Origin of the sequence: Clostridium beijerinckii (genome assembly GCF_036699995.1) — a bacterium.
Classification (GTDB): domain Bacteria; phylum Bacillota; class Clostridia; order Clostridiales; family Clostridiaceae; genus Clostridium; species Clostridium helianthi.
The window spans coordinates 5,482,501-5,540,171 of the sequence record NZ_CP144906.1 but is presented as its reverse complement, the minus strand read 5'-3'; the positions used below and the strand labels follow the sequence as shown (position 1 = coordinate 5,540,171).

The 57,671-nt window shown below is 30.5% G+C and carries 56 protein-coding genes and 11 tRNA genes; 42 read left to right on the top strand and 25 right to left on the bottom strand.

The window, feature by feature from the left end; translation table 11 throughout:
• Positions 1 to 117 precede the first annotated feature (117 nt).
• Positions 118 to 303, top strand: a complete 186-nt coding sequence (locus PZA12_RS24995; RefSeq protein WP_078117625.1) for a transposase — start codon at positions 118 to 120, stop codon at positions 301 to 303.
• A 425-nt stretch (positions 304 to 728) separates the two neighbouring features.
• Here PZA12_RS24995 and yyaC read toward each other — a convergent pair whose 3' ends face one another.
• From yyaC to PZA12_RS24850, 3 genes are all read right to left on the bottom strand, one after another.
• The gene (gene yyaC, locus PZA12_RS24860) at positions 729 to 1,316 is read right to left on the bottom strand and encodes a spore protease YyaC (protein ID WP_077845056.1); all 588 of its coding nucleotides are present in this window, start codon (positions 1,314 to 1,316) and stop codon (positions 729 to 731) included.
• 166 nt (positions 1,317 to 1,482) lie between these two features.
• On the bottom strand, positions 1,483 to 2,634 hold the full coding sequence (locus PZA12_RS24855) for an aminotransferase class V-fold PLP-dependent enzyme (protein ID WP_078117624.1): 1,152 nt from the start codon (positions 2,632 to 2,634) through the stop codon (positions 1,483 to 1,485).
• Positions 2,635 to 2,649: 15 nt separating this feature from the next.
• Complete coding sequence (locus tag PZA12_RS24850; protein WP_077840077.1) at positions 2,650 to 3,297, bottom strand: LysE family translocator; 648 nt, start codon at positions 3,295 to 3,297, stop codon at positions 2,650 to 2,652.
• Positions 3,298 to 3,465: 168 nt separating this feature from the next.
• Between PZA12_RS24850 and PZA12_RS24845 the strand changes: the two genes are divergently transcribed.
• The 11 genes from PZA12_RS24845 to PZA12_RS24795 all read left to right on the top strand — a co-directional run bounded on the left by PZA12_RS24845 (position 3,466) and on the right by PZA12_RS24795 (position 12,268).
• Positions 3,466 to 3,708, top strand: coding sequence for a DUF3343 domain-containing protein (locus PZA12_RS24845; protein WP_077845054.1), 243 nt, complete (start codon positions 3,466 to 3,468; stop codon positions 3,706 to 3,708).
• A gap of 15 nt (positions 3,709 to 3,723) precedes the next feature.
• Positions 3,724 to 4,647 carry a mechanosensitive ion channel family protein gene (locus tag PZA12_RS24840; RefSeq protein ID WP_077845053.1) on the top strand — a complete coding sequence of 308 codons (924 nt, stop codon included), beginning with the start codon at positions 3,724 to 3,726 and terminating at the stop codon, positions 4,645 to 4,647.
• Complete coding sequence (locus tag PZA12_RS24835) at positions 4,647 to 4,841, top strand: DUF951 domain-containing protein (protein ID WP_012061236.1); 195 nt, start codon at positions 4,647 to 4,649, stop codon at positions 4,839 to 4,841. Before PZA12_RS24840 ends, PZA12_RS24835 begins: the two co-directional genes overlap by 1 nt.
• A gap of 101 nt (positions 4,842 to 4,942) precedes the next feature.
• Positions 4,943 to 5,230, top strand: a complete 288-nt coding sequence (gene rpsF, locus PZA12_RS24830) for a 30S ribosomal protein S6 (protein WP_012061235.1) — start codon at positions 4,943 to 4,945, stop codon at positions 5,228 to 5,230.
• Positions 5,231 to 5,243: 13 nt separating this feature from the next.
• On the top strand, positions 5,244 to 5,693 hold the full coding sequence (locus PZA12_RS24825; RefSeq protein ID WP_012061234.1) for a single-stranded DNA-binding protein: 450 nt from the start codon (positions 5,244 to 5,246) through the stop codon (positions 5,691 to 5,693).
• A 24-nt stretch (positions 5,694 to 5,717) separates the two neighbouring features.
• Positions 5,718 to 5,978, top strand: a complete 261-nt coding sequence (gene rpsR, locus PZA12_RS24820; protein ID WP_012061233.1) for a 30S ribosomal protein S18 — start codon at positions 5,718 to 5,720, stop codon at positions 5,976 to 5,978.
• A gap of 177 nt (positions 5,979 to 6,155) precedes the next feature.
• Positions 6,156 to 6,476, top strand: a complete 321-nt coding sequence (locus PZA12_RS24815) for a MazG-like family protein (protein ID WP_077845052.1) — start codon at positions 6,156 to 6,158, stop codon at positions 6,474 to 6,476.
• A 20-nt stretch (positions 6,477 to 6,496) separates the two neighbouring features.
• Positions 6,497 to 8,437: a DHH family phosphoesterase gene (locus PZA12_RS24810; RefSeq protein WP_077845051.1), complete on the top strand. Its 1,941-nt coding sequence runs from the start codon at positions 6,497 to 6,499 to the stop codon at positions 8,435 to 8,437.
• 3 nt (positions 8,438 to 8,440) lie between these two features.
• Entirely contained in the window at positions 8,441 to 8,887 is a 447-nt protein-coding gene (gene rplI / locus PZA12_RS24805) for a 50S ribosomal protein L9 (protein ID WP_077845050.1), read from the top strand.
• Positions 8,888 to 8,899: 12 nt separating this feature from the next.
• Positions 8,900 to 10,795 (top strand): Lon family ATP-dependent protease, encoded by a 1,896-nt coding sequence (lonC, locus tag PZA12_RS24800; RefSeq protein WP_078117623.1) that lies wholly within the window; start codon positions 8,900 to 8,902, stop codon positions 10,793 to 10,795.
• A gap of 135 nt (positions 10,796 to 10,930) precedes the next feature.
• Positions 10,931 to 12,268: a replicative DNA helicase gene (locus tag PZA12_RS24795; RefSeq protein WP_077840070.1), complete on the top strand. Its 1,338-nt coding sequence runs from the start codon at positions 10,931 to 10,933 to the stop codon at positions 12,266 to 12,268.
• A gap of 100 nt (positions 12,269 to 12,368) precedes the next feature.
• Here the strand turns inward: PZA12_RS24795 and PZA12_RS24790 are convergent, their stop codons facing one another.
• Positions 12,369 to 12,707, bottom strand: coding sequence for a hypothetical protein (locus PZA12_RS24790; protein ID WP_017213159.1), 339 nt, complete (start codon positions 12,705 to 12,707; stop codon positions 12,369 to 12,371).
• 145 nt (positions 12,708 to 12,852) lie between these two features.
• On the opposite strand from PZA12_RS24790, the gene proC reads away from it, so the two are divergent.
• Positions 12,853 to 13,653: a pyrroline-5-carboxylate reductase gene (gene proC, locus PZA12_RS24785; RefSeq protein WP_077840068.1), complete on the top strand. Its 801-nt coding sequence runs from the start codon at positions 12,853 to 12,855 to the stop codon at positions 13,651 to 13,653.
• Between the two features lie 62 nt (positions 13,654 to 13,715).
• Here proC and PZA12_RS24780 read toward each other — a convergent pair whose 3' ends face one another.
• The gene (locus PZA12_RS24780; protein WP_078117621.1) at positions 13,716 to 14,249 is read right to left on the bottom strand and encodes a hypothetical protein; all 534 of its coding nucleotides are present in this window, start codon (positions 14,247 to 14,249) and stop codon (positions 13,716 to 13,718) included.
• Positions 14,250 to 14,601: 352 nt separating this feature from the next.
• Positions 14,602 to 15,777 carry an NAD(P)-dependent malic enzyme gene (locus PZA12_RS24775; protein ID WP_078117620.1) on the bottom strand — a complete coding sequence of 392 codons (1,176 nt, stop codon included), beginning with the start codon at positions 15,775 to 15,777 and terminating at the stop codon, positions 14,602 to 14,604.
• Between the two features lie 250 nt (positions 15,778 to 16,027).
• On the opposite strand from PZA12_RS24775, the gene PZA12_RS24770 reads away from it, so the two are divergent.
• The 3 genes from PZA12_RS24770 (at position 16,028) to PZA12_RS24760 (ending at position 18,643) form a co-directional block, all read left to right on the top strand.
• Positions 16,028 to 17,314: an adenylosuccinate synthase gene (locus PZA12_RS24770; RefSeq protein ID WP_077840065.1), complete on the top strand. Its 1,287-nt coding sequence runs from the start codon at positions 16,028 to 16,030 to the stop codon at positions 17,312 to 17,314.
• Between the two features lie 98 nt (positions 17,315 to 17,412).
• Positions 17,413 to 17,595 carry a DUF1858 domain-containing protein gene (locus tag PZA12_RS24765; protein ID WP_012061222.1) on the top strand — a complete coding sequence of 61 codons (183 nt, stop codon included), beginning with the start codon at positions 17,413 to 17,415 and terminating at the stop codon, positions 17,593 to 17,595.
• A gap of 301 nt (positions 17,596 to 17,896) precedes the next feature.
• Positions 17,897 to 18,643, top strand: a complete 747-nt coding sequence (locus PZA12_RS24760; RefSeq protein ID WP_078117619.1) for an acyl-[acyl-carrier-protein] thioesterase — start codon at positions 17,897 to 17,899, stop codon at positions 18,641 to 18,643.
• A 101-nt stretch (positions 18,644 to 18,744) separates the two neighbouring features.
• On the opposite strand, the gene PZA12_RS24755 is transcribed toward PZA12_RS24760, so the two are convergent.
• Positions 18,745 to 19,989, bottom strand: coding sequence for an NAD(P)/FAD-dependent oxidoreductase (locus tag PZA12_RS24755; protein ID WP_078117618.1), 1,245 nt, complete (start codon positions 19,987 to 19,989; stop codon positions 18,745 to 18,747).
• Between the two features lie 233 nt (positions 19,990 to 20,222).
• On the opposite strand from PZA12_RS24755, the gene PZA12_RS24750 reads away from it, so the two are divergent.
• From PZA12_RS24750 to PZA12_RS24695, 12 genes are all read left to right on the top strand, one after another.
• A complete protein-coding gene (locus PZA12_RS24750; protein WP_077845043.1) occupies positions 20,223 to 20,789 on the top strand; it encodes a hypothetical protein in 567 nt (188 codons plus the stop codon).
• Positions 20,790 to 20,951: 162 nt separating this feature from the next.
• Positions 20,952 to 21,026 (top strand) — tRNA-Glu (locus PZA12_RS24745).
• 16 nt (positions 21,027 to 21,042) lie between these two features.
• A tRNA-Val gene (locus PZA12_RS24740) sits at positions 21,043 to 21,118 on the top strand.
• A gap of 6 nt (positions 21,119 to 21,124) precedes the next feature.
• A tRNA-Asp gene (locus PZA12_RS24735) sits at positions 21,125 to 21,201 on the top strand.
• A 10-nt stretch (positions 21,202 to 21,211) separates the two neighbouring features.
• A tRNA-Thr gene (locus tag PZA12_RS24730) sits at positions 21,212 to 21,286 on the top strand.
• A gap of 29 nt (positions 21,287 to 21,315) precedes the next feature.
• Positions 21,316 to 21,390 (top strand) — tRNA-Glu (locus PZA12_RS24725).
• A 16-nt stretch (positions 21,391 to 21,406) separates the two neighbouring features.
• Positions 21,407 to 21,482 (top strand) — tRNA-Val (locus tag PZA12_RS24720).
• A gap of 6 nt (positions 21,483 to 21,488) precedes the next feature.
• Positions 21,489 to 21,565: transfer RNA gene (locus tag PZA12_RS24715), tRNA-Asp, on the top strand.
• A 10-nt stretch (positions 21,566 to 21,575) separates the two neighbouring features.
• A tRNA-Thr gene (locus PZA12_RS24710) sits at positions 21,576 to 21,650 on the top strand.
• A gap of 29 nt (positions 21,651 to 21,679) precedes the next feature.
• Positions 21,680 to 21,754 (top strand) — tRNA-Glu (locus PZA12_RS24705).
• Between the two features lie 14 nt (positions 21,755 to 21,768).
• Positions 21,769 to 21,844 (top strand) — tRNA-Val (locus PZA12_RS24700).
• A 6-nt stretch (positions 21,845 to 21,850) separates the two neighbouring features.
• Positions 21,851 to 21,927, top strand: a tRNA-Asp gene (locus tag PZA12_RS24695).
• 218 nt (positions 21,928 to 22,145) lie between these two features.
• On the opposite strand, the gene PZA12_RS24690 is transcribed toward PZA12_RS24695, so the two are convergent.
• From PZA12_RS24690 to PZA12_RS24660, 7 genes are all read right to left on the bottom strand, one after another.
• Entirely contained in the window at positions 22,146 to 23,126 is a 981-nt protein-coding gene (locus PZA12_RS24690) for an ATP-binding protein (RefSeq protein WP_077839315.1), read from the bottom strand.
• Positions 23,119 to 24,117, bottom strand: coding sequence for a DnaD domain protein (locus PZA12_RS24685; RefSeq protein ID WP_242984903.1), 999 nt, complete (start codon positions 24,115 to 24,117; stop codon positions 23,119 to 23,121). The genes PZA12_RS24690 and PZA12_RS24685 overlap by 8 nt, the downstream gene beginning before the upstream one ends.
• Before the next feature lie 306 nt (positions 24,118 to 24,423).
• A complete protein-coding gene (locus tag PZA12_RS24680) occupies positions 24,424 to 25,623 on the bottom strand; it encodes a S8 family serine peptidase (protein WP_078117633.1) in 1,200 nt (399 codons plus the stop codon).
• Positions 25,624 to 25,827: 204 nt separating this feature from the next.
• Complete coding sequence (locus PZA12_RS24675) at positions 25,828 to 26,643, bottom strand: MBL fold metallo-hydrolase (protein WP_077841273.1); 816 nt, start codon at positions 26,641 to 26,643, stop codon at positions 25,828 to 25,830.
• Positions 26,644 to 26,660: 17 nt separating this feature from the next.
• Positions 26,661 to 27,092 (bottom strand): DMT family transporter, encoded by a 432-nt coding sequence (locus PZA12_RS24670; protein WP_078117634.1) that lies wholly within the window; start codon positions 27,090 to 27,092, stop codon positions 26,661 to 26,663.
• Positions 27,093 to 27,181: 89 nt separating this feature from the next.
• Positions 27,182 to 27,658: a dUTP diphosphatase gene (locus tag PZA12_RS24665; RefSeq protein ID WP_077841272.1), complete on the bottom strand. Its 477-nt coding sequence runs from the start codon at positions 27,656 to 27,658 to the stop codon at positions 27,182 to 27,184.
• Between the two features lie 285 nt (positions 27,659 to 27,943).
• Complete coding sequence (locus tag PZA12_RS24660; protein ID WP_017209946.1) at positions 27,944 to 28,483, bottom strand: hypothetical protein; 540 nt, start codon at positions 28,481 to 28,483, stop codon at positions 27,944 to 27,946.
• Between the two features lie 375 nt (positions 28,484 to 28,858).
• Between PZA12_RS24660 and PZA12_RS24655 the strand changes: the two genes are divergently transcribed.
• The 3 genes from PZA12_RS24655 to PZA12_RS24645 all read left to right on the top strand — a co-directional run bounded on the left by PZA12_RS24655 (position 28,859) and on the right by PZA12_RS24645 (position 31,516).
• Complete coding sequence (locus PZA12_RS24655) at positions 28,859 to 30,124, top strand: UDP-N-acetylglucosamine 1-carboxyvinyltransferase (RefSeq protein WP_077839320.1); 1,266 nt, start codon at positions 28,859 to 28,861, stop codon at positions 30,122 to 30,124.
• 26 nt (positions 30,125 to 30,150) lie between these two features.
• Positions 30,151 to 30,942, top strand: coding sequence for an MBL fold metallo-hydrolase (locus PZA12_RS24650; RefSeq protein ID WP_017209944.1), 792 nt, complete (start codon positions 30,151 to 30,153; stop codon positions 30,940 to 30,942).
• 70 nt (positions 30,943 to 31,012) lie between these two features.
• Complete coding sequence (locus tag PZA12_RS24645; RefSeq protein ID WP_077841270.1) at positions 31,013 to 31,516, top strand: SEC-C metal-binding domain-containing protein; 504 nt, start codon at positions 31,013 to 31,015, stop codon at positions 31,514 to 31,516.
• Between the two features lie 483 nt (positions 31,517 to 31,999).
• Here PZA12_RS24645 and PZA12_RS24640 read toward each other — a convergent pair whose 3' ends face one another.
• The gene (locus PZA12_RS24640; protein ID WP_168983577.1) at positions 32,000 to 33,433 is read right to left on the bottom strand and encodes a DDE-type integrase/transposase/recombinase; all 1,434 of its coding nucleotides are present in this window, start codon (positions 33,431 to 33,433) and stop codon (positions 32,000 to 32,002) included.
• 173 nt (positions 33,434 to 33,606) lie between these two features.
• On the opposite strand from PZA12_RS24640, the gene PZA12_RS24635 reads away from it, so the two are divergent.
• The 5 genes from PZA12_RS24635 (at position 33,607) to PZA12_RS24615 (ending at position 41,996) form a co-directional block, all read left to right on the top strand.
• Entirely contained in the window at positions 33,607 to 35,781 is a 2,175-nt protein-coding gene (locus PZA12_RS24635) for a methyl-accepting chemotaxis protein (protein ID WP_078117635.1), read from the top strand.
• 555 nt (positions 35,782 to 36,336) lie between these two features.
• Positions 36,337 to 37,764, top strand: coding sequence for an MFS transporter (locus PZA12_RS24630; protein ID WP_078117636.1), 1,428 nt, complete (start codon positions 36,337 to 36,339; stop codon positions 37,762 to 37,764).
• A gap of 158 nt (positions 37,765 to 37,922) precedes the next feature.
• A complete protein-coding gene (gene rlmH / locus PZA12_RS24625; RefSeq protein ID WP_078117637.1) occupies positions 37,923 to 38,402 on the top strand; it encodes a 23S rRNA (pseudouridine(1915)-N(3))-methyltransferase RlmH in 480 nt (159 codons plus the stop codon).
• A 447-nt stretch (positions 38,403 to 38,849) separates the two neighbouring features.
• Complete coding sequence (locus tag PZA12_RS24620) at positions 38,850 to 40,754, top strand: acyl-CoA dehydrogenase family protein (RefSeq protein ID WP_078117638.1); 1,905 nt, start codon at positions 38,850 to 38,852, stop codon at positions 40,752 to 40,754.
• Between the two features lie 42 nt (positions 40,755 to 40,796).
• The gene (locus tag PZA12_RS24615) at positions 40,797 to 41,996 is read left to right on the top strand and encodes an FprA family A-type flavoprotein (RefSeq protein WP_012061204.1); all 1,200 of its coding nucleotides are present in this window, start codon (positions 40,797 to 40,799) and stop codon (positions 41,994 to 41,996) included.
• Between the two features lie 259 nt (positions 41,997 to 42,255).
• Here the strand turns inward: PZA12_RS24615 and cooS are convergent, their stop codons facing one another.
• Positions 42,256 to 44,130, bottom strand: a complete 1,875-nt coding sequence (gene cooS / locus PZA12_RS24610) for an anaerobic carbon-monoxide dehydrogenase catalytic subunit (RefSeq protein WP_103699176.1) — start codon at positions 44,128 to 44,130, stop codon at positions 42,256 to 42,258.
• 112 nt (positions 44,131 to 44,242) lie between these two features.
• The gene (locus tag PZA12_RS24605) at positions 44,243 to 44,656 is read right to left on the bottom strand and encodes an RrF2 family transcriptional regulator (protein ID WP_103699177.1); all 414 of its coding nucleotides are present in this window, start codon (positions 44,654 to 44,656) and stop codon (positions 44,243 to 44,245) included.
• Between the two features lie 205 nt (positions 44,657 to 44,861).
• On the opposite strand from PZA12_RS24605, the gene PZA12_RS24600 reads away from it, so the two are divergent.
• Positions 44,862 to 45,752: a DUF4474 domain-containing protein gene (locus PZA12_RS24600; protein WP_103699178.1), complete on the top strand. Its 891-nt coding sequence runs from the start codon at positions 44,862 to 44,864 to the stop codon at positions 45,750 to 45,752.
• A 41-nt stretch (positions 45,753 to 45,793) separates the two neighbouring features.
• Here the strand turns inward: PZA12_RS24600 and PZA12_RS24595 are convergent, their stop codons facing one another.
• From PZA12_RS24595 to PZA12_RS24585, 3 genes are all read right to left on the bottom strand, one after another.
• A complete protein-coding gene (locus tag PZA12_RS24595; RefSeq protein ID WP_023976232.1) occupies positions 45,794 to 46,213 on the bottom strand; it encodes a CGGC domain-containing protein in 420 nt (139 codons plus the stop codon).
• A 240-nt stretch (positions 46,214 to 46,453) separates the two neighbouring features.
• Positions 46,454 to 48,589 (bottom strand): sodium-translocating pyrophosphatase, encoded by a 2,136-nt coding sequence (locus PZA12_RS24590; RefSeq protein ID WP_077841263.1) that lies wholly within the window; start codon positions 48,587 to 48,589, stop codon positions 46,454 to 46,456.
• 265 nt (positions 48,590 to 48,854) lie between these two features.
• Positions 48,855 to 49,004: a hypothetical protein gene (locus PZA12_RS24585; RefSeq protein ID WP_181006040.1), complete on the bottom strand. Its 150-nt coding sequence runs from the start codon at positions 49,002 to 49,004 to the stop codon at positions 48,855 to 48,857.
• Positions 49,005 to 49,232: 228 nt separating this feature from the next.
• Here PZA12_RS24585 and PZA12_RS24580 point away from each other — a divergent pair, with 228 nt between their 5' ends.
• Positions 49,233 to 49,412: a hypothetical protein gene (locus PZA12_RS24580; protein ID WP_103699179.1), complete on the top strand. Its 180-nt coding sequence runs from the start codon at positions 49,233 to 49,235 to the stop codon at positions 49,410 to 49,412.
• Positions 49,413 to 49,492: 80 nt separating this feature from the next.
• Positions 49,493 to 49,726 (top strand): hypothetical protein, encoded by a 234-nt coding sequence (locus PZA12_RS24575; RefSeq protein WP_206491027.1) that lies wholly within the window; start codon positions 49,493 to 49,495, stop codon positions 49,724 to 49,726.
• 64 nt (positions 49,727 to 49,790) lie between these two features.
• Here PZA12_RS24575 and PZA12_RS24570 read toward each other — a convergent pair whose 3' ends face one another.
• Genes PZA12_RS24570 through PZA12_RS24550 form a run of 5 tightly spaced genes read right to left on the bottom strand, consistent with a single transcriptional unit; the run spans position 49,791 to position 54,290 of the window.
• On the bottom strand, positions 49,791 to 50,495 hold the full coding sequence (locus PZA12_RS24570) for an ABC transporter ATP-binding protein (RefSeq protein WP_103699181.1): 705 nt from the start codon (positions 50,493 to 50,495) through the stop codon (positions 49,791 to 49,793).
• Positions 50,496 to 50,497: 2 nt separating this feature from the next.
• Entirely contained in the window at positions 50,498 to 51,256 is a 759-nt protein-coding gene (locus PZA12_RS24565) for an ABC transporter ATP-binding protein (RefSeq protein WP_012061194.1), read from the bottom strand.
• Positions 51,257 to 51,260: 4 nt separating this feature from the next.
• Positions 51,261 to 52,226 (bottom strand): branched-chain amino acid ABC transporter permease, encoded by a 966-nt coding sequence (locus tag PZA12_RS24560; RefSeq protein ID WP_077309996.1) that lies wholly within the window; start codon positions 52,224 to 52,226, stop codon positions 51,261 to 51,263.
• A 9-nt stretch (positions 52,227 to 52,235) separates the two neighbouring features.
• Complete coding sequence (locus PZA12_RS24555; protein WP_012061192.1) at positions 52,236 to 53,111, bottom strand: branched-chain amino acid ABC transporter permease; 876 nt, start codon at positions 53,109 to 53,111, stop codon at positions 52,236 to 52,238.
• A 24-nt stretch (positions 53,112 to 53,135) separates the two neighbouring features.
• Positions 53,136 to 54,290, bottom strand: coding sequence for an ABC transporter substrate-binding protein (locus PZA12_RS24550; RefSeq protein ID WP_103699182.1), 1,155 nt, complete (start codon positions 54,288 to 54,290; stop codon positions 53,136 to 53,138).
• A gap of 435 nt (positions 54,291 to 54,725) precedes the next feature.
• Between PZA12_RS24550 and PZA12_RS24545 the strand changes: the two genes are divergently transcribed.
• The 3 genes from PZA12_RS24545 to pdxT all read left to right on the top strand — a co-directional run bounded on the left by PZA12_RS24545 (position 54,726) and on the right by pdxT (position 57,398).
• Complete coding sequence (locus PZA12_RS24545; protein ID WP_103699183.1) at positions 54,726 to 55,685, top strand: TRM11 family SAM-dependent methyltransferase; 960 nt, start codon at positions 54,726 to 54,728, stop codon at positions 55,683 to 55,685.
• A gap of 269 nt (positions 55,686 to 55,954) precedes the next feature.
• The gene (pdxS, locus tag PZA12_RS24540) at positions 55,955 to 56,824 is read left to right on the top strand and encodes a pyridoxal 5'-phosphate synthase lyase subunit PdxS (protein ID WP_103699184.1); all 870 of its coding nucleotides are present in this window, start codon (positions 55,955 to 55,957) and stop codon (positions 56,822 to 56,824) included.
• Between the two features lies 1 nt (position 56,825).
• Positions 56,826 to 57,398, top strand: a complete 573-nt coding sequence (gene pdxT, locus PZA12_RS24535) for a pyridoxal 5'-phosphate synthase glutaminase subunit PdxT (protein WP_103699185.1) — start codon at positions 56,826 to 56,828, stop codon at positions 57,396 to 57,398.
• Positions 57,399 to 57,671: the final 273 nt, after the last annotated feature.

Genomic DNA, 57,671 nt, shown 5'->3' with positions numbered 1-57,671 from the left:
AAGGAAGTATACCTAATTATTGAAATGTGGTAGGCGTAAAATTAATAGGAATACTAGATTATGAAAGTGGCCATGTATATTGTGAAGAACATGAAAAATATGATGCTGTAGCATTCCTTGAGTTTTTTAAGAAGGTGCTTACGCAATATCCAAAAAAAAGGTAAGATAGTTATTATTCTTGATAATGCTAAAGTTCATCATGCTAAATTGATACAACTGCTTTTGGAGAAACTGAAAAATAGACTTGAATTAATGTTTTTATCTCAATATAGTCCTGGCCTAAATCTAATTGAGGGGTTATAGGAAGGGGTAAAATCATCAGTGATAAACAATACATTCTTTAAAAGTTAGATTAGTATTCGAGCTTCTATATAAAATTTCATTGGAACAATAAATAAGGTTCTCACACAAACAATAGGCAGGCTATGCGTTAAAATGTATAAAATTTATTAGAACTTACATAGATTAATTATTTTGTTTATAAGTAAATAATTATAGTTATGTTAAAAACCAGAAAACTATTAAATTATAATATACCACGCATGGCTAGAAAGTTTTTATTAAAAGAAAATTAGCAAAGAAAATAAAGATTGTTTCACGTGAAACAATCTTTATTGAAAAATAATACAAAATAGTATTACACTGATGGCAACTATATAAGTTTAAAATAAATTAATAATCATAGAAATGAGAATTGTTTTGTTAAAGCAATTAAGAATTAAAAGTTACTAAAATTGAATATTTACAGAAGTGCTAGTAGTGTTAGGCCTATCTAAGCTCTTTAAAATAAAATAATAGATACCTCTAGAAATTGAATCTGCGAGATTCATAACAGTATATAATCTAGTATTTTGTAAAACTAAAAAATCAAATCCTCCGGATACATTTACAATACCAGTTATGCTCATATCACCAACGGCAGGAAGGTTCTTATTTAAAGCCAAACCAGGAAGTAGAGGCTTTTTCTGTATGAAAACTTTACCTATATTATTTATAGATCCTAAACAAGAATCGATTGCTATAATATATGGATTTATAAAATTAAAATTTATCTCATTTAATTTACTTACTATATTTTTTGCATGTATTGGATTTTCGAGTGTTCCAAATATATGTATATTATTCTTAGAAAAATGTTTTAATTTATGTCCTACTAATGGGCCTAATGAATCTCCAGTAGATCTATCACTTCCAATACAAATAAATATAATTGGCCTATCTTCATAAAGTATTGGTTGTAATTCAGTCAATAAATAATCTTTGATTTTAGTACAAGAAGCCAGTGAAGATGAGTTTACAGAAAAATTTTGACACATAAGAAAACCTCCTTTTATTAGATTTATTTCCAATAAAAAGAGGTTTTATTCATCGTCTAAAAATAATAAATAGAATACAAATTAAATTAATAATCACATCTAACAAGAAAATAATATAAAAGGTATGTATTAAGGCCAGTGCTAAGAGCACTTGAAATATTTGTTGTTATAGATTTTTTGAAATTTTATTTAGAACCGTAAGCGCATAATTAACTTCTTCCTTAGTTGTAAAATAACTAATGCTTAGTCTGACAGTTCCAGATGGATAACTACCTATGGTCTTGTGTGCTAATGGAGAACAATGCAAACCAGATCTAGTCTTTATTCCTTCACATTCTAAATAATATCCCAATTCAGAAGGATCGAGGGAATTAAGATTTATAGAAATACATGAACTTAGCCTTTTGCCAGATAAATCACCATAAACAGTTATTCCTTTGATGTTTAGCAAACCTTCTAGCATATGTTTTATTAAGTAGTTATTGTGTTCATAAATTGAATTTAAACCTACTGAGTTTATATATTTAATAGATTCTGATAATCCAACTATCCCTGGAAGATTATGAGTTCCGCATTCAAACTTATCAGGTAGAAAGTCTGGTTGTGATAAAGAATAAGAAAGACTTCCAGTACCGCCGTGTATTAGACTTGAACAAGAGTCATTAAATTTAGGGTCCAATATAAATCCACCAATTCCTTGCGGACCCAATAAACTTTTATGTCCCGTAAAAGCTATCGCATTAGCTTTTATATTTTTCATATTAATATCTAAAACACCGGCACCCTGAGAAGAATCAACAATGAAAAAAATGTTGTTTTCATTACATATTTTACCGATGTTATATAGGTCTTGTACTGAGCCTGTGACGTTAGATGCTTGAGTCATTACAACTAGCTTTGTTTTATTAGTAATTTTCTTTTTTAAATCATCGGCATTGATAAAACCTTCAGAATTTGCAGCTACTATATCTAATTCAATTTGAAGGTTCTCCTTACAAAAGAATAATGGTCTAATAACAGAATTATGTTCCATTGAAGATGTTATTACATGATCACCAGGCCTTAAAATGCCTTTGATTAATATGTTTAAAGATGTAGTAACGTTGTTTGTAAAAATAACATTACTAGGGGAATCATAACCAAAAAAGTTACAAATTAATTCTCTTGCATCATAAAGATATCTATTACTTTGAAGAGAATTACTGTAATTTCCACGGCCTGCATTGCCACCTACATTTAGCATATAGTCACACATAGCATTAATAACTTGCTTTGGTTTAGGAAAAGTTGTTGATGAATTATCTAAGTAAACTTCCATATCAAGTATTCACCTCTAAAAAAATAATTTGTAAGAGCCCCAAATAATAAATATTATACCCAAAGCAAATAGGAAGTAGTCCAATATTTTTGTTGTATTATTGGCCAAATCAGGTTTAAATTTTTTAAAACCTTTACTTACTAAAATATTAAGAAAGCAGAACCAAGTTATACTTCCAATTATCATTGATGAGATTGAGAATATAAAATATATCCTTCCATGATGTCTCCAAACATTGAATATGGTTCCACTTAATGCAATCCATAATGATGGAGTTGTTGGATTGAGAAACGTTATCAAAAAACCAGTTAAAAAACCATTTGATGAACGTCTATAAATTGATTTTTCTAAGTTAAAGTCTGGTTTTTTAGCTGTAAATGATATTTTATTAGATATAATTAAAACAATACCAGATACTATCCAAAATAGACTGTGAAACTTAGGATTTCTAGTAAGTATTGTAAAAAGACCTAGGTTTATAATTACTATATATGTTATATCTGCGGATACAGCACCAAGTGATACTTTAAATCCCTCTTTAAAACCTTTTGATATTGAACGACTAACAGATTCAAGGCCTGAGGGCCCCAAAGGTATAGAGGCAACAAAACCTGTAAAAAAACCAATTAATATAGCTTTTAATATGTTAATTACTGAAAACATTATATTCTCCTTCTAATTGCATTTCTATATAATTATAAAATAAAAAGATATATTTTTCACTAAATTTATGAAGTTTTTATATGAATGTGTTCTTAACCTTTATAAATTTAAAAAAATATATATAATATTAATATAAGTTATAATAAAGATTATATAGGTGGTGTAAATATGGATTATTATATAATAGTATTCAAAAATACATATGATGCAATGTCAGCAGAAAAAAAATTAAAAGAATTAGATCTAGAGTTTAGAATAATGCCAACTCCTACATCTATAACTATGAGTTGTGGGATATGCGTGAGAATAGATAAAAAGGCAGATATAGATAACATAATAAATAATGATTTGATGGAATATAAAAATATATACTATAGAAATGATGAAGGATATATACTAATTGATAAATAGGAAGGGGGATTATGTTTGTATGGTAATTACTTAATAGAGTTAGAGGAAGATTTCCAATTTTTAAAAGAATTGAAATCTAATATTAATAGTACGCTAGTAGATATCATAAGTGTTAAATCAATCGAGCTAATAATAAATAAAGCACTTAAAATAGCAGTTGTAATTATTATAATGTATTTTTCTATAAAAATAGGTAAGCATTTAATAAAAAAGTTTGTTGATAAGCAGATTGAAAGCAATGCAGTGATTTCTTTGGATTCTCAAAGGGCAAAAACTTTGGGGGAAGTATTGAAAAGTGTTTTAAAATATTCAGTATATTTTATGGGGATAACAATAATAATATCAATTGTATTTGGTGGTATGTCATTTACGTTTGCGAGTATAGGTGGAATTGCAGTTGGTCTTGGTGCGCAAAGTCTAATAAAAGATTTAATTAATGGATTTTTTATTTTATTTGAAAATCAATTTGGAGTAGGAGATCATGTAACAATAGGAAGTTTTAACGGAATTGTCAAAAGTATAGGAATTAGAGCCACCGTTATTAAAGATTTTACAGGGGATATACATTCAATTCCAAATGGGTCAATAGGCGGAGTTACAAATCATTCGAGGAATGATATTAGGTTTATGGTAGATATAGATATATCTCCACTGGAAGATATTCAAAAAGTGATTAACGTTATAAGAGCTGCTTGTGACGATTTTAAGAGCAAAAATGAAGAGTATATAGGTGAATCCATAGAAATAACTGGGGTCATAGCTCTTGAAGTATCAAAAGTTACAATAAGAGTAGTAGGTAATGCAAAACCATTAATGCAATGGAAAATGGAAAGAGAGCTTAGAATGGCAATAAAGTTAGCTTTAGATAAAAATAGAATAAATGTATCTTTAGATGAGAAACAATTAGACAATGAAAATATAGATAAGGATGGGGAGTAATGGTAGAAAACTTTAATCTCGGAGATGTGGTTGAAATGAAGAAGCAACATCCATGCGGTTCAAATCAATTTGAAATAATAAGGGTAGGTGCAGATATAAAAATAAAATGTACTGGCTGTGGTAGAATCGTAATGATTCCCAGAGTGAAATTTAAAAAGGAAGCAAAAAAAATAGTAATTGCTGCAGAAAGTTAGCAAAATAACTTGATTCATTCTTTTTTTAATGGTATAATCATTAATTGTAATCCCTGCTATGCAAAGCATAGCCGTTAGTCCGAGGGGAGGAGGTGAAATTAATGAGAAAGTACGAAACTATATTTATATTAAACCCATCATTCGATGAAGAAACTGTAAAAGCTAACATCGAAAAGTTTAAGGGTGTTATAGAAAATGGTGGAGGAACAGTAGAAAATGTTGATTTCTGGGGTAAGAGAAAGCTTGCTTATGAAATCTCAAAAGTTAGTGAAGGTTTTTATACTTTAGTTAACTTTACTGCTAACCCTGAATTACCAAGAGAGTTAGATAGAATATTCAGAATCACTGATGGTGTTATAAGACATATCATTGTTAATGAACAAGTATAAGGTGGCGTTGTAAATGAATAAAGTAGTTCTAATCGGAAGATTAACAAAAGATCCAGAACTAAGATTTACTCCAGGAAGTGGAGCAGCAGTAACAACCTTAACATTAGCAGTTGATAAATATAATACAAAAACTGGCCAAAGAGAAGCAGATTTTGTTCCTGTAGTAGTATGGGGCAAACAAGCTGAAAGTACTGCTAATTACATGAGTAAAGGTAGCCAAGTGGCTATTAGTGGTAGAATCCAAACCAGAAGTTATGATGCGAAAGACGGAACTAAGAGATATGTTACCGAAGTTGTAGCAGATCAATTTGGTGGAGTTGAATTCCTAGGAAGTAAAGGAAGTAATTCATCAGGAAATAGTTTTGGTAATAGCAATGAATATTCAGCACCAGCGAATGATGCATTCAGTGGTGGATTTGAAGAGGATATAACTCCGGTAGATGACGGAGATATGCCTTTCTAAAATTTTAAGTAAGGAGGGAATATGATGAGCAGAGAAGAAGGTAACAACGGTAGAAGACCTGGCGGTAAAATGAGAAGATCTAGAAAAAAAGTTTGTGCTTTTTGTGTAGATAAAGCTGAATTTATCGACTATAAAGATATAAATAAGCTTAGAAAATATGTTACAGAAAGAGGAAAGATTCTTCCAAGAAGAATTTCTGGAACTTGTGCTAAGCACCAAAGAGAATTAACATCTTCAATTAAGAGAGCAAGAAACATAGCATTATTACCATTTACAACAGAATAATGGTAGTAGTAATATCCCCCCTGAGAAATCAGGGGGTTTTTAATATAAAAAAATATTATTATTAAATCAATCTCTCAACTTTGTGGAAAAATATAGCAAATTGTCTATAAATTCTTGCAATACTCACAAAAAAAAATTAAAATAATAATACAAGGGTTTTGAGAGAGGTGATAGACTATGAGAAAAGATAATTTTAATATAATGACTAACATTAAAATTATAGAAGATTTAAAAGCACAACTTCTTTGTATAATAGGAGAGTTTTTCAGACTATTGACAAAAGGTAACAATGTAGCCCGTGATTCTATTTTAGATTGTATTTCAGGAGCTATAATTATACTATATATTCTAGGTGATAAGTTAGGATATTCATTGGTAGATATAGACCATAATATAAAATCAAAATTAGATTTAGGGGTAAGAGCAGAGGATCAAGTTGAAAAAGAAGGCAAAAGCTTAAGTAAGTTGAAGCGTTATATTAGTAACAGAAGAGATTAAATATTCTTAGGAGGCTTTTTATGAATTGGATAACTATGCTTAAACGTTTGCTTAAGCCTGGATTACTAATTACAATTTTAATACTATTATTTGCATATAATTATACAGGTATAGGTATAATTATCCTAGTAATCTATTTTATAGATAATTTCCACCAATTAAATTATTATTTGGAAAAGGAAAATGATTTTAACCAATTTATAAAAAGTATAAATAAAGGTATATCAGAGAATGCATTAAAGTCAATATATCCATTAGTATTGATAAAAGAAGATGGAGAAATAGTTTGGTATAATAATTTATTTAACACTTTAAAATCAGATGAAGAAAATACTGAAAAGAATATTTTAAGTATAGCTAGAGGGATAAATCTAGATGATTTTTTAAAGAATGAAAATAATTTGCATCAAAGATTAAGCATACAAAATAAATTATATGATGTATACGCTACTTTGATTGAAACTAAAAATAAAAAAAATCTATACTTATTATCTTTTAATGACATTACAAAGCTCATAGATTACGAAACCACTCAAGAGAGTGTAATGTTAATAGAAGTAGATAATTTTACAGAAGTAATAGATAAAACCGATGATAATAATAGACCGCTTTTAGTAGCTGAAATAGAAAGAACAATAAACACATATGCCAATAACTTAAAAGCAATGATTAAAAGATATGATACCAATAAATATGTATTATCAATTCAAGATAAGTACATTGAAGATGAAATAAAACATAAGTTTAATATAATGGAAGTAATATCAAAAATAGATAAGGGAAATTCAATTGAAATTACTTTATCTATTGGTGTTGGCAAAGGTGGAATGTCTCCGCTTGAAAATCATAACAATGCTAATATAGCTAAAGAGTTAGCGTTGGGCAGAGGTGGAGATCAAGTTGTTGTTAAAACTAATGATGATATAAAGTTTTTTGGTGGAAATTCAAAGGAAATAGAAAAAAGGACTAAAGTAAAAGCGAGAGTTATAGCTAGAGCTTTGAGTGAACTAATTCGAGAGAGTAGCAAGGTTTATATAATGGGGCACAAGAATCCTGATATGGATTGCTTTGGATCTGCAGTCGGATTGGCTAGCGTGGTTAAGCAATTGGGGATGGGCTGTAAAATTATATTAAATAATGATATTACTGCAATCGGATATTTCTTAAATAAATTAAGCAAGGAATCTAAATATGATGATTTATTTATATCAGTAGAAGATGCAAAAAGTGATTTAGATGCCCAAACACTAGTGATCATTGTGGATGTCCATAATAAGAGTTATGTTGCTGATTTATCGCTAGTAGATAAATCTCAAAGAAAAGTAATAATAGATCACCATAGAAGAAGTCCTGATATGATAGAGCATGATATACTTAATTATATAGAAGTATATGCCTCATCTACATCAGAGATGGTCACAGAAATTATTCAGTATATGGTTGATAAGCCTAAATTAACAAGAACAGAAGCAGAAGGTTTGCTTGCAGGTATTTTTATGGATACAAAAGGATTTTCTTTTAAAACTGGTGTCAGAACTTTTGATGCTGCATCATTTTTAAAATCCTTGGGAGCAGATCCTATAGAAATTAAAAAGATGTTTACTGATGACCTAGAAGATTATTTACTTATTGCTGAGACTATAAAATCTGCTGAAGTAAAAGATAATACAGCTATTGCTATAACGCCTAAAAATATTGATACAGTAATTATAGCAAAGGCAGCAGATGAATTGCTAAATATATCTGGAATATCTGTAAGCTTTGTTTTAGGCGAAGTAAATAATGATATATATATAAGTGGAAGGTCAGTGGGCGATATTAATGTTCAAGTAGTGCTAGAAGCACTTGGCGGAGGAGGGCATATGAATATTGCTGGTGTAAAAATATCAAATAAGACAATTGAGGAAGTAATTGTTGAATTAAAAGAAGTAATGAAAAAATACTTAAGGATAGGTGAATAAGTTATGAAAGTTATTTTATTACAAGATGTTAAAAAGATAGGTAAAAAAGGTGATATTATTGAGGCTTCAGATGGGTATGCAAGAAACTTTTTATTTCCAAGGAAATTAGCACAAGAAGCTAGTGCTGCAAATATGCACATTTTGAATAATAAAAAAGAAAATGAGCGAAAACAAAAGTTAGCAGAACTTGAAGCAGCACAAAAATTAGCTGAAGAATTAAAAGGAAAAGAAATAAAAATTAAAGCTAAGACAGGAGAAAATGGAAAGTTATTTGGTGCAATTACTAGTAAAGATGTTGCAGAATTAATTAGAGAACAGTATAAGATTGAAATAGATAAAAAGAAAATTGTTATGGATACAATAAAATTAGCAGGTGGATATGAAATTGATATTAAACTATATCCAGAAGTTAGCACTAAAATGAAGGTGATTATTGTTCCACAAGAATAAGGAGGATTAATTTTGAATTCATATGATGACGCAAGCTTATTGCAGGATATTATTTCAGGAACCTTATCATTAGAATCACAAATCGAGGCTTTATTTTCTATAACTAAGAATGTACTCGACAAAGGAGCTTTTAGGGCTAGAACAGTTAGGTTTAAACTAGATAAATTCATTCAATCATCAAATCTTTGCGATAAAGTTTTCGCACTAAATACTATATTAGCAGAGGGAAAAGATTTAAAAGTTACACCTAAGGAAGAAGAATTGCAAAAAGCCATAAATAGAACAGTTAGGTTAATTTCAAATGAACTAGCAAAAAGATATGTTCAAAATAAAATTGAATCTCAAGTTGAACAATCTATTATGGAAAAGCAGGAAAAGTATATAGATGAAGTTAGACTTTCAGTTATAAACAAGCAAAAGGGTTCTGAAAATAAAAAGACTATCAGCAAGTTAAATAATTTAATAGAATTAGATAGTAGAATTACTAGTAAAAATATTATGAGCTTTTTAAGACCAACGGATTTTAAGCAAGTAGTTGGGCAAGAAAGAGCTATAAGATCATTAATATCAAAGCTTTCATCACCATATCCACAACATATAATATTATATGGACCTCCGGGAGTTGGAAAAACTACAGCAGCGAGATTAGCTTTAGATGAGGTTAAAAAACTTTCATTTACTCCTTTTGATGACAAATCTAAATTCGTTGAAGTTGATGGTACTACATTAAGATGGGATCCTAGAGAAATAACAAACCCATTGCTAGGATCGGTACACGATCCAATATATCAAGGAAGTAAAAGGGATCTGGCTGAGGTTGGGATACCAGAACCTAAACCAGGTTTAGTTACACAGGCGCATGGAGGTATACTATTTATAGATGAGATTGGAGAATTGGACTCTATGCTTCAAAATAAGCTGTTGAAGGTTTTAGAAGATAAAAGAGTAGAATTTTCATCATCATACTATGATCCAGATGATGAAACAATTCCTAAATATATAAAATATCTTTTTGATAATGGAGCGCCAGCAGACTTTGTTTTAATTGGCGCTACAACTAAAAGTCCAAGTGAAATTAACCCAGCCTTAAGGTCTAGATGTACAGAAGTGTATTTTGAACCTCTTTCTTCAAAGGATGTTGTATTTATAGTAGAAGATGCAGCTAAGAAATTAAAGGTAAAATTAGAAGATGGGGTTGCTAAAAAGATAAGTAATTATACATTTGAGGGTAGAAAAGCTGTAAATATTCTGACAGACACATATGGATATGCGTTACACCGATCTAAAAGATTTGTTGATAACTTAGAAATAAAATTATCAGATTTAGATGAGGTAATATCAGTTGGAAGATATACACCATATGAAAGATTAAGCAATGTAGACAAAAGCGAAGTTGGCCATGTATATGGATTAGGTGTTAGTGGTTTTTTAGGATCTACAATTGAAATTGAAGCTACCGTTTTTGCTGCAAAGAAAAAGGGTTCAGGTATAGTAAGATTTAATGATACAGCTGGAAGTATGGCTAAGGATTCCGTATTTAATGCTGCTTCAGTAATTCGAAGCTTAACCGATAAAGACATTAAAGATTATGATATTCATGTTAATATAGTTGGTGGAGGAAAAATAGATGGACCTTCAGCAGGTGCAGCTATTACCATTTGCATAATAAGTTCGTTGTTAAACAAACCCATAAGACAAGATATGGCTATTACAGGAGAGATATCACTCAAAGGAAATGTCAAACCAGTTGGAGGAATATTTGAAAAAATATATGGGGCTAGAAGAATGGGAATAAAAACTGTTTTAATTCCAAGTGATAATAAAAACGAAATTCCTCTAAATACTGATGACATAGATATTAGAGCTGTAGGATCTATAAAAGAGATTATGGATATTGCCTTTATTTAATTTAATGAAATAGGTCTCCTTAATATGAAGGAGACTTTTTTTTGCAACTAAGAAATGATAAAATTAGAATGATGATATACAAAAGATAAAGGGAAAATTAATTGTCAATTGATAATTAGATAGGAGGAATAAAACTTGGATGCATCAGTTATGAGGAGTTTGCCTCAAAGCATAGAAGCGGAACAATCAGTTATAGGATCTATGATCATAGATAAAAATGCTATTGCCAAAGTTCTAGAGAGTTTAGAAGAAGAGGATTTTTATAGAGATGGTCATAAGGTAATATATAAGGCTATACAAGAAATGTTTAGAAATGATATAGCAGTAGATTTATTAACACTATTAGAATATTTGAAGAGTTCTGATATGCTTGAGAGAGCTGGAGGGGTAACCTATATAACAGAAATAAGCTCTTCTGTACCAACTACTGCAAACTTAAGCGCATATATAAAAATTGTTTCTGATAAATCTACGTTGAGAAAACTTATTAAGTCATCAACTGCAATAATAGAAGAAAGTTATAATAATCAAAGTAATGTGGAAGATGTCGTGGATAGTGCCGAAAAGAAAATATTTAATATAGCTGAAAAAAGAACATCAAAGGATTTCGAACCTTTAAGTGATGTATTAGAAAGAGGATTTGCACAAATAGAGAAATTGTTCAACAATAAGGGAACAATTACTGGTGTAGGATCTGGCTTTACTGATCTAGATGCAAAAACATCCGGATTTCAAAGTGGAGATATGATATTAATAGCAGCTAGACCTTCAATGGGTAAAACAACATTTGCACTAAATATTGTGGAACATGCGGCTCTTAGAGAAAATAAAAGTGTTGTAGTCTTTTCTCTGGAAATGTCTAAAGAGCAATTGGCATATAAACTTCTTTGTTCAGAAGCAAACGTAGATATGTTAAGCCTTAGAACTGGAACTTTAGAAGATAAGGATTGGGAAAATATAGCTATGGCTGCAGGTCCGCTTTCAAAGGCGAAAATTTATATAGATGATACTGCTGGCGTAACAGTTATGGAAATGAGATCAAAATGTAGAAGACTCAAAATGGAGTATGGAATAGATCTAATTGTAATAGACTATTTGCAGCTTATGTCTGGAGGATCAGGTAGTGATAATAGACAACAAGAAGTATCTGAGATTTCGAGATCGATTAAAGCATTAGCTAAAGAAATGGAATGCCCAGTAATAGCTTTGTCTCAGCTGTCACGTGCGCCGGAGCAAAGAGCAGATCATAGGCCGATGTTATCTGACTTAAGAGAATCAGGATCTATAGAGCAAGATGCTGATATTGTTATGTTCTTATATAGAGATGAATATTACAATAAGGAAACTGAAGATAAAAATATCGGTGAATGTATAATGGCTAAGCAGAGAAATGGACCGGTTGGAACTGTTAAACTCGCTTGGCTTGGTCAGTATAGTAAATTCGGTAATTTAGATTTAATTCATAAGGAATAAAATTTAAATAATTAGTAATACTAAATAAAAAAGATATAAGAAATTTATATAAATATAAAATTTCTTATATCTTTAAATGATGTTAATAATATGATTATTATTAAACAGCTTTTGGAATTATTAATTTTAAACTGCTTTTATTATCATGGAGTAAAATATTACTTACATCAACTTTTGATAAATAAAAAATTCGCTGAAATAAAAATTCTTTTGAATTATTATTAAACATAATTTTTAATATTAAAAAATGATTTTTATAAGATATTTCTAATATATGTTTACTATCATAGAATGAATCTACATTTATATAATAAAAATCTGAAGATTCTTCAAGTTCACATGTAGGAAGTTGTTCTTCGAGCTCAAGAGATAGCACGGAATTAATGAATTCTTTTGGGCTTATTAAACAATTATTATATACTAAAAAATTATCTTTCATATATATTCCTCCCTTCATATTTAATTATAGTTTGTGAAGTTTTAATACAAGCTATCCTATGATAGTGGTGGTTTATAATTAAGATATTCATATAAAATGATAAAATTTGAATAAATAACAAAAATTTTTTAATGGGGGCTATGATATGAATAAAAAAATTGGTTTCATCGGTTGTGGTAATATGGGAAGTTCTATGGTTGGAGGTCTTATTAAATCTGGATTTATAAAGGCTGATGATATAATAGTATCAACTAAAACTGAATCTTCTTCAAAGCGATTGGAAGAAAGTTTCCAAGTGAAAACAACTTTAGATAGTGCAATTGTTGCAAGAGAATCTGATGTTATTATTTTAGCTATTAAACCTTTTATGTTTAAGGAAATGATAAGTGAAATTAGATCGGAATTAACAACAGATAAATTGATTATTACTATAGCTGCAGGAATTACAATTAGCAATATGGAGGAATGGATTAATACTAGTGCTAAAATAATTAGGACAATGCCAAATACGCCAGCACTTGTAGGGCAAGCAATGTCAGCAGTATGCCCTAATAAGAATGTCACTAAAGATGAGTTGGATTATTGCTTTAAGATATTTGAAAGTTTCGGAGAATGTGTTCAACTAGAAGAAAAAGATTTTCACGCATTTATTGCATTATGTGGATCATCACCTGCATATGTTTTCATGTTTATTGAAGCTATGGCAGATTCAGCGGTAAGATTAGGAATACCTAGGGCTAAAGCTTATAAAATGGCAGCGCAGAGTGTCTTAGGATCATCAAAGATGGTCTTAGAAACAGGAAAACATCCAGGAGAGCTAAAGGATATGGTTTGTTCACCTGCTGGGACTACTATAGATGCAGTAGTTGAATTAGAAAAATTAGGTTTTAGAAATAGTGTTATACAGGCTATGGATAAGTGTGCAGAGAAATCTAAAAATATGTAGTAATTGAAAAGTGGAGGTATGTTAAATAATTATAATTATTTAACATACCGTTTTTTATAAATTTAATATTCCGAATCAGAACTAATTAAGAGGCCAAATGATTTAGATATATTATAGTAAAATTCAAAATCTTCTTGAGTATTAAAAAAGCAAGGAAATTTTAAATTATAATTTCCCCAAATTGTTATAGGTTTATTAGTAAAATAAAAAGTGACGAAGAAAACTTCTCTTGTATTTAAACGAACTAGGAATGGTATAAGTTCTTTATCAACAAGTCTAAAAAATACACCAGTATGTTCATCAAAATTTAAATGGGATGTGAATATATCTCTATCTTCATCTGAAAGAAGATCAAAAAACTTATTTTTGTCTTCAGGTGAAATTTTGTTTATATAAAAATCTATATAAGCATTAGAATCATTGATCTCAAAAATATATTCTATTAATTTGATTAGTTTATTCTCACCATCATAAATATCACTAGCTGCAAGAGTAAAATTTTTGAAAGAATATAAGCCATCAAGTATATTATTAAATCTTATATTAACTTTAGCTTTAAAGTTATCATCACTTATAGGTATTAGTAATTTATTCATGTGATTCACTCCCAATGTAATTAATAATTAATTAAATAGTTTATGGTTGCCTATAGTATTGGTTATAGTTAAGTTGGTTTTAAGAGAATAATATATTTATCAACATAATTCTTGAAGATGCTTCTTGTGGATAAGATTTATAATACTATAATGTGGATAATTATATAAAATTTATTCTGTGAATAATTATTGCTTAAGTAAAGTTGTGGATAAAATATTTATTTTTAATATTATATTATTTGGTAGAATCTTAATAGAAAAATAATACAAATAATAAAACCTACAATTGAGTTTATCATTCAATTGTAGGTTTTATTTGAAATAGGAAATCAAAAATTGGAATTCATGAATACTAAATACTAGCAACGCCGCTTCTAATTGCCGCCTCTTTAACAGCTTCAGCAACTAAAGCTTGGACTTTTAGATCGAATGCTTTTGGTATTATATTATCAGGAGACAGCTCATCAGCTGGTATAGCATTTGCTATAGCATAAGCAGCAGCTACTTTCATATCTTCATTAATTTCTGTAGCTCTTACATCTAAAGCACCTCTAAATATTCCTGGAAAGGCTAATACATTGTTTATTTGGTTAGGATAATCTGAACGACCAGTTCCCATTACTGCAATTCCAGCTTCTTTTGCATCTTCAGGAAAAATTTCAGGGGTTGGATTAGCCATTGCAAATATTATTCCATCTTTGTTCATAGTTCTAACCATATCTTTAGAAACTATATTTGGGGCAGAAACACCAATAAACACATCTGCACCTTTTATAACATCTTTAAGTGTACCAGTTTCATTATTTGGATTAGTTATATTAGCCAGTTCTTGCATGTAAATATTATGACTTAAATCCTTATCCCTACTTATTACGCCATCTATATCACACATTACTATATTTTTAGCCCCAGAAGAAAGTAGTAACTTACATATGGCAGTTCCTGCAGATCCAGCACCATTTATGATTATTTTTAGGCTTTCTAGTTTTTTATTTACTATTTTTAAAGCATTTAACAGACCTGATAAAACAACTATAGCTGTTCCATGTTGATCATCATGAAATACTGGAATACTTAATTTCTCTTTCAGTCTTTTTTCAACTTCGAAGCATCTAGGAGCTGAAATATCTTCTAGATTTATTCCTCCAAGAGTTGGGGCGATATTTACAACTGTATTAACAATTTCATCTATATCTTTAGTATCTAAAACTATAGGGAATGCATCTACATTACCAAATTCCTTAAATAAAATACTCTTACCCTCCATGACAGGTAAAGAAGCAAGTGGACCAATGTCTCCAAGTCCTAAAACCGCGGTTCCATCAGAAATAACAGCAACTGTATTCCATTTACGAGTATATATATAAGCTTTGGCTGGGTCTTTATGTATTTCACGACAAGGTTCTGCAACACCAGGTGTATATGCAAGACTTAGATCCTTAGCAGTCTTAACTTCACAGGTAGGTTTGATTTCATATTTACCTTTTTTTTCTTCATGAAATTTCAAGGCTTCTTCATAAATATTCATTAAAAACACTCCTTAATATGCTAAATATATTCAAATTTACAAAAACATGATCTTTATCATAACAATATAAAACAATTATACGAATTATTTATAAAAAAAGCAAAAAAATATTCGATATGTGGTTGACCATAGAAAAGTACTTTGCTACTATTTAAAAGGAGAGGTTAAAATAAATTTAATGAAACTCCAAATTGATAATAAAAATTAAAGTTATTTATTTAAACTTTATATATTAAGGGAGGCAATATAAATGTCAGCATTTATTGTTTTAGGAGCTCAATGGGGAGATGAAGGAAAAGGAAAGATGACAGATTACTTAGCAGAGGAAGCTAATGTAGTTGTTAGATTTCAAGGTGGAAATAATGCTGGTCACACAGTAGTGGTTGGTGATAAAGAATACAAATTGCGATTAATACCATCTGGAATTTTATACGAAGATAAATTAAATGTTATAGGTAATGGAGTAGTTGTAGATCCAAAGGCTTTATTTGAAGAAATAGAATACTTAGAAGGTGTTGGAGTTAAAATATCGCCTGAAAAGTTAATAGTAAGCGATAGAGCACAGCTTATAATGCCATACCATAAGGTACTAGATAAATTAAAAGAAAAAGCTAGAGGAAAAAATGATATAGGTACTACAGGTAGAGGAATCGGGCCTTGTTATACAGATAAATTTGAAAGATGTGGAATCAGAGTTTGTGATTTACTGCATGAAGATGTTTTTATAGAAAAATTAAGAGAAAATGTTGAAATGAAAAATGCTTATATCACTAAAGTATTAGGTGGAGAAGCATTAAATTTTGATGAGATACTAGCTGAATACTTAGGTTTTGCTAAGAAATTAAGACCATTTGTTCAAGATACATCAGTTAAGGTATATGATGCAATTAAAGCCGATAAGACGGTTTTATTTGAAGGCGCTCAAGGAATGCTATTAGATATTGATTATGGTACATATCCATATGTAACATCATCTAATACAACAGCAGGAGGCGTTTCAAGTGGTTCTGGTATAGGGCCTAATATGATTACTAATGCGGTAGGTATAACAAAAGCATATACTACAAGAGTCGGTAAAGGACCATTCCCAACAGAATTACTTGGTGAGACTGGAGACTGGATTAGAGAAAAGGGACACGAATATGGCGTAAATACAGGAAGATCAAGAAGATGTGGATGGCTTGATTTAGTTATAATTAAAACTGCAGTTAGAGTGAGTGGATTGACATCATTAGCTGTTACTAAGATTGATACTTTAGCTGGTCTAGAAAAAATCAAAGTATGTGTTGGATATAAATTTAATAATACAGTTATAGATTACTTCCCAGCAAGTTTAGAAGACTTAGCTGAGTGTGAACCAATTTATGAAGAATTTGATGGCTGGGATGATAGTGTAGCTGATGTTAGAAGTTATGATGAATTACCTGAGAATGTTAAGAAGTATTTAGCAAGAATATCAGAATTTACAGGGACTAGAATTTCTATTGTTGGAGTTGGGCCAAAGAGAGATCAAACTATGAGAATAGATAATCTATAGTTTAGTATTATGCTCTGGTATTGACTTTATGTTTTGTATAAAATATAATTTTATTGTAGACAATAATTACATAAAGTTATATTAAAGAAGGTGAAAGTATGATAACTAAAGATATGACAATTGGTGAAGTAGTTAGTGCAGATCAATCTAAAGCTCAAGTTTTAATGAGTTTTGGAATGGGATGTGTTGGATGTCCATCAGCTCAAGCTGAAACTATAGCAGAAGCTGCAACAGTACATGGATTAAATCTAGACGATTTATTAGAAGCATTAAATAGATAAGATAATTATTTTAAAAGGATTTTCTTTTTAGGGAATCCTTTTTTACTTATTAAGAAATATATTTATATCGTTTATGTTTTTTTATGTGTAATTCAATTTTTGTGATTATAATAGATTATAAGATTAAATAATTCATTAACAATATTATTGATAATTTTTTATAATAATAAACATAACATATAGTAAAGGAGGGGAGGAGTTGTAAATCAAAATAGATACTATTTAGCTATAATTTATTCGTTAAATAAAGGTGTTTTAAAGTTAGCTTGAGATTTATTTTTGCATTTTACAATTGTTAATTATGAGTAAGAAGTTTACAAAAAAATATGAAATACATTACTATGAAGTAAATTCTAACTTAAGATGTAAATTGTCATCTATAATAGATTTTGTATGTGATGTAGGTACTCAGCAATCAGAAGCCTTAGGTGGAGGAATTGATTACTGTACGAAAAATAACTGCGCTTGGGTTTTTTATAAATACGATATAAAAATGTATAGATATCCAATGTTTGGTGAGATAATAAGTGTCACAACAGAAGCTATAGGCTTTAAGAAATTCTATGGATTAAGAAAATATACAATTAATGATGAGAATAATAATGTTATAGGGGAAGCACTAGCATTATTTTTCCTAATTAATATAGATAAAAGAAGGCCAATGCGAATACAAGATGAACAATATCATATATATGGAGTAGATGGTGATGTTGATTATGATATAAGCATGGATAAAATAGAAAGAACAAATGATGAACAATACTATAAGCAATTTAGTATAAGATACAGTGATATTGATTCTAATAACCATGTTAATAATGTCAAATATGTTGAGTGGGCAATGGAAGCTGTTCCTCTCGATATTATTAATAATTATACTCTTAAAAGAATTAAAGTAGTATTTGAGAAAGAAACAACATATGGGGATAAGATTTCATCAACTGCTGCTATAAATGTAATTGATGAAAATAATTTAAAATCATATCATACTATAAAAAATAGTGAAGGAACTGAACTAACGCTATTAGAAGCAGATTGGAAAAAATAATAAAGGTAAATATAGGAGATTAGCTGTTGTAAGAATCTAGGTAGCATTAATAATTACGACAGCTAATTTTAGTATTATTTTTATAGATAAGTTAATAATTTTTAGCTATTGGCAGCAGACTTAGCAGCTAAATATCCAGAACTCCATGCCCATTGAAGATTAAAACCTCCACAGTCGCCATGAACATCTAAAATTTCTCCACAGAAATAAAGATTTTTAACTAACTTAGATTCTAAAGAAATATTATTTACTTCAGATGTATTTACACCGCCAACCGTAACTTGTGAATTGTTAAAGCCATTAGTATCAATACATTTAAAATCCCATCTCTTAAACTTATCAATTAATTTGCTGGTAGTTCTCCAATCAATACTACTGCACGGTAAATGTATATCTTTTATCCCAACATCTTTTAAAATTGTAGAAATTAATTTTTTATTTATAACCCCAATTAGGGCCGTTGATATTTCTCTGTGACCAAACATAGAAATATGTGTGGTAAAGAAATTTTCAATATCATCGTTACTTTCTAGTGGAAACATATCTATTCTTATAGTTACATTTCGATTTTCATAAAGAGCTTTAGAAGCATAAGATGATAATTGCATTATAGGGGGACCTGAAATTCCATAATCAGTAAAAAGTATTTCGCCAAACTCTGTTCGAATAACTTTATTATCAACTAAAATAGAAGCAGAGCCATCAAATTTTACTCCTGACAGAGCTTTTAGATAAGGATAATCTAATTTTAATTGAACAATGCCAGGAATAGGCTCTATAATACTATGACCCAATGATTTGCATAGTTTATAGCCAGATCCATCAGAACCTGTTTTGGCAGCGGATTTACCACCACAGCTTAAAATAACCTTTTTACAAGAAAAATGTTTAAAGTCATCATTATTACTTGTTAAAATAAAGTTATTTTTTTTACTTATAGAATTAATTTTACAATTTGTGTATAGATGTATTTGTCTATCCTCTATTGCCATTCTGAATATATCTATTACAGAAGAAGCCTGAAGAGATTTGGGATACATCTTTCCGTTTTCTAATTCAATTAATGGCAATCCTAGAGATAAAAATGTGCTTTCAGTATCTTTAACAGTAAAGTTATCTAACGTCGCTTTAAAGAAATCTTGATTTTCACTATGGAAACACCCAAATGGGCGAGATATATTCTTATTAGTAATATTACATCTTCCATTGCCAGTTACAAGAATTTTTTTGCCAATTCTATCGTTGCTCTCAATAATGGCCACATCAAGTCCAAAATCCTTGGCTATTATTGCAGCCATTAGGCCAGAGGCACCACCGCCGACAATTATTAAATCGTGATAAATCATTATAACAATCACTCCCTATGTATGTTTTATTGACCATATAAAATTAAATCACATATTTTACCCAGTGCTAAAATAAACTGAATATTTTAAGTATACCATTAATTTATTAATTACTACTAAAATAAAAGGATTCAAATCATATTATTCAATACTTTATAATACTTTTTAATAAATTTTATCATAGTAATATTAAGGTTAAAAGAAAGGAATACTAAAAATGAGGTGATTTTATAATGGAAGTAAAGGTAATTAATATGAATTCAGGAGATTTCGGAAGGGTATTTAAAGTGATAAGAATGAACTTTGATAATATAATGGTCAATTATCCAAATATGAGTGGGGTAAAGAGTTTTTCTTTTAATGATGTGGAATGTATAAGTGAAAATGATATAGACAAATTTTTAATTAATAATAGAAGTTTCTTAAAAATTAAATTAAAAAGAGGGATATCAGTACTTTTTTATAATGCACTATATGAATCTTTGAAGTTAGAAATTAAAGAAGAGGTAAAAGATCTAATTCTTTTAAGAGATAAATATAAAATGTACAAGAGTAAAGTATGGGAAAAGGAAATGCTGTTATTTATAAATAATAAATTTCCTTTAGAAGTTAAAGCTTCAGGAAAAAATTTTAAAAAAAATGGATATAGTATAAATATTAATAAAATAGAGAAAGAAGATTTTTTAGAAATATGTTGTGGGGAAATAAAAATTATTGAAGAGCAAATTAATTTAAAAAAATGTCTTTTATCTAGTCTGAAGGAGGCTAGAGATCATATTGAAGGAACCCATGAAATGTAGATATAATGCCAATTTATTAAAAATAAATAATATAAAAATAAAAAAAATGAAAAAATGTGTTGACAGGGAATCTAATTTTATGTATTATAGTCTATGTGGTCAGCAGCTTGAATAACTCAAGGACATCTAGTTAAGACATTTAAGCGAAAGACAATATAGCATGGCTCCTTGGTCAAGCGGTTAAGACACCACCCTTTCACGGTGGTAACAGGGGTTCGATTCCCCTAGGAGTCACCATTTATATCTATCTTATGGGCGCATAGCTCAGCTGGGAGAGCACCTGCCTTACAAGCAGGGGGTCACAGGTTCGAGCCCTGTTGTGCCCACCATAAGATGGCTCAGTAGCTCAGTTGGTTAGAGTGCCGGCCTGTCACGCCGGAGGTCGAGGGTTCGAGCCCCTTCTGAGTCGCCATTTAAAATATGCTGGCATGGCTCAACGGTAGAGCAGCTGACTTGTAATCAGCAGGTTGTAGGTTCGATTCCTATTGCCAGCTCCATTTTAAATAAACATAATAAAACTTAATATGGCTCCTTGGTCAAGCGGTTAAGACACCACCCTTTCACGGTGGTAACAGGGGTTCGATTCCCCTAGGAGTCACCATTTATATCTATCTTATGGGCGCATAGCTCAGCTGGGAGAGCACCTGCCTTACAAGCAGGGGGTCACAGGTTCGAGCCCTGTTGTGCCCACCATAAGATGGCTCAGTAGCTCAGTTGGTTAGAGTGCCGGCCTGTCACGCCGGAGGTCGAGGGTTCGAGCCCCTTCTGAGTCGCCATTTAAAATATGCTGGCATGGCTCAACGGTAGAGCAGCTGACTTGTAATCAGCAGGTTGTAGGTTCGATTCCTATTGCCAGCTCCATTTTAAATAAACATAACAAAACTTAATATGGCTCCTTGGTCAAGCGGTTAAGACACCACCCTTTCACGGTGGTAACAGGGGTTCGATTCCCCTAGGAGTCACCATTTATCTATCTTATGGGCGCATAGCTCAGCTGGGAGAGCACCTGCCTTACAAGCAGGGGGTCACAGGTTCGAGCCCTGTTGTGCCCACCATAAGATGGCTCAGTAGCTCAGTTGGTTAGAGTGCCGGCCTGTCACGCCGGAGGTCGAGGGTTCGAGCCCCTTCTGAGTCGCCATTAAAGAACAAGTTCTTATAAACTAGAGCTTGTTCTTTTTTTTGTTTTAAAAATTATAATAAAGTCAGATCTGGGAATAAATTTTGAGAGCATATAAATACAGGTTAGTAAGGCGAATTTATAATATTAATTTGTAGTAAAAATGAAAACTCTAATATGATAGTCATTAAGATAATAAATATCATATTAGAGTTTAGTTTATTTGAATCAAATTAAAATTATCTATTTTTTTCTAAATTTTTCTTAATCCTTATATCTTCAGAATAAAATTTGCAGAGTTTAAATTCTCCAATTAGTCTAGAAGCGATTCTCTCACTATACTGCTTTGTTATTCCTGGCAAAGTTAAATTGGTTGAGATAAGCATTTTCTTATTAGTAAGAATTCGCTTGTTAATTATATTAAATAATTCAGTTACTGAAAATTCATTAAGGTGTTCTGCGCCTAAATCATCTACAATTAGTAAGTCGCATTCTAGTAATAATGATTCTAAGCCTGAGTCATTATTGAATCTTATTTCTCTTAAATTCTTAATTAACTCATCAGAGGTTTTATAAATTACTAAGAATCCCATATCTAATACGGCTTTAGCAATGCAATATGATAAATATGTTTTACCACTACCTGGATTTCCGTAAAATAATAAGTTTGTTGATATTTCTGAAAAACTAGGAAGATAGTCTTTTAATATATATTCTAAATTATTCTCCATGTTTTTTCTAGGAGAATATTTTTCATCTCCAAGTTTATGACTTGAAAACAAATTTAAATCAAAATTATCAAAGTTATTATAGGATGTCGTATTTTCTAATTCTGAGTTTTTATAGTATAACTTAATAAGCTTTTGTTTATAGCAAGTACATTTTATATTGCCTATAAAGCCTGTATCTTTACATTTATTGCATTGATATCGCAAATTCAAATATTCAGGGTCATAACCTCTTTCAACTAGCATTTCGCATTTTTTTATTCTTAAATCTGTTATATTCTCCTTATAATCATCTATTGTCTTTTCACTATCTTTAGATTTAAGAATTGATACTGCCATTTTTAAAGATAATCGTTGAATTTTATTATCCAATTCAATAATCTCAGGATATTTCTTTGATATTTCTTCTTTTCTAATCTTCAAATTTCTAGCTTCATCTTCTCTAAGTTTATCATATATTTTTAAAATTTCTGTTTGATAACCTTTAATCATCGCTATCCCATCCTAAAAGTTTTTTTTCTAATGAATCATAGTCATACTCTCGAGCCTCAAAGTTATTAAATTTGAGAGATGATTTATCATTATTATTAGTATTATAAGTTTTTTGATACTTATTATTTTTTGAATTTTTATTATCTTTAAGAGCTATATCTTCTAAAGTTCTAATATTATTTTTATTCCAATTACTTAAGATTCCGTCGATATACTTGAAATCTGCTCTATTCAATCTTTCAAAGCATACATCACAAGCTTTAAATATAATTTCATTTGAATACTTATAAATAAGAAGCCATTTTTCTATTAAATCCTGTTGAGGCTTCATTATGTCCGTATTATTTATACCTAAATAAGTAAGAATTTTTCTTATATTAATCCACTTATCCTCTGCTTTTTTTATTAAGTTTTGAGCTTGCTCGATAGTGGCTATTTTTTGATCATGCCAAGCTATAGCAACCTTTTCTATATATCTAGAATCACTTTTTCCCTTTGATATACAGTATTCCATTAAAATCAGAATTAATTCAGATGAAAAACCGAATTCCTTTTGCCAATTTAAGTAAAGTGACATTTCGTTTGGCGATAGAGGTCTAGCTAGAAGAGTTTCAATATCCTTTAGCATATCTTTAGTATTTGTACTATCCAAGGCTTCTAATAAGTCAACTTGTTTAGTAGGTTTGGATGGTTCTTCAACTAAATCTATGAATTCTACATTAAAGTTGCCCATCTTATCTATCTGAGTTAGCTTTATAACTCCTTGATCATTCCAATAATTAAATGCATTCATAATGTCTGATTCTAACAAATTAAGCGAGGAAGCTAGTATTGATGAGCTAACGCCTAATTCACCAGAAATAGTATACTTTAGCATCAATAAATAAACTTTTACAAATTCGCCTCTAGCCTGCGGCATGTATTTTTCTATAAATACATTGTTAACAGGAGTGAACCCTAGAGATCTATTCTTTAACATAAATGTGCTCATTCCGTTTACTACCTACCTTTCAGAGTTTTAATATATATTATAAAAACAAAACTTTATTTAATAATATTAGATTAACATAATCGTTTATAATGTAAGTTATATGATAACCTAATGTATGTAAATAATTATAGCATATTATAGCCTTAATAAAGCGAAATATTAATCAACTAATACTTGGGATTAATTACTTTTATATAAGATTTGAGAGAAGATAAAGAGCACGCATTTGTCTTTATAAGAAATTAACTAATCTAATAAAACAAATGCATGCTTCTAAATATGGATAATATTCATTAAAATAAATAATCATATGATGAGTTTATTTATATTTACAATACCTTCACCTTGAATTTGATTGGATATCTCATCAATAGGATCACATGCAACCTTTAATAAGGAAATCATATCTTTGAAAGTTATTGATGGATTTTTCTCACATAATAACGCACATAATCCGCTAATATAGGCTGTAGCAATAGATGAGCCTGTAAAAGTTTTATATGGTACTTCAAGTTTATTTGGGTAAACCTTAATTCCGTTTTTTTCTGAAATATAGTTATTATCAGAATTCAAAGATATAATATTAACGCATGCAGCAGATAAATCAGGTTTTAATAATTTCCCATATGGTCCTGCGGAAGAATAAGTATAAGGCTTCATTATGGAGGTAGTTGTATTTAGACCACCTATAGTGATACAGCTTGGGAGCGTAGCAATTCCCATAATAGAAGTTTTTTCACTCAGGTTACTTCCGCTAGGAACTATCGGAATTAATCCTTTCGATATAGCATACTTAAATGTCAGATCAAAGCAAGAGATAATGAATGTATTATGGGTTAAAAGTTCAAAAGGCAAACATAATACCTTTATGTTATTTTCTTTAGATATATTAGATAAACTTTCTATAGAATATAATATATCCGAAGCAAATCCTTTACCGAGTTTATCAAATGCCTTGTAACAGAATAGCTTACTTTTATTACAAATTCCTTTATACATATTATTTGATGAGATACCACTGCTACACAAAATTCCGGCCATGGAGGTACCGTGTCCATTATCATCATAAGGATAGCGAAAGTTATTAATTAAATCTTCAAATAACTCTATTTTAGTGCTAGGGGAAGTTAGGTCTTGATGAGGAAATATTCCACTATCTACAAGTCCTATTCCTACTCCTGCACCAGATAAACTATACTTTTCCGAAAAGTGGATTTTATTTGCAGTAGTCACGCTCATTCCGCACAAAAACAGGTATTCATCCAAGTAAATTTTTTTTATTTCAGGATATTCAGAAATTCTATCTATGCCTCTTGAATTTAGTTCGGCACTTATAATATTAGAGGATTCAATAATGTGATGTACAGTACCTTTATATGAACTAATTTTTTTTACTATTGAGGATTGAAAATCTTTATATTGTATAAGTATTCTATAACTTTTATAAGCATTTTTTGATATATAATCTTTTAGATTATGGTCTAGCTTACTTTTAGATGAAAACATATATTTCTCCAAAATATTATTACTTCAATATATTATATGAAAAAGAATTTTATTGTTAATAAAAAATGAATGATTAAAAAAATTTTTGTTATACAATATTGATTCAATAGATGAAGAAATTGTACAAAAAATTAAATAGTAGATTGATTATTAAAAATAAATACAAGTATGAAACTTGAATAAAAATAATAATCAATCTACTATTTAAAAACTGTAGGTCTCCCCTATGTCTATAATTTTTATAGCTTTATCATTTAAATTTAATAATGATTCTTCAGTTTCCTGAAAATTCTCTAATGAAATTTTAAAAGTTTTATAATGAATTGGTATCATTGTAGGGCAAGACATCATTTTAAACATTTCATAACTCTGTTCTGGCGTACAATGCATATACGAAAATCTATCAGGTTTATAACACCCTACAGGCATTAATGCAACATCACAGGATATATTCTTAAAATTATCAGTGAGCGCTGTATCTCCTGCGAAGAACACGCTTTTATTTTCTCTTTCAATTAAATATGAAATACTTTCATCATCATGTCCAAAATAGAAGCGTCTCCCATCATGATTAGCTTCGTAAGCAGTAATTTTTATAAAGTCATCTTCATATACATCTCCAGGATGTAATAAAAATACATTTTTAAAACCAAGCAGTCTAGCAATACGGGTATATCCTTTTGGAACAATAAAGACAGCATCTTTATTTAATTTTTTTAGAGATGAAAAATTTAAATGATCCATATGTCCATGAGATAGTAGGATATAGTCTACTTTTAAATCATTTATGTATACTGGTTTTTTTGCAAGTCTCTTAAAATATCCCAAGGAATTGGAAAATACAGGGTCAGTTATAATAATTTTATTTGATAGATTAATAATTGTGGTAGCATGACCAAACCAATTAATTGAATTTTCTATAATTTTATCAGATTTTATCTCAGCGCTTTTTTTTACATATTCTTTTATATTGTTAATTGTTAAATGGAATAAAAAATTAATGTTAGAAAAAAGATTCAAGTCTTATCCGTCCTCTCCTAATGATTCCACTTAAATATTACAATACCAGCAATCATAATAGCAATACCTAAAAAATGATTTAATGAAAATCTAAGCCGTTCACTGCCAAATAACCCAAAGGCATCTATAAGTGCGGCAGCAAGTAATTGGGATATCAATATAATACCAATACCGAAAGTAGGTCCCATTGAGCTGACACTTTTTATTACGGTAAAGGTTATAACAACCCCTAGTGCGCCACCTAATAAATAAAGCTTGTTGGAATCCTTCAAATTAGAATAATTACCATCACCTAAAAATAAAAAAATGATAAGGCTTAAGATAAGGGCAATTATCTGAACTAATAATGTAGTTTCCCATACTCCTATTTTCTCACCTAGTCTGGTATTAAATACACCTTGAATACTCATAGCAATTCCAGAAATTATTGCACATATTATTCCAAACATAACATCACCTCAGAATTATTATTCCCCTAAGAATATTAAATATTATAAAAAATAAAAATGGTGTTATGTAATTAGCATGAATACATTAATTAAAGTATAACCAAGTTGTCTAAATCCTTAATAAATTGATTTTGTATTTGAGATTCTGAAAAACCTAATGTCAATCCTAGACTTAATAGGTCTTCAAATAAAGTTAAGTAGTGATCTATAGATGGGAAAGCAATTAAATCATTTATGTCAATATATAGGTTTAGAAACTGATCACTTAAACAATAGTCATTAGGCGTCATAGATACTGCAATTAAATCTGTATATTTATGATCAATACCCAGTGTTAAGACTTGAGAAATACAAGTTATATACTTATCGAATATAGCACTGATGTTAACAGGTCTAGATTTTTTTAGTAAGTAGCTAAAACAATTAGTTTCACTAGCCAATGCACCAAGAGAGATTTCAAATTCTAGGTTTTTGCGTACTCGCAATTTGTGGGAGTCTAGCTCTTCATTTATAGATAAACTATCATTGTATTTTTTTTGTACTTTAAATAGTGGCTGAATATTCATAGTGAATCCTCCTACATTTCTAATAATAATATTATTTTACAAAATCTTTAAAATAAATGAAAGTTCGGAAAACGACTACAAAAAAATATTTTTAGAAAATTCGAAATTAAGAGATTATTTTTAAATTAATTTTACTTTCAAGGAAAATATAACTATAGATTTAGAGTGATTTTAAAAAATATTAAAAAAGACTGTACTGAATATAAAAATTCAATGCAGTCTTAAAAACATAAACTAATTGGATTGTTTAACAGGCGATTTATTATGATAGTAAGAACGCTTAAACTAAAAGTCTTTCAAAATATAAGATTTTAAGGGAGTATTCTTTTTTACCGTAGGAAGCTTCCATATTTCAACACTCTTAATTCTTAATTTAACAAGGTTATCAGTATTATATATCTCAGGGAAATTTAGCTTTACATCTTGCTTTTTATAGTCCTTAGGAAGATAACCTAAATTTGCAAGTGAAACAAAACTATCTCCAAAAGACTTAACAGTAAATCCGTTAAGTTCTAATATATCAAAAAGACTACGAGAAAGTCTCCTTATATAACCTTTATCGTCTATTTTTAAATTTATACTTTTGGTAGGCTCAAACAAATAGACTAAATCACTTGCATCAATTCTAAAACTCTTATAAGGTGCTATAATTTTATCAACAACTGGATATAATTTATCCAAATTTGGATTTTCAATAGATGTTAATAAGACAAAAGGCATAGGTGAGTTTCTATTTGCTCTGAATTTTTTTGACATATTCCTTTGTATTGGTGATATTACTTGATAGGTTTCCTCATCAAATAATGCAACTATATAGTACTTCATGATAAACCTCACAATCTCAATATATTGTATTAATAAAAATCTTAGTAAATTATAACACAATAAATAGAATAAAAGAATAGAAGAATAATTAAATAGTAATGATAAGAACAATTAGGTTTTTAAGGATATTTTTTCAATAAAAGAAATATTTATTCCAGTAATATATGTTTTAAGGGATATAATTACAACAAAACCAAAAGAAAAATTGTGTTGTAACACATATATAGTTAAAAAAGTGTTGATGGACTGAAAAAATGTATTTAAATAAATTTAGTTTATGATATAATAATTAAAGTAGATTTTAATTATAAAATAGGTTAATAATGTAAAATAATATATATGATAATATAGATTTTAATAGATAGGGTGAATTCAATGGAGAGATTAGTTATAAACGGCGGAAACTTGCTAGAAGGTACTGTTGATATCAATGGGGCCAAGAATGCAGCAGTAGCAATATTACCAGCAGCTATAATGGCAAGTGATGGAAAATGCATAATTGATAACATACCAGATATTGAAGATGTACACTGCTTGGAAAGAATACTTAGAAGCTTAGGTTGCGATATTATTAAGATAGATAACAATACTTTAGAAATAGATAGCACTAATGTAAATAATTTTGATGCGTGCACGGATGATGTTAGAAGAATGAGAGCTTCATATTATTTTATTGGAGCTTTATTAGCACGATTTAAGAAAGCAAGAGTAGTTCTTCCAGGAGGATGTTCAATAGGGGTAAGACCAATTGACCAACATATAAAAGGATTTGAAGCTTTAGGAGCTGATGTGTTTATAGAGCACGGAGCAGTTAATGTTAAAGCTGATAAGCTAGTAGGCGCTAATATATTTTTTGATGTAGTTTCAGTAGGAGCAACAATAAATGTTATGATTGCGGCAACATTAGCAGAGGGGGTAACAGTGCTAGAGAATGTAGCAAAGGAACCTCATGTTGTTGATGTTGCGAATTTCTTAAATTCAATGGGAGCTGACATAAGAGGTGCAGGAACAGATGTAATAAGAATTAAAGGAGTAGAAAGCCTAAAAGGCTGCTCTTATAGCGTAATACCAGATCAAATTGAAGCTGGTACATTCATGATAGCAGCTGTTGCTACAGGTGGAGATGTTTATATAAGAAATGTTATACCAAAGCATTTAGAATCAATTACAGCTAAGCTTACAGAGATGGGGGCAGTGATTGAAGAAGGTGATGATTGTATTAGAGTTACCGTGAACTCACCACTTAAGGGTGTGAATATAAAAACCACACCATATCCAGGATTTCCAACGGATATTCAGCAACCAATGTCAACATTGCTAAGTATTGTACCGGGAAGAAGCTTAATTACTGAATCTATTTGGGAGAATAGGCATAAACACATAGATGAATTGAAAAAGATGGGAGCCAATATTAAAGTTGAAGGCAGAGTTGCGATTATAGATGGAGCGCAAAAATTGACAGGCGCAGTGGTAAAGGCAACAGATTTAAGAGCAGGTGCTGCCATGGTTATCGCGGGATTAGTTGCAGAGGGAACAACTGAAATAACTAGTATAGAGCATATTGATAGAGGATATCCTCATATAGAAAATAAGTTTAGAGCTTTAGGGGCAGATATTAAGAGAATAGAAGTTGATGAATAGTATAAATTAAAGGGGAGGAGATTGGAATGATATTTTGTTCTTTATATAGTGGCAGTAGCGGTAATAGTATGTTTATTGCTTCAAATAAAGCTAAGATATTAATTGATGCAGGACTCCCAGGTAAAAAAATTGATTTAGCGTTGCAAGAAATTAATGAAAATCCAAAAGACTTGAACGGAATTTTTATAACTCATGAGCATAGTGATCATATCAAAGGGGTTGGAGTACTGTCTAGAAAGTATGACATTCCTATATATGCAAATGCTGATACTTGGTCTGCTATGGAAAGCTTAATTGGAAATATAAAAGAGCATAACATAAAAGTAATTGATAAAAGATCATTTACTGAAATAGAAGATATGAGCATTAAAGCATTTAATATTCCGCATGATGCAGCCGCGCCAATGGGATATACAGTTAGCTCAGGAGAAAAAAGCATAAGTGTAGCAACTGATTTTGGAACTTTTACAAGAGAAATTTATGATAATATAAAAGATTCAGAAGTTATTCTTCTTGAAAGTAACCACGATGTAAATATGCTTAAGTTTGGACCATATCCATATCCTTTGAAACGTAGGATATTGAGCGAAATAGGACATTTATCTAATGATGATTGTGGGAGTGCCATAGTTGAACTATATAAATGTTCAACTAAGAAAAAGATTATTTTAGGGCATTTGAGTAATACTAATAATCAACCAGATTTAGCATATCAAACTGTTTTAAACGTGCTAAATGAAAATGGAATTAAGCTAAAAGAGGACATAATATTAACTATGGCAAACAGACATAATCCTAGCAGTTATATAGAGATATAGTTTATTTGAGCTTATAATTTATAGAAATATATTATATATAATCAATGAAGATTTAAGGGAGGACTTAAAAATGAGTTTATATACAAATTGGACTGACATGGTTGTTGACTATGTAAAAACTAAGGGAGAAAATGCTTTCTGGGAAGAATATAGTAAATTAGAAAAATCAATATATAAAGATTTATTAGCTAATCATAAAAGTGTTAAAAAGACTACAATAAATGAATTAGCTAAAGATTATGATTCCACAGTAGAATTTGCTATGGGATTTATGGATGGTATTAATGATAGTTTAAAAACTCAATATGATCTTGAGGCTATAGATGCTGATACAGAAATAGTACTTGATATAAATCTAGAAACTTTATATTTGAATATGCTAGATGCAAAAGCAGAATATTTATACACATTACCACAATGGGATGGAATATTCTCAGTGGAAAAAAGAAATGAAATACAAAAGCAATACAAGGAATCTAAGATTGTAAGAAATCTAGATAAAGTTGGAAGAAATGATATGTGCCCATGTGGAAGTGGAAAAAAATACAAAAAGTGTTGTGGAAAAGATAAATAATATAATTACATATAAATGATCTTCATGTTATATTGGAGTTTCTTATTCGATACACTAAAAAACCCTAGTTTAGATAGGGTTTTTTTCTTTATTAATGGTTTCGTGAAAAATAACAATTCACAAAAAGCAATATAGTTGGTATAATTATGTTATACAAGGAATTGTAGTAAATAAATAGTAATGCTATGAAAGCACAAGTATAGATTTTAAAGATCTGTATTTAGTGCTTTATTTTTTTATTAAAAGTAAATATAAGAATAATAGGTAGTGTAAAAAATATATGAAAAATCAATCCAACTACCATTTAATGTTAAATTATGTTTGCTAGTTGCCCTTGACACACCTAAAGATAAATGGTCTTAGGCAGTTAAGGACGGGTGAATGATAATTTTGAACATGACTAATAGACCCGCCTATTGAGATATTTTACCATTTATCTTTGTGGGCGTGTCAAGGGTGCGTTTCACCAACTGCTTTAGATCATTAGGCAGTTATTGTACAGTTATTTAGAACAAAGTCTTGAGATAGTTCAATAAATTTGCACCATCTAGTAGGCATGTTGGACATTGACTCTAACTCTTCAAGGATTACAGGAGTTTTGCCTTCAAGGGCAGAATGTGGTCTTAGAAAGTTAAAGTATGCCACAAACATAGTTACAAATGCAACCGACCCGTTAGGACTTCCGAAGCCAGTAGTAGCTCTATAATTGCCTTTAAAGGTTCGGTTAAGACGTTCAATAATTTGCTTCAATGGCCTATATTCTTTTGAAACTTCATCTTTATTGGTTAAGCCTATAACTTGAGTAACATCGAATTTTATACTATGGCTTGCAAAGAAGTGCTGTGCAAGAAGATATATAGGGTTACCATCAGTTATAAGATTAAGATCTTCAGGTATTTCTTTTAACTTACTTAGAACATCATCGATGGCTTTTACAGCCGTTTCGGTATCTCTATGTGGTGATACTCTGTAAGATAGAATAATCTTTTTAACAGCATCAAAAAAGAAGAAAATATAGTTCCACTTACCGTTAACTTTTATGTAGGTTTCATCGCCGCAGAAAGAGTCAGAAAGTTTATAATCGTAGTTATCTATAAATGGCTTAACTACAATTGAAACGGCATTAACATAGTTTAAAATTGCTTGATGAGATATTTTAATATCATGAATATCTTTAAGCAATGCAGCTGTCTTTCTGGAAGATAAACCGTAGTTAACGTAGTAAGTTAGAATGAGTCCTAAGGTGTAAGAAGAAATCATAATGTTTGGAAGAGAAACCTTTGATTTTACCGGACTTTCTTTAGAAAGTGGCTTAAAGTCAAAAGTGAAATCTCTAAATATGTATCTAACTTTGAACTTACCAGGATTCTTCTTAAAATCTTGTTTTTCAGATTTTGTCATTGATTTAAGATTATTTTGGTAAAAAGAGCAATTATCATTCTTACACTTATAAACGTAGAAATCCTTACGCGCCTTGATTCTTTCAAGTGTTTTACTGCAGTGAGGACATCTTAACACTATGGATTTCTGATAGTAATTTTTAGGATTGAATGTGGTATCACAGACTTTGCAAAGATATTGTCCTCGGCCTCCGTTATTATCGTAAAGATAGGTATGTGGAGCACCACACTTAGGACAGATAACATCCTTAGGAGCTAACGCTTTGTTTTTGCGAGGTTTCACAGGAGCAAATTCTTTGCCGTGCTTAAACTCATATTCAGCTATTAGAAGCTTATAGTTAAGTTTTTCGGGAACATCAAAGATTGGTTGATCATCTACTTGAAGCTTTCGGTATTCTTTCTTAACAGGTTCGTCCGAAATGCTTTTAAGCAAGTTTTTGCCAACCAGCAAAGTCATGAGATACTTTATAATTTCAATAAGATAAATTACAGTTTCAAGAAGAAACTTATTAATCATGGTAATAGCTTGCCTCCTTTTTTAGTTCAGTGTTTTTGTTTTGCAAGTATAAAATATCTTAACTTTTTGGGGGTGGCAAGTTATTTATATAAAAAATAAGAAAAATTAAAGGGTTGCTGCCTTAGTTAGATAAAAAACTTTGACAGTACCGAATAATATATGGGGGGATTGCTATGAGTTTAAAGCTTAAATATCTGTTGAATAGAAATCTAAAGGAACATTCAGAAAAAGTATTTGAAGGAATATCAAATGGAAGAAAAAAGGCATTAGATAACTGGTTTAATGACAAGTGGGCACAATTAGAAAATATTAAGAATTCACTTGTGGCATTAGAAGACAATGATAATATAGTATGTAATTATTTAATTGAAACCGTAAAAAAGCATGAGGACTTTTGTGAAATATTTGTTTTAGATGAGAAAGGAATAGTATCAGTTTCTTCGTGCAAAGAGCATATTGGATTAGATATGAGTGATTTACCTAATCTAAAAGCAGGATTAGAAGGTAGGCCTTTAATGTATGGACCATATATTGATAAAAGAACCCTACATACTGATATAAGTAATAAGAAATTTGCTGATGATGTTACATTAATGTTTTCCAGTACATGCAAAAATCACAGTAATCAAATTAGAATATTATGCTGCAGAACACTAAATGATGATATGAGCAACGTAATTCAAGATGAGGATACTCATATATATAAGGATTCTGGAGATAATTACTTATTTATGGTGAAGACTAGCAGAGATATTAAGCCCGGAACAGCAATATCTAGAAGCAGATTTGAGGATAATACATTTACTTTAGGTGAGAATCTTAAAGATGGAGTTAAAACAAAGAGTTGGGGTACAGTTAGAATTAAAGAGCATACCGAATTTGAAATAATTTTTAATGATCCAGCTACAAGTAAATTACATCGAGGAGTTGAAAATACAATTAGAAATGGTGAAAACCTAGATTGTTGGCCTGGATATCCAGATTACAGACATATAATGGTTGGAGGTAAGGGAACATTAATAAAACCCCCGAACTGTGATGAGGTATGGGGAATGATGTGTGAAGGTGATATAGCTGAGATATATAATTTTCAAAGTATTAATTTAAAGATGCCAATATCTATATCAATAATATCAGCAATTTTAATTGCAGTAAATTTTATAGCAATTAAATTATCACCGAATAATAGTATATTCACATCTATAGCAATGTGGATTATATTATCATTATTTTCGTTATTAATATCTAAAAGAATGATTTCATCCCCTTTAAGTAGAACGATAAATATATTACAAGATATTGCGGAAGGTGAAGGAAATTTAACAAAAAGAGTTGAAAAAATGTCATCAGATGAAATCGGAGAGCTGTCACGATGGTTCAATAAATTCATAAATAATCAGATGAGCATGTTAGATAGAGTGAAAAGATCAGCTAAAACTACAAAAAAATCAGTAAATATAGTTTCTAATATAACAAGCGAAGTTAAAAATGGAATGGGAGTCATTGAAAATACAGTGATAACTTTACTGGAAAATTCTAAAGACCAAAATCTAGTATTCCAAAATACAAAAAACAAATTTTCAGATATTACAGCATCTATTCAAGAAATGGATAGTCTTATATTAGAAGTATCAGGTATAGTTGAAGGAACTAATGAAAGTGCAGCATCGGCGCAAAGCATATCAAAAGAAGTATTGAGTAATATGGAGGATTTAGAAAAGACTATTGATAATACAGTACAATCTGTAAGCACTCTACAGGGATATTCACAGGAGATAAGCGAAGTAATTAATGTCATAAGAAATATAAGTAAGCAGACACAACTTCTAGCTCTTAATGCATCAATTGAGGCTGCAAGAGCAGGAGAGAGTGGAAAAGGATTTTCTGTAGTAGCGGAAGAAATATCTAAATTAGCACTAGAAACAGAAAGTGCTACCAAGTCAATAAGCAATGTTATTAATCAAGTCCAAAAACAGACACAAGCAACATTTGAATATGCAGAAGAGATAAATACTAAGGTAGATATATCTACAGCGAGTGTAAAAGAATCTATTCAATCATTTGATCATATTAATGATGATGTAAATATAATAGCTAATGCGATGCAGTCAATATCACAAATAACTTCGACCCAGAGCCAAAGTGTTGGAGATGTTATGAATAATGTAAGCACTATGGCAGATAAAATAGAACAATCTACCGAAAATAGTTCAAATAAGAGTGAAGAATCATTGTCTATGGTTAAGAAAATATTATTAGAAATAAGGCAACTAAAGCAAGCAACTGATGTACTGGAATATTCGTCAGATAATTTAAATGAGATGGTTGGATCATTTAAATTAAAGTAAATAATAGTATAAAATATAATTAATATCATGCTTTTGTTAATGTTAAAAGAAGCTAATAGTAAGTTTTCATTATTAATGAATTTTTAATCTATGATTTGAAAACATTATTTGCACGTAGTTTTTCCTATAACAGTTTATTAAAAGCATGATCTAATAATTATAGGATATTTAATTTATACAAGTATCAAGTTAATCTAATTAATTTGCTATAAAATTATCTAACTTGGACTAGTTAGTTCTTTAAGATAAATTTTTATGAAGCAAACTTTTTAGAACATATATATTAAAACTGTACAAATAATATAAAGAACTTTATCCATAGAATTAGAATAAAATGTGGATAATTTTTTTTTTGAACTTTAAAATGTGGATTATATTTTTATATTTAGAGAATTATCATACCATTTGTGTAAATAATAAAAATATATTATAATTTTATATAGTTGCATTTGCAACCATATAAGGTGTGATTAGGTTTATGAATGTTTCGATATTGTATATAAACTCTATTTTTACAGCTAGATAAAACATGTATAAACAGAAAGGATAAAACATATGGAAAGTACGGATAAAAAAAGATGGTTAATATTATTTACTACTGTACTACTGACATTTATGTCCACACTTGATAGCAGTATAGTGAATGTAGCACTTCCTGTAATGTCGCAGAGGCTTGCAGTAAGCATGGCATCTATAGAATGGGTAGTAACGAGTTATTTAATAGTTATTGTAGGAACTATTCTTATATTTGGAAGATTAGCCGATATTAAGGGTAAAACTTCAGTTTTTAAATTGGGTATAATTATTTTCACGATTGGTTCACTTTTATGTGGATTATCTAATTCATTAGTAATGTTAGTCTTCTCGAGAATATTGCAAGCAATTGGCGCTGCAGGAACCATGTCTACAAGTCAAGGAATTATAACTCAGGTTTTTCCAAGAAATGAAAGAGGAAGAGCATTAGGGTTAAATGGAACTTTTGTAGCATTAGGTTCAATGATAGGTCCACCAGTGGGAGGAATAATTGTATCGATTTTAAGTTGGCAGTATATTTTTTTAATAAATGTGCCTATAGGAATTTTAGCATTGGCTTTGGCAATGAAGACACTTCCTAAAAGTTCTAATAATTCAAATGAAAAATTAGATATAAAAGGTGCAATTTTATTTGGGTCAACTATGGTACTTTTATTCAGTGCTTTAACTTTTGGTAAGGAAATTGGATATGACAATATAGGAATCATTATATCATTTGTTGTCTCTATTATATTATTTATTTCATTTATAATTGTTGAAAAAAGAATTGATGAACCATTATTGAAACTAGAGATATTTAGTAATTCATTATTTTCGCTCAGTATTTTTTGTGCATTCATCTCATTTGTGGCAATAAGTTGTTCAAATATTATATTGCCATTTTACCTACAATACGTGATGAAACTAGCTCCTTCAGTTACTGGTGTATTAATGATGGTATCACCAATAATTTTATCAGTTGTTGCTCCAATGAGTGGGTATATATCAGATAGAATAGGATCTGAAGTTTTAACATTCTTAGGACTTATTGGAACTAGTCTAGGTTTATTTTTGATATCAACTTTAAATGAGTATTCTCACATAGGTGCATTAATTGCCTTTATAGCAATAATGACACTAGGAAATGGAATGTTTCAGTCACCAAATAATTCATTAGTTATGTCTACAGTAGATACAAAAAATTTAGGAATTGCTGGAAGCATAAATGCATTGGTTAGAAATTTGGGAATGGTTTTTGGAATATCATTATCAACAACTCTTTTATACAATAGGATGAGTAGTCAAATAGGATATCATGTTACAGGATATATAGAGGGAAGAGATGATATTTTTGTATATGGGATGCAATATGTATATGTTGCTGCAGCTATAATATGTGCATTAGGAGCGGTATTAACAGCATACAGATTATATAAGACGAAATCTAGAGCTAAAGTTGAAGCTCTATAAAGGAATATAATGATATTCTAATTGTTATTAGTTTAAAACTTAGTATAAAATATAAATAGTATTGAAAAATAAAAACTGTAGCTGAGTAAAGAATTTAGCTACAGTTTTTATTTTTAGTTATAATATAGGTATTCATAAAATAATTAAAGGAGATAACAATGAACATAACGATAATAACAGTTGGTAAAATAAAGGAAAAGTATTTAAGGGATGCTATAGAAGAATATTCAAAAAGATTAGGAAGGTATTGCAAATTAGATATAGTTGAATTGGTGGATGAAAAAACACCAGATAATGCTTCAGAAAAGGAAGAAGAGGTAATTAAAGAGAAAGAGGGGCAAGGAATACTAAATAAAATTAAAGACAATATGTTCGTTATAGCAATGGATTTAGGTGGAAAGCAACTAACATCAGAAGAGTTTGCAGGATATATAGATAACTTGGGGGTAACAGGAAATCCAAATATAGCATTTGTAATAGGAGGAAGCCTAGGAATCTCAAAAAGTGTTTTAGCAAGAGCTAATTATAAATTATGCTTTTCAAAGATGACATTTCCACACCAGCTTTTTAGAGTAATGCTATTAGAGCAAATTTATAGAGGATTTAGAATAATTAAAGGTGAACCATATCATAAGTAGACATAAAAGAAAAATAAATTAAATCAATAAAAAATAGTAGTTACGTAATTCGTATCTGCTTTTTTTATTATAGTTTATATTAATGTTAATAATAGTATTGTAAATAGCATAATTATAAGTGTTGATATAAATATAGAAACTTTAAATATATCTTAAATTAAATAAGGGGGAATACAAATAAAGAAAAACTTTACAAGTAAAAATAATTGCTTTTATAAGATAATGGAAGGAAAAGTTATATTATCTTTAAAAGAAGAGGAGTTTTAAGCTTTAATTGTCTATTATGGAATAAAATAGATAAAATAACAGTTGAAAAGTATACCTTAGAGGTATACAATAAATGTATACGGTTTAGGTATACATTTAAGGAATATGATTGGGAATATGGTTTTACAGATTTCATAGAATTACATTAGTGAAACCGTATAATTAAAGGGAGGTGTATTTATGTTTTTCAAAACTACAGAACAACATGAAAATTTGAGAACAAAAATAAGAGAATTTGCTGAAGAGGAAGTTAAACCTATTGCATTTATGTTGGATCAAGAAAATAAATTCCCTTCGGAAGTAGTTCAAAAGCTAGCTGATATGGGAGTGATGGGTATTCCGTATTCAAAGGAGTATGGAGGAGCTGGCTTAGATGTGATTAGCTATGCGATAGCTGTCGAGGAATTATCAAGAGTTGATGGCGGGACTGGAGTAATCTTATCTGCACATACATCATTAGGAACATATCCAATTGCAGCTTTTGGAAATGAGGAGCAAAAACAAAAATATTTAGTACCATTAGCAAAGGGTGAAAAGCTTGGAGCATTTGGTTTGACTGAGGAAAATGCAGGTAGTGATGCAGGAGGAACAGAAACAACTGCTGTACTAGAAGGAGATTATTATATCTTAAATGGTGAGAAAATATTTATCACTAATGGTGGCGAAGCAGATATTTATATTGTTTTTGCAGTGACTACCCCAAATATTGGTACACGAGGCATTAGTGCATTTATCGTTGAAAAGGGATCAGAAGGTTTTAGTTTTGGTAAGCATTATGATAAGATGGGAATTCGTTCATCAGCTACTGCAGAGCTTATTTTTAATGATGTAAAAGTTCCTAAGGAAAATTTATTAGGTAAAGAAGGCGATGGTTTCAAAATTGCTATGTCTACATTAGATGGTGGACGTATCGGTATTGCTGCCCAAGCTCTAGGAATAGCACAAGGTGCTTATGAGAATGCCTTAGAGTATTCAAAAGAAAGAGTTCAATTTGGTAAACCTATTTGCCAGCAACAAATAATCGCTTTTAAATTAGCAGATATGGCCACAAAACTTAGAGCAGCAAGATTCCTTATTTACAGTGCAGCAGAGCTTAAAGGAAATCATGAGCACTACAGCATGGAAGCAGCAATGGCTAAACAATATGCTTCTGATGTTTGTCTTGAGATTGTCAACGATGCTCTTCAAATCTTTGGGGGAAGCGGATACCTTAAAGGTATGGAAGTTGAGCGTGCCTATAGAGATGCTAAAATCTGCACTATATATGAAGGAACTAATGAAATCCAGCGTGTTGTTATAGCCGCTAATATTATAGGAAAAATGCCAAAAACAGAGAGTGTAGCAAAAACTTCGAGGGAACCTGCAACAGGATATCGTAAGAAGGTAATTTATAAAGATGGTACACCTGAAGAGAAAGTAAATTCTCTTGTAGAAGCTCTTAAGAAGGATGGATATGATTTTTCTGTAGGAATTCCTATAGATACTCCAATAAGCAAGGCGGAGAGAGTAGTTAGTGTGGGCCAAGGTATAGGAGAAAAGGAAAATATGCATCTTATAGAAAAGCTTGCAGTTCAGGCTGGTGCAGCAATAGGTTCTTCTAGACCAGTAGCTGAAACTTTAAAATATGTTCCAATTGATCGTTACGTTGGTATGTCAGGGCAAAAATTTAAAGGAAACCTTTATATTGCATGTGGTATTTCAGGTGCAGGTCAACATTTAAAAGGTATAAAGGATGCTTCTACAATTGTTGCAATTAATATAAACCCTAATGCAAAGATTTTCAAAAACGCAGATTACGGTATAGTTGGTGATTTGATGGAAATACTACCTCTACTTATTGAGGCTTTAGACAATGGTGAACCGAAGAAAGAGGCTCCACCAATGAAAAAGATGAAGAGAGCTATTCCAAAGAAAGTCACTCCAACTTGGAAACATTATGTATGTAATGGATGCGGTTATGAATATGATCCAGGAGTAGGTGATTTAGAAGGCGAAGTAAACCCAGGAACACTTTTTGAAAATTTACCTGAAGAGTGGACTTGCCCAGCTTGTGGTGAAGAAAAAGATATGTTTATAGAAGTTTAAAGCAGGTAATAAATAAATTTTTTGTTTAAAGGAGGATTAGCTATGTATTGTGTTAGAGAGGTAACAGAAGATCTTTATTGGATAGGAGGAAATGATCGTCGTCTAGCTCTTTTTGAAAATGTTCATCCTATTCCAAGAGGTGTTTCTTATAATTCTTATTTACTTTTAGATGAAAAGACAGTGCTATTTGATACTGTAGATTGGTCAATTTGCAGACAATTTCTTGAGAATATTAAGGGAGTTTTAGGAGATAGAGACTTAGATTACATGGTCATTAACCATATGGAACCTGATCATGCAGCGTGTATTGAAGAAATTGTTATCCGCTATCCTAATGTAAAGATAATATGTACTGAGAAGGCATTTTTATTTATGCATCAGTTCGGGTTCCAAATAGAAGATAAGGTAGAGCAAGTCAAAGAGGGAGATACTATGTCATTTGGAAAGCATAATGTTGTATTTGTTTCTGCCCCTATGGTACATTGGCCAGAGGCTATGGTAACATATGATACTACAAATGGAGTATTATTCTCAGCTGATGCTTTTGGTTCATTTGGTGCATTAGATGGAAAGCTATTTAACGATGAAGTAAATTTTGATCGTGATTGGATTGATGATGCTAGAAGGTATTACACAAATATTGTAGGTAAATATGGGCCTCATGTTCAGGCTCTTTTAAAAAAGGCAGGCACTATAGATATTAAGATTATCTGTCCGTTACATGGACCAGTATGGCGTAATGATTTTGGATATTTACTTGATAAGTACGATAAATGGAGTAGCTACACACCTGAGGAAAAGGGCGTGATGATTGTTTATGGAACAATGTATGGTAATACAGAAGCAGCAGCAAATGAGTTAGCAACAAGATTGGTTAAGAAGGGTATTACCAATGTAGTTATGTATGATGTTTCCAAAACTCATGTTTCATATCTGATTTCTGAAACATTTAAATATAGTCACGTTGTGTTAGCATCAGTTACTTATAATTTAAAGATTTATCCACCAATGCTTGACTATATAATGGATATGAAGGCATTAAACCTTCAAAAACGTACTTTTGCTATTATTGAAAATGGATCATGGGCGCCTCAATCAGGTAAATTAATGCGTGAATTATTAGAAGAAATGAAAGATATGACTATTTTGGATAATGAAATTTCAATTAATTCTAGCATGAAAGAAAGCGATGAGGATTTAATGGAATCTATTGCTGATAGCATTATTGAATCAATGAAATAATACAGAAAAGATATGAATTTTAATCAACTCGTAAATTATAATAACGAGTTGATTAAAATTATAATAAAGATAATAGTACTTAAGATTAGCTTGAAGGTTCATAATGTTGCGACATATTATTAAAAAATCAATTATATAGGATAAAGAAGTTAATTCATAATATGTATTTCAATGAAAAAATGAATCTGAATGTGTTATTATCCAGATTCATTATAGATATTAAAAATATAGTTTCTTATTCCCTATATTTAATGGGTTCTTATATGTTTAATCCTATTCTTCTATTTTCGATAATCTCCTCTAACTCATCAGCAGCTTTAATTACATCTTCTTGAACAATAAGCTTACCGCCTGTTATATTAACTAAATCTTCTTTTAAAACTTTAGTGACAACTTCACTTCCATCTATAAAAGGAGATATTGCAACATGTAGTGGCAGACCTAATGATAGTCCAAATGCAGCATCGGCTAATGCTTGCTCTTCAAGCCATTGTGGTGCTGATAATACAAGTGGAAGTTGAGGTATATCTATACCCAAGTTTTCAGCAAGTTCAGTTGCTACCATTTCTAATCTTCCAATAGCTAGACATGGACCAAAGTTTAATACTGGTGGAATGCCTAGGGATTTGCACACATCTCTTAGATTATCACCTGCAAGATCAGCTGCTCCAGGAGACATAAGACCAACATTTTCAAGGCCTCCAGAAGAACATCCGGCTGAAAGAACTAAAATATCTCTCTTTATTAATTCTTTAGTTAGCTCAACAGTAAATACATCATGTCCTTTAGCTGTTAAGTTGGAACAGCCTACAACACCAGCTATACCTTTGATTTTTCCTTTTGCTATTAAGTCAATAAGACCGTTCCAATTTCCACCTAGGAACTCTTTTAAAGATCCTTCACTAACACCAGTTACAACATCATCATGTCCATGATCCTTAGGAATGTCTATTGTGACGTTATTTCTTCTGTTCTTATAGCTTTCTAATGCTTCGCAAATGATCTTTTCACTAATTTCTTCAGCGTTTCTCATATCAAAATTTATATATTCAGCATTTTTCTTCTTAGCAACATCATCTATACAGATAGTTTTTACATTAAATTTCTCAGCTACAGGTTCAAGTCCTGGTATTGTACAGTTAAATTCTGAGACAATTAAATCTATAGCACCAGTTGCGAGTACGGCTTCACTTGTATAATTATTTCCAGCATGGCCTGAAAAAACTTCAGTATAATGCTCTCCTCTTAACTGTAGATCTTGGCCTACGCATGTACAGCCAACTAATCTAAAGCCCTTTGCACCTAATTCCATTGCTCTTTTTGCGACATTCTCATCAATTAATTTATCTTGAAGATGTGCAATATCAGAATGCTGATGACCTGTAATCATTATGTTGATATAATCCTCATCTATTACTCTAAAGCCAACTTTAGCTTGTCTGATTTTTGGAGCACCTAGCATAACATCATTTAAAAGGTTAGTTAACACTAGACCATATATTCCAGTAGCAATTCCAAGTTGAAGTGAATTAAGCAGCATATCTACAGGATCACTATTTAGATTTGTTGAAGTTTTTACTAGAGCATCAAAAACTTCAGATTTTGCACCGCCAGGTAAAATATTTAATTCCTTCCACTTATGATATCTTGGAGCATAAGCTAATTTCTCTACCAATTCCATTTTCTCAAATCTTGGTTTATATAAATCCCTAAGAACTTCATCAGCTACTTTAATTGCTTTGGCATTTATATCTGATTCAACAATATCAAATATTTTAGCAAGCTTATCCAATGTTTCAGGGCTTTTTATTTTTAAACTACCTTTTCCTTCACCAATATCTTTAAGGTTTCTTGCTGTAGTTTCCACTACGTGAAGGTAACATGCGGAACCTGCTGCTATCGCTCTTAAAAAGTTTCTTGATACGATAGTATCAGCATCCGCACCACATACACCTTTAGGTGATTTAGGTGTTATCTTACATGGACCATTCGAGCAGAGTTTGCAACAGACTCCTTCTTTTCCGAATTTACATTTTGCTTTTTGTGTTTCAACTCTGTTGAATGATGTTTCTAGATCTTCTTTTGATGATAAAAATTCACATAATTTGCAATCTGCTGATGTGCACATTGACATATTGATCATCTCCTTTAATTTTATATTTAATATTCAACCAAAAGTATACTAAAGAGGTATAGTTTTAAGAAAATATAAAAGGCTTTCGCCTCTTATATTTACATGTATAAAGTTACCATGGATCATTCTTTAGTTTATCAAAGTTAACCTTTTCTAGTTCATTTATCATTGTATTTTGAATATTGTATAAAGCCTTGTGTATAGAACAGTGACCAGCTTTATTTGCACTACAAGCCTTGCCATCGTAAACACATCTGGTCACAATAATTGGACCTTGTATAGCTTCAACCACATCTTTTAAGGTTATATCTTTAGGCTCCCGAGTTATAGCATAACCACCATTAACACCTCTATAAGACTTTAATATTCCTGATTGAGTTAACTTTCTAGTTAGTTTTAATAAAAATCTAAGAGGAATATTTCCTTTTTCAGATAGAGATTTTGCATCAAGTTTGTTATCTAAACCTTCTTTGGATAGCATAAGTATTATTCTAAATGCGTAATCAGATTCTTGATTAATATTCATAAAATTTACTCCTTAAAGTATACCCGTTTGGTATAATTTATCATAGTACAATTTTTTGTAATTGTCAATGTTTAGGTTATGGCGATATCGCAATTAAATAGAATAAATAATAATATACATTAAATAAAATTCATGAGTGTCTTTTAACATAATGATTATAGAGGGAATACTATATAAGTAAAGCAATTTATTTGAGGTGAGGCTTATGTTTGGATCTTTTATAACAATGCTTACTGGAATCCGTATACTGAAAAATATGAATAAAAGTTTATTGGGAATTATTAAATCTGAAAAGCCAATAGATAAAGGAATAGAGATTGCTGGTTATGATTATGATCCAGTACAAGATATATTTTATAGTAATATGAATGCATGGCAAAGAAATATGGGATATAGTAGATTGTATGATGAAGCATCAGCACCTTTTGGAATGATAGTAGATTGTGAACCAATCTACTTTGAATATAATAATAGAATATGGTTAATTGAATTATGGAAAGGTCAATACGATTTGAATACTGGATGTGAAGTCGGTATTTATACAGCTGAAAAGCCTATATTAAACTTACCAGAAGTATATAAGTATATGTTTTATAATTGCGCTAGCGATGAAGATAGATTAACAATCTCTCTTTTGCTAAAAAAGAATGGAAAAACACTTTTCGCGTTAGATGACAAGCATTGGTGGTTAGCAGGCTTTAAACTTGGTGAATATTCAGAGCCTTCTGAACTAGTCATGTATTTGAATATTACTTTAAAGGATGAAGAAATGTGCAGTTCCTTTGTACAAGCAATAAAAAAGATAGGATATGAAGAAAATAAAGAGTTTATTGTAAATGGAAATACTGTAGGTTTAACATTTGATAAACCGCATACTCCTCAACCTATTACTAGGACAGAGCAGACTGATAAGATCATACAAATGAAAAATAAACTGTTATGCGATAAATATAATGATATTACTAGAATATATAATAATTTAACAGATAAAATAAATGCAATTCAGAAACAGGCACCAGAAATCTATTCAGAAATAGTAGATAAAGCAGTATTGAGAAAATATTTGAGAAGCATGAAAAATACTGAAACTGAGTAACGTAATATTAGGAAGGCAGAATATATATCCTGCCTTTACATTTATATTGAGTCATAGCAGTTATAACTGCCATTGGCTCTTTTTTTCTCAGCATTCTTACTTATATAAGAACCTTCTATAACTTTATTATATCCTTTTTTGGATACAATAGATTTAATATAATCTAGATGAGGACATCTATCATAATGATAATTATCATTTGTCATGCAAGATGATAGATGTATCACAACATCTTCTTTATTTATGTTATTTTTTAACTTAAGTTTTTTCGAGAGATGTTCTAATTTAGTAGCAATACTTTTTCCACAGCATCCTCCACAGGTGAAGGAAATATATCTGGTTGATTCGTTGTAATTTTTAAAAACGTCATCTCTGTTGTAAAAGGCATTTGTACAGGCAAATCCACTACAACGGTTATGAGCAATGTCGCACTGGATAATAACTACATATTTTTCATCCATTAAATTTTAGCCCCCTTTTTAAATAAGTGATTAGTAACTGTATACATAAGTTGTATATAGAACAATTATATAATTAATTATATCTCAATAAAAGTATATAAGGTATTAAATATAATTTAGTATAAGTGACAAAATAAAAGCATTATAGATTAGTAAAAAAATTAGAGGAACTTATAAAAAAAGGATATGCAGCGTTAAATTATATACTACAGATCCTCTTTATAAATAAATAATATTAATTTATGCGAATAATGCGACAAATACTAAAGTTAAAGTACTTACGAGTTTTATAAGTACATGGAGTGATGGGCCGGCGGTATCTTTAAATGGATCGCCAACTGTATCTCCAACGACACTAGCTCTATGTGCTTCGGAATTTTTACCACCGTGCTCTCCTAATTCTATAAGCTTCTTTGCATTGTCCCATGCGCCACCGCCATTATTTAAGAAGAGAGCCATTATAACACCAGAAATGGTGGTTATCATTAAAAATCCAGCTGCAGCTTCTTTCCCTAGAAGGATTCCAACGATTATAGGAGCAGAAATCACTATGATTCCAGGAAGAACCATTTCTTTTAGAGCACCTTTTGTAACTATATCAACACAACGAGCATAATCAGGTTTTGATTTTCCTTCCATTATTCCTGGTATTTCTTTAAATTGTTGTCTAACTTCAAGTATTACATATTGAGCAGCCTTGCCAACAGCACGGATAGCTGTAGAGCTAAATAGAAATACTATCATAGCACCTATAAAACCACCTATAAATACTTCAGGCTTACCTATATCAACCGAAAACCATGAATCTAAAGGTTTTCCAAGAAGTTTTTTTACTTCATCTAGATATGCAGAAAATAATAGAAAAGTAGCAAGTGCAGCTGAACCAACGGCATAACCCTTGGTTAATGCTTTTGTAGTATTGCCGCATGCGTCTAATCTATCAGTTACATTTCTAATTTCTTCGGGAGCTCCAGACATTTCTGTAATTCCACCGGCATTATCAGTAATTGGACCAAAGGTATCCATGGCAAGAATATATGTGCAGGTTGAAAGCATTCCCATGGTTGCAATTGCTGTACCATACAAACCTGCATTTGCAACATTAGGTAATGCCATTTCGCTTAATCTATAAGATATAAATATACAAATAGATATGCAAACAACAGGAAGTGCAGTTGATTCCATGCCAACTGATAATCCAGTTATTATATTAGTTCCAGCTCCAGTTTTAGAAGCATTAGCTATCTCTTTAACAGGTTTATGGGTTATTGAAGTATAATAATCAGTTAAAACTACAAATACATAGCTAAGAAGTATTCCAGCAACTGCACATCCATATAGATATATATAGTTTACTTGTCCACCAGTTGTAAGTGAACCACTTAACATATCTTTAACTACGAAAAATAATATTACTAAATTAATTATTGAAGTGATAACAAATCCACCTTTTAAAGCTTTCATAGGATCATCATTATCATTTTTAACTTTAACAGCAAAAATACCTATTATTGAAGCGATGATACCAAGGGCACGAGCAACAAGCGGAAATAGTATTCCTTTCCATCCAAATATAGGGTAAAGCCCAACGCCTAGAATCATAGCACCTATATTCTCAGCGGCTGTAGATTCGAATAAGTCCGCACCTCTACCAGCACAATCACCTACATTATCACCAACAAGATCAGCAATAACAGCAGGATTTCTAGGATCATCTTCAGGGATACCAGCTTCAACCTTTCCGACGAGATCAGCACCAACATCGGCAGCCTTTGTATATATACCTCCACCAAGTTGAGCAAATAACGCGACGAAGGAAGCACCAAACCCAAATCCAACTATAAGAGAGGGGGCTTCTTTAATTAAAGTATCGTTTCCAGAAATACCTCCATAGATAAGAAATAGAGACGCTACACCTAAAAGAGATAGGGAAGTAACCGCTAGTCCAGTAACAGCACCACCTTTAAGAGCTATTTGAAGAGCATTGTTTAACCCCTTTTTTGCGCCAGCAGCAGCTCTTACATTAGAATTAACAGCCATATACATACCAATATAGCCAGATAAAGCTGAGCAGAATGCGCCTGTTATAAAAGCTATACCTGTATGTAAAGATATAGATATGGCAGAGCTTGGACCTTTTGATGCATTGCCGAAATAGTTAGAAAGTATGATTAAAAATAAAGCAACAATGGATAAAACAAAGATGGTTTTATATTGTCTTTTAATGAATGCCATAGCACCTTCCTTAATGTAAGTTGATATTTCTTGCATTTGGCTAGTGCCTTTGTCTTGAGAAAATGTATACCTGACCAAATAAATGATTGCTATAAGTGAAATAATTATAACACTATAAATAAGCATAAAATATGGTACCATTTAAAACATCCCCTTTATTTTTTATATAAATTTGTTATACATATATATTATACAACAAAATATTCAGAAAATTCAAAAATTTTCAACTTTTTCTATAATATATATTATGCTTAAGCAAAATAAAATAAGCAAAGTAAATATATACTTATAGAAAGTTTGGAGAAACCTCTAAATATATATTACTTTGCTTAGTAATTAGTAATAAAATCATAGTATTTTAATTTATAGCAGTATCTATAATTGTTAGATGTAATTAATTTCAAGTTTAGAACTTAGGATTTATTTCATCTCTTTGAATTCTTCGTAAATCTTTTAGTCTTAGATGAGTTTTTTCTCTAATTGTACTCCAATGTTCTCCATCAATCATCATTTTTTTTGCCTCATTCTTTAGAGATTCTTTTTCTTCGTAACTCATAAACTTAACCTCCTTTTATTTCATTTATACAAATTTAGTTTATCATTAATAAAATTATCTATTCGTCGTTTATAAAATTTAATATAATATGAAATTCAATTGAATTTTACATTATGGTATTTATGGAATGTTGAAGCCTACTATTGCTATCATTACAAACTGGTGTAATAATTTACCTATAATGTATATTAATTAAATGAATGTATAAGTCGAGGAGAATAATTTATAATGTTGAAAATAAAAAATTTATATAAAAAGCAAACTAATAGTTTCATAAACGATATAAATCTTATGGTTGAAAAGGGAAGTTTGGTAAGTATTGAAGCAGATAGAGAGTTTAGTAATACATTAATAGATCTTATATTAGATAAAGAAGTAATCGGTAGTGGTGAAATATATATAGACTAAATAAAACATAGTGATTATAAGAACTTGGAGCGGTAATAGGAATTTTAGCAGAAAATCAGGCTAGTGCAGGAACCATAGGAATGCCGTTTTTCATGGTTATATTTTTAGCGGGCACTTTAGCAAAAATGAATAATATAGCCGGAATGGCAGCTAATTTTTTACCTAACTATAACATGCAAATATTGCTAGGCAGAATTTTTACTAATGAACATTTAAATATAAATTTTGCTTATAATATATTAGTAATTCTATTGTGGATTATAATTGGTGCTGGAATTTTTGTTTATGCCTATAAGAAAAAGAGATTAGATTAAGTCACTATTAAAAAAAGACTGATTTGGGTATCAGTCTTTTTTTATAGTAACTTAATTTAACTATTTATTCACCAAGATATGCACTCTTAATACTTTCATCATTAAGAAGAACTTGTGCATCACCGGATTTTACTATATTACCAGTTTCAAGAACATAAGCTCTATGTGCAATGGCAAGGGCCATATTCGCATTTTGCTCAACTAAAAGTATAGTTGTTCCTGATTTATTAATTTCAACAATTGTATCAAAAATATCTTTAACAACAAGAGGCGCAAGCCCCATTGAAGGCTCATCTAATATAAGCATTTCAGGTCTGTTCATAAGAGCCCTTCCGATTGCAAGCATTTGCTGTTCACCACCAGAAAGAGTACCAGCTTGTTGCTTTATTCTTTCTTTAAGTCTTGGAAATTTAGCAAATACCATTTCCATGTCTTTTTTAATTTCTGCTTTATCGTTTCTTAAATAAGCACCTAGTTCTAGATTTTCTAAGACCGATAGCTGAGGAAAAACTCTTCTTCCTTCTGGTACATGGGAAAGACCTAGAGAAACTATTTTATTAGCTGCAACCTTGTTTAATTCAGAGCTCTTAAAAGTGACCGTACCAGATTTTATTGGTTCAAGGCCTGATATAGCTCTAAGAGTAGAAGTTTTACCAGCACCATTAGCACCTATTAATGTCACTATTTCACCCTGTTTTACTTCAAGGGAAATGTCCCTTAGTGCATGAATTACACCATAATATAGATTAATATTTTCTACCTTTAGCATTTTTAAGCCCCCTCTCCTAGATAAGCTTCAATTACCTTAGGATTATTTTTTATTTCTTCTGGAGTGCCTTCAGCAATTTTTTTTCCGTAATCAAGAACTGCTATTTTATCACAGATTCCCATAACAAGCTTCATATCGTGCTCAATTAAAAGAATTGATATATTAAACTTATCTTTAATCCAATCTATAAGCTTGGTAAGTTCTACAGTTTCCTGAGGATTCATACCAGCAGCAGGTTCATCTAATAATAGAAGAGATGGCTTTGCAGCTAAGGCTCTTACTATCTCAAGTTTTCTTTGTTCGCCATAAGGGAGATTGCTAGCTAACTCATCTTTTTTTCCATCGAGAGAAAAGACTTTTAATAGTTCAATACTTTTATCTATAATTTCAGCTTCTGTTTTCCTAAATTTAGGAGTTCTAAAGATGGAATCAAATATAGAATAATTTATTCTATAGTTAAAACTTACTTTAACATTATCAAGAACAGAAAGATGAGAAAATAGACGTATATTTTGAAAAGTTCTGGCTATTTTCTTTTGTGTAATATTATAGGGTTTAAGACCTTGAATCTTTTCTCCAAGATAAGATATAGTACCTTCAGTTGGAGTATAAACACCAGTTAACATGTTAAATACAGTAGTCTTACCAGCGCCATTAGGTCCAATAAGCCCGACAATTTCTTTTTCATTTATTGTTAGATTAAAATCTGACACTGCCTTTAATCCACCGAATACAATTGATAAATTTTGAACTTCTAGCATTGAATTAAGCCTCCTCTCTATCATCTGATTTTTTGCTTGGTATTAATTTACCAAAGATTTTAAGAGAAATTTCTTTATCTCCGAATAATCCTTCAGGTCTGAATATCATAAGTAGTATTAAAGCTAATGGATATATAACCATTCTGAAATCGCCCATACTTCTCAAAAGCTCTGGTAAAAAAGTCAGCATTATAGCTGAAATAATTGACCCAGACAAAGATCCCATACCACCAAATACAACAAAAGTTAGATAGTCAATTGATTTGTTAAAATCGAAAAGATCTGGTTTTATATATCCAGAATAGTGAGCATAAAGTCCACCAGCAAGCCCAGCAAAAAAGGCAGCTATAACAAATGCCATCATTTTGTATTTTAATGCATTAATTCCCATAGATTCAGCGGCTATTTCATTTTCACGAATAGAAAGCATTGCTCTACCCTGGGACGAGTTAATTATATTTTTTATTATGACTATACTAGCTATCATGAATATGAAAGCAACTGTAAAAGTTGTTTTTGTTGGGATACCGGTAAGCCCACGTGCGCCACCAACTGTATCAATATTCATAATTACTATTTGGATAATTTGGCAAAAGGCTAAGGTTGTTATTGCAAAATAGTCACCTGTCAGCTTCAGTGTAGGATATCCAACTAGTGCCGCTAATATACATGCAACCACAGCACCAATAAGTATTGAAGCAACAAACGGCATATGCGCTTTTTGTGTTATTATAGCTGATACATATGCACCTATGGACATAAATCCAGCATGTCCTAAACATAATTGACCAGTAAATCCAACAATTAAATTTAGGGATACGGCTAAAATAACATTTATTAAAGCGAAAGTAATGATTCCTTTGTAATATGAATTAATAACATTTGCACTTATTAAGCCAAATAGCACTCCATATGTTATTAAAACTCCAACAATTATACAAATATTTTTTTTATTAAATAAATTCTTCATAATTAACACCTACACTTTCACATTGGTCTTTTTACCTAATAGACCAGAAGGCTTAATTAAAAGTATTATAATTAAAATTGCAAATACTATTGCATCTGAGAAGTTAGTTGAAATATAAGCTTTAGCAAAAGTTTCAAGTAATCCTATAGCAATTCCACCAACAAGGGCTCCAGGTATACTTCCAATTCCACCAAGTACTGCAGCAACAAAAGCTTTAAGTCCAGGCATAGCTCCCATATAAGGAGTGATACTAGGGTAAGATATTGCAACTAAAACTCCAGCTATACCAGCTAAGGCTGAACCTATTGCAAAAGTAAGGGAAATAGTATTATTAACATTTATCCCCATAAGAGAAGCTGCTTCCATATCTTGAGAAGAGGCTCTCATGGCTTTTCCAACTTTAGTTTTATAAACAATAAATTGTAGTAAAACAACTAGAAAAGCAGAAACTCCAAACATTAATATTGTCTTTATATCAATTTGAATAGTTCCTATATTAATACTCCCAGCATTAATTAAATCCGGAAATGGTTTTGGATTAGATCCAACTAATAATCTCATAGCATTCTGTAGGAATAAAGAAACACCAATAGCTGTAATAAGCAAAGCAATTCTTGGAGAATTTCTTAAAGGCTTATAAGCAATTTTCTCTATAATTATTCCAGATAATGCTGAAACTGCCATAGCAACTAATAATGTTGGAATTAATGGCAATTTTAATGTTGAAGCACAATAGAAGCCTGAAAAGGCTCCTATCATATAAATCTCACCATGAGCAAAATTTATTAACTGTATTATTCCATATACCATTGTATATCCTAATGCTAGGAGGGCATATACGCTACCTAACGCTAAACCGTTAATGATTTGTTGTAAAAATTCCATTGTATATTCCTCCCTTTTTAATGATTAAGGATTAACTTTATCAGCTAAAACTTTTTTATCTCCATCAACTTTAATAATAGCAGCACTCTTTATAGCGCTTCTATCACTACCAAATTTGATGTTTCCAGTAACACTGTTCATTTCCATTGAAGCCAAAGCATCTTTAATAGCAGCACCGTCTGTCTTTCCGGCCTTTTCTATTGCTTTAACTAATATTTTAGATGTGTCATATGAAAGAGCAGCGAAAGAATCTGGTTCTTTGTTATATTCCTTTTTATATGATTCAACAAATTTCTTTACATTTTCATCTGAGTCTCCAGAGTAGTAGTGATTGATATATAATGCACCATCTACAGCTTTTCCACCGATTTTAGTTAATTCTTCTGACTCCCATCCGTCTCCACCAAGGAATTGAGAAGTTATTCCCATATCTCTAGCTTGTTTAGCAATAAGACCAACAACATTATAGTAATCAGGTAATACGATTATATCTGGATTTAAGCTCTTAATTTTTGTTAATTGAGCCTTAAAGTCAGTATCTTTATCATTATAAGTTAAGAATTCACCAACTTGTCCACCAGCACCTTCAAATTTTGATTTAAAGCTATCGGCTATTCCTTTTGAATAATCTGATCCAGAGTTATATAAAACTGCAGCTGTTTTCTTTCCTAATTTTTCACTAGCATATTTTGCAAGAACCTCTCCTTGGAATGAATCTACAAAACAGCCTCTAAACATATAATCTCCACCAACTTTAGTTATTGTTGGTTCTGTAGCTGTTGGAGTAATCATTGGAATTTGTTTTGATGTAGCATTTGGTGCTACTGCAAGTGTTGCACCTGATGTAACAGGTCCTAAAATTGCGCTTACCTTTTCATCATCAACAAGTTTATTGAAAGCTTGCATTGATGAGTTTGGATCAGCTTGGTCATCTTCAAAAACAAATTTAATTTTTTTTCCATTGATTCCGCCTGCATCGTTAACTTCTTTTTCTAATAATTGAGCACCTTCTTTTACTGAAACTCCATAAGTAGATGCGGCACCAGATAATGGTCCAATAGCACCAATTTTGATGGTATCTCCGTTATTTCCACCTCCAGCTGAATTCCCGCTACAACCAGCAAGAAGAGTAATAGCCATAGCAGAGGCTAAGATTCCTGATAGTAAACTTTTTTTCATATATTTATCCCCCTTTTAACTTTAAAAAATAATATTAAAATAATAATTAATTTTATAATACTTTGATAAAATGCTATAAAGTTATCGTATATATTGTTGATATAATAACATATAGGAGTAATTATTACAAGATTGATATTTAATATTTTATATAAAAAATAATAAAATAATTATAAAAACGTTATCATGATTTATAAATTAATCAAAAATAATGTTATGTTGAGTAAAGTTATAGGTTGAAAAAGTGTGAGTGTTTTCAAAAATGTTCTCGATTTAAGGATGATTATAATTTTTGAATAACAGCAGACTAAGATTGCGATTTATAAATAATATTAATAAGTAAGAAGGTTGATTTATTGATATATATAGACAGTTATTGTTGAAAAGAATAATATTAATACTTAGATTATATTTAAAGTGAAGATGGTGAATTGGTTGAATAAAAAAATAATAAAATTAAATTGCAATAATTATAAAAAGTATTTTTATTATATTAAGTATCCTGTATTTGAAGAAGATTTATGTAAGTTAGAGATGAAATGTCTTTTTGGTAAAACACCAAGTGAGAAGTATTTGTTTTCGGATTTTTATATTAGTGCATCAAGGAGTCCGTTTATAAAAGAAATGATTTCAGTAGTATATGAAGAAGATTCTTTAGAACAAATAATAGACAACATCATAAAAGATAAGCTAGCTTATGACGAGTTTAAGGTCTGTTACTTAAGAACAGAATATAGTGATATAGATTATGAAGAACGTCTTAGAAGTCTTAGCCAGATAGGATTTGTAATAACAGGAGAGCCTGAAATTCACAATCCTAAAGTTATCCTTGGAGTTACACGAATTTGCGGGAAATGGATATTTGGAATGTACGAGAAAAACGATTATAAGTGGCATATTCATGATAATAAGCCGTATTCATATTCAAATTCTTTAAGCGTTAGAGTAGCTAGAGCACTAGTTAATATAGCAGTTAAAAACAATCTAGAATGCAAATTAATAGACCCATGTTGTGGAGTAGGAACAGTTATTCTTGAAGCGCTTTCAATGGGAATTGATGTTGTAGGATGTGAGATTAATAAAAGCATCGCAGAAAATGCCAAGAAGAACTTGGAGTTTTACGGATATGAGAATGTAGTGACTAACGGAGATATGAATGAGATTGAAGAGAAATATGATACTGCTATCATAGATTTACCATATGGGCTGTTTACTCCAACTACCATAGAAGAACAAACATCTCTAATTAGAAGTGCACGCAGAATAAGTACTAGACTAGTCATAGTTACATTTGAAGAGATGGATGATTGTATTACTGATGCAGGTTTTAAAATAGTTGATAAATCATATGTATGCAAAGGTAAGTTTAAGAGATATATAAATATTTGTGAGTAGAAAGTTATAAATTTAATATGAAGAAAATTTTAGATTGACTTCTGAAAATATTCTTATTTTGAAGGTATTTTTAGAAGCCTAGTCTATGTATTTTAGTCATTAATTCTTATTTATTAACAAATTCCGGATTATTGTTTCATCATAATACTATATTCTTATATTTTAAATTATTTAATTAAACTAACAGTTATTGTATGGATACATTTGCATTTGTATCCATACATATTTTATTATATGAGTAACTTAGAAAAAAGGGGGATTTATGTATTATGGAAAGAGGGATAATAAATAGAAATCTTGCTCAGATGTTAAAAGGTGGCGTTATTATGGATGTAACTAATAAAGATGAGGCTATAATAGCAGAGAAAGCTGGGGCATGTGCGATAATGGCGCTTGAAAGAGTTCCTTCCGACATAAGAAAGGAAGGTGGAGTAGCTAGAATGTCGGATCCTAAAATGATAAGGGAAATACAAGAGGCAGTCTCAATTCCTGTCATGGCCAAAGTTAGAATAGGACATTTTGTAGAAGCACAAATTTTGGAAGCATTAAATATTGACTTTATAGATGAAAGTGAAGTGCTTACACCAGCAGATGATAAATATCATATAAATAAAGAAGATTTTAGTGTCCCATTTGTATGTGGTGCAACTAATATTGGTGAGGCATTAAGAAGAATAGGTGAAGGCGCATCCATGATAAGAACCAAGGGGGAAGCAGGGACTGGTGATGTTGTTCAAGCTGTTAAGCACATGAGAACCATGAATGAAGAAATAAAGAAAATACGATTTTCATCAAAAGAAGAGTTAATGACTGTAGCTAAAAGTTTTGAGGCACCATATGAGTTAGTTAAGTATGTTTGGGAAAATGGAAAATTACCGATTGTTAACTTTGCAGCAGGAGGAATAGCAACGCCAGCAGATGCAGCTCTTATGATGCAGTTAGGAAGCGATGGTATATTTGTAGGATCAGGAATATTCAAATCTGATAATCCAGAAAAAAGAGCAAGAGCTATTGTATTAGCTACTACTTATTATAATGATCCAGAAAAATTAGCAGAAGTTTCTACTGATTTAGGAAGTGCAATGAGTGGAATTTCTGTAGATGAAATAAAAACACAATATGCCGAAAGAGGATGGTAAAATGATAGTCGGAGTTTTGGCTTTACAGGGAGGGGTAATTGAGCATATAAATCAGATAAACTTATTGGGGCATATTGGGATTGAGGTTAAAAGAGAAGAGGAATTAAATAATATTGAGGCTTTGATAATACCTGGTGGAGAAAGTACTACCATAGGAAAACTTCTAAAAATGACTGGATTAATTGAACCACTAAAGCTGAAAATAAGGAGTGGAATACCTACATGGGGAACTTGTGCTGGAATGATATTGCTAGCAAGTGAAATAGAGAATGAGAAATCTAACTACCTTAAGCTAATTGACGTCAAAGTTAGAAGAAATGCATTTGGAAGGCAAATAGACAGTTTTAAAACATTTGAAACAATAGATGAGGTATCTAAAGAGAAAATAGAACTTGTTTTTATCAGAGCTCCTTATATAACAGAAATTAAAGAAAATGTGAAGATTATATGCAAAATAGATAATAAAATAGTAGCAGCTAAGCAAGATAATATTATAGTAACATCTTTTCATCCCGAGTTAACAAATGATTTAACATTTCTAAATTATTTTCTAAAGGGTAAATGGATAAAATAATATAAATAAAATGCTAAGGCTGATAGGAAACTGCTAAACAGTATACTTTATAAAATAATTTCCATGTATCTTTTAGTGGTTTTCTATTTACATTAATTAAACTCATTTATTGAAGTCAGGAGAAGAAAATCTAATAAAAAACATAAGTGAATTTATGTAGCATAAATTTATACATATTTATATAATGTGGTTTTAAATATAAGATCATATACTTATCTACTAAGTAATAAATAGTTAACTATACCTAGTGTGTCAATAGTAGAAAGTAGAAGT

What these genes read in the sequence shown, in the direction of transcription:
- PZA12_RS24595 (WP_023976232.1), bottom strand. Translation starts at nt 46,213, where the DNA reads ATGGATGAAAAATATGTAGTTATTATCCAGTGCGACATTGCTCATAAC.
- PZA12_RS24640 (WP_168983577.1), bottom strand. Translation starts at nt 33,433, where the DNA reads ATGATTAATAAGTTTCTTCTTGAAACTGTAATTTATCTTATTGAAATT.
- PZA12_RS24690 (WP_077839315.1), bottom strand. Translation starts at nt 23,126, where the DNA reads ATGATTAAAGGTTATCAAACAGAAATTTTAAAAATATATGATAAACTT.
- PZA12_RS24650 (WP_017209944.1), top strand. Translation starts at nt 30,151, where the DNA reads ATGATATTTTGTTCTTTATATAGTGGCAGTAGCGGTAATAGTATGTTT.
- rplI (WP_077845050.1), top strand. Translation starts at nt 8,441, where the DNA reads ATGAAAGTTATTTTATTACAAGATGTTAAAAAGATAGGTAAAAAAGGT.
- rpsF (WP_012061235.1), top strand. Translation starts at nt 4,943, where the DNA reads ATGAGAAAGTACGAAACTATATTTATATTAAACCCATCATTCGATGAA.
- rlmH (WP_078117637.1), top strand. Translation starts at nt 37,923, where the DNA reads ATGAACATAACGATAATAACAGTTGGTAAAATAAAGGAAAAGTATTTA.
- PZA12_RS24655 (WP_077839320.1), top strand. Translation starts at nt 28,859, where the DNA reads ATGGAGAGATTAGTTATAAACGGCGGAAACTTGCTAGAAGGTACTGTT.
- PZA12_RS24670 (WP_078117634.1), bottom strand. Translation starts at nt 27,092, where the DNA reads ATGTTTGGAATAATATGTGCAATAATTTCTGGAATTGCTATGAGTATT.
- pdxT (WP_103699185.1), top strand. Translation starts at nt 56,826, where the DNA reads ATGATAGTCGGAGTTTTGGCTTTACAGGGAGGGGTAATTGAGCATATA.
- PZA12_RS24770 (WP_077840065.1), top strand. Translation starts at nt 16,028, where the DNA reads ATGTCAGCATTTATTGTTTTAGGAGCTCAATGGGGAGATGAAGGAAAA.
- PZA12_RS24765 (WP_012061222.1), top strand. Translation starts at nt 17,413, where the DNA reads ATGATAACTAAAGATATGACAATTGGTGAAGTAGTTAGTGCAGATCAA.
- yyaC (WP_077845056.1), bottom strand. Translation starts at nt 1,316, where the DNA reads ATGTGTCAAAATTTTTCTGTAAACTCATCTTCACTGGCTTCTTGTACT.
- PZA12_RS24600 (WP_103699178.1), top strand. Translation starts at nt 44,862, where the DNA reads ATGTTTGGATCTTTTATAACAATGCTTACTGGAATCCGTATACTGAAA.
- PZA12_RS24645 (WP_077841270.1), top strand. Translation starts at nt 31,013, where the DNA reads ATGAGTTTATATACAAATTGGACTGACATGGTTGTTGACTATGTAAAA.
- PZA12_RS24585 (WP_181006040.1), bottom strand. Translation starts at nt 49,004, where the DNA reads ATGAGTTACGAAGAAAAAGAATCTCTAAAGAATGAGGCAAAAAAAATG.
- PZA12_RS24630 (WP_078117636.1), top strand. Translation starts at nt 36,337, where the DNA reads ATGGAAAGTACGGATAAAAAAAGATGGTTAATATTATTTACTACTGTA.
- PZA12_RS24815 (WP_077845052.1), top strand. Translation starts at nt 6,156, where the DNA reads ATGAGAAAAGATAATTTTAATATAATGACTAACATTAAAATTATAGAA.
- PZA12_RS24680 (WP_078117633.1), bottom strand. Translation starts at nt 25,623, where the DNA reads ATGTTTTCATCTAAAAGTAAGCTAGACCATAATCTAAAAGATTATATA.
- PZA12_RS24560 (WP_077309996.1), bottom strand. Translation starts at nt 52,226, where the DNA reads ATGAAGAATTTATTTAATAAAAAAAATATTTGTATAATTGTTGGAGTT.
- PZA12_RS24590 (WP_077841263.1), bottom strand. Translation starts at nt 48,589, where the DNA reads ATGGTACCATATTTTATGCTTATTTATAGTGTTATAATTATTTCACTT.
- PZA12_RS24565 (WP_012061194.1), bottom strand. Translation starts at nt 51,256, where the DNA reads ATGCTAGAAGTTCAAAATTTATCAATTGTATTCGGTGGATTAAAGGCA.
- PZA12_RS24550 (WP_103699182.1), bottom strand. Translation starts at nt 54,290, where the DNA reads ATGAAAAAAAGTTTACTATCAGGAATCTTAGCCTCTGCTATGGCTATT.
- PZA12_RS24615 (WP_012061204.1), top strand. Translation starts at nt 40,797, where the DNA reads ATGTATTGTGTTAGAGAGGTAACAGAAGATCTTTATTGGATAGGAGGA.
- proC (WP_077840068.1), top strand. Translation starts at nt 12,853, where the DNA reads ATGAATAAAAAAATTGGTTTCATCGGTTGTGGTAATATGGGAAGTTCT.
- PZA12_RS24855 (WP_078117624.1), bottom strand. Translation starts at nt 2,634, where the DNA reads ATGGAAGTTTACTTAGATAATTCATCAACAACTTTTCCTAAACCAAAG.
- PZA12_RS24580 (WP_103699179.1), top strand. Translation starts at nt 49,233, where the DNA reads ATGTTGAAAATAAAAAATTTATATAAAAAGCAAACTAATAGTTTCATA.
- PZA12_RS24665 (WP_077841272.1), bottom strand. Translation starts at nt 27,658, where the DNA reads ATGAATATTCAGCCACTATTTAAAGTACAAAAAAAATACAATGATAGT.
- PZA12_RS24635 (WP_078117635.1), top strand. Translation starts at nt 33,607, where the DNA reads ATGAGTTTAAAGCTTAAATATCTGTTGAATAGAAATCTAAAGGAACAT.
- PZA12_RS24555 (WP_012061192.1), bottom strand. Translation starts at nt 53,111, where the DNA reads ATGGAATTTTTACAACAAATCATTAACGGTTTAGCGTTAGGTAGCGTA.
- PZA12_RS24845 (WP_077845054.1), top strand. Translation starts at nt 3,466, where the DNA reads ATGGATTATTATATAATAGTATTCAAAAATACATATGATGCAATGTCA.
- PZA12_RS24775 (WP_078117620.1), bottom strand. Translation starts at nt 15,777, where the DNA reads ATGAATATTTATGAAGAAGCCTTGAAATTTCATGAAGAAAAAAAAGGT.
- pdxS (WP_103699184.1), top strand. Translation starts at nt 55,955, where the DNA reads ATGGAAAGAGGGATAATAAATAGAAATCTTGCTCAGATGTTAAAAGGT.
- PZA12_RS24825 (WP_012061234.1), top strand. Translation starts at nt 5,244, where the DNA reads ATGAATAAAGTAGTTCTAATCGGAAGATTAACAAAAGATCCAGAACTA.
- PZA12_RS24570 (WP_103699181.1), bottom strand. Translation starts at nt 50,495, where the DNA reads ATGCTAAAGGTAGAAAATATTAATCTATATTATGGTGTAATTCATGCA.
- PZA12_RS24760 (WP_078117619.1), top strand. Translation starts at nt 17,897, where the DNA reads ATGAGTAAGAAGTTTACAAAAAAATATGAAATACATTACTATGAAGTA.
- PZA12_RS24620 (WP_078117638.1), top strand. Translation starts at nt 38,850, where the DNA reads ATGTTTTTCAAAACTACAGAACAACATGAAAATTTGAGAACAAAAATA.
- PZA12_RS24790 (WP_017213159.1), bottom strand. Translation starts at nt 12,707, where the DNA reads ATGAAAGATAATTTTTTAGTATATAATAATTGTTTAATAAGCCCAAAA.
- PZA12_RS24685 (WP_242984903.1), bottom strand. Translation starts at nt 24,117, where the DNA reads ATGAGCACATTTATGTTAAAGAATAGATCTCTAGGGTTCACTCCTGTT.
- PZA12_RS24575 (WP_206491027.1), top strand. Translation starts at nt 49,493, where the DNA reads ATGCCGTTTTTCATGGTTATATTTTTAGCGGGCACTTTAGCAAAAATG.
- PZA12_RS24810 (WP_077845051.1), top strand. Translation starts at nt 6,497, where the DNA reads ATGAATTGGATAACTATGCTTAAACGTTTGCTTAAGCCTGGATTACTA.
- PZA12_RS24780 (WP_078117621.1), bottom strand. Translation starts at nt 14,249, where the DNA reads ATGAATAAATTACTAATACCTATAAGTGATGATAACTTTAAAGCTAAA.
- PZA12_RS24605 (WP_103699177.1), bottom strand. Translation starts at nt 44,656, where the DNA reads ATGAATATTAATCAAGAATCTGATTACGCATTTAGAATAATACTTATG.
- rpsR (WP_012061233.1), top strand. Translation starts at nt 5,718, where the DNA reads ATGAGCAGAGAAGAAGGTAACAACGGTAGAAGACCTGGCGGTAAAATG.
- cooS (WP_103699176.1), bottom strand. Translation starts at nt 44,130, where the DNA reads ATGTCAATGTGCACATCAGCAGATTGCAAATTATGTGAATTTTTATCA.
- PZA12_RS24660 (WP_017209946.1), bottom strand. Translation starts at nt 28,483, where the DNA reads ATGAAGTACTATATAGTTGCATTATTTGATGAGGAAACCTATCAAGTA.
- PZA12_RS24750 (WP_077845043.1), top strand. Translation starts at nt 20,223, where the DNA reads ATGGAAGTAAAGGTAATTAATATGAATTCAGGAGATTTCGGAAGGGTA.
- PZA12_RS24835 (WP_012061236.1), top strand. Translation starts at nt 4,647, where the DNA reads ATGGTAGAAAACTTTAATCTCGGAGATGTGGTTGAAATGAAGAAGCAA.
- PZA12_RS24850 (WP_077840077.1), bottom strand. Translation starts at nt 3,297, where the DNA reads ATGTTTTCAGTAATTAACATATTAAAAGCTATATTAATTGGTTTTTTT.
- PZA12_RS24755 (WP_078117618.1), bottom strand. Translation starts at nt 19,989, where the DNA reads ATGATTTATCACGATTTAATAATTGTCGGCGGTGGTGCCTCTGGCCTA.